Raw genomic sequence first — 53,183 nt, 5'->3', positions numbered from 1 at the left:
CTCCAAAATTTCTGTTTATGCAAAGAAAAGGGGTCAGTGACTAATAAAAATGGTTAATCCCGCTTACTTTCTTCTTTTTTGTCACTGACCCCAGTTTGATCCTAATCTATCCGAGAAGCACCCTTCGACAGGCTCAGGGCGAACGGTTGGGGAATTAGTGTTAAATCTCCAAAATTTCCGTTCGTGCTGAGCTTGTCGAAGCATAGGAAATTACCTAAGCATTAGATGGGGTTACCTTGCTTAATAAGTGCTGTTTAATTTGTAACTTAATGTTGAGCGTGTTGTTTCGCTATTGGCGATTAGCCTAACTTACCTTACACTTAAGGAATGTTAGTGCTTAATTTTCAACAGGTTGATCATGAGCGGGTTTAGCCAAGATCTACGCCAAATAATTATATGTCCCAAATGTGATGCCTTGGCAACTAAGCCTGCGTTACATGCTGGACAAAAAGCGATGTGTTCGCGTTGTAACGCGAAATTATTTGAAAGTAAAGTTAACTCGATTGACCGTACTTTGGCGATTTCATTAGCCGGCTTATTATTTCTGATCCCCGCGATGACCATGCCGTTAATGGGCATGGGTTTAGTGGGGCTTTTTAATCAAGCATCTATGGTTGACTGTATTGCGATATTAATTCAAAACGACTTTTATATTATTGGTCTTTGCTTGTTCCTATTTACTATTGCAATACCCATTGTCCGACTGGTTACCGCCTTTTACATTGCTTACTGCATAAAGCGCGGTCGGGTTAAACCTCAGTTATTACAATTTTTCCGCTCGTACCATACGCTAGATCATTGGGTAATGTTGCATGTGTTTTTACTCGGCATTATCGTTTCTATGTATAAACTATTATCCATGGCAGATTTAACTGTTGGCTTAGGTTTTAGCGCCTTTGTTTTGCTATTACTGTGCTCTACATTGGTTTCGGTTACCCTTGATCAACACACCATGTGGGAAACCTTGGAGGACGCTTGTGAACACAGCAACAGCTAAAGCGTCAGGTTTATGTTTATGCCCTAAATGCCATAAAACTAATCCCATTTGTGGTGACGAAAAACAATGCTGTTCCCGCTGTTTAGCGACTTTTACTTTACGTAAAAAAAACAGTTTGAAGCTTACTATGGCGTGGACGGTTACCGCGATTATTTTCCTTATTCCTGCTAATTTATTACCTATGATGGTTATTAATAGCATTGGTGAACGCGATGCCTCTACCATTTTAGAAGGCATAGAGTACTTTGCTGAAACTGGCGTTTATCCCATTGCGGTGGTGGTATTTATTGCCAGCTTTTTAATTCCACTTGCTAAAATAGCAGGGCTAATTTTATTAATGTATAGCGTTAAAAAAGGCTCTAAATTGTCTGCTAAACGCCGCGCTAAGCTATTTCATTTAATAGAGTTTTTAGGGCCTTGGTCGATGCTTGATGTATTTGTAGTTGCATTGATGGTTGCTGTGGTGAACTTAGGGTTTGTCACCTCGGTTGAAGCTGGCGCTGGTAGTACTTATTTCACCCTAATGGTAATTTTTACCATGTTTGCCGCACAGAGTTTTGATTCACGATTATTATGGGACGTACCAGAAAATGACCAATGATGGCCAAATTAGCACAGTAAAAGTTGAGCAACGCGAAGGGTTTTCAGCGGTATGGTTAATTCCTGCAATTGCTCTAATTTTTGGTGGTTGGTTGCTGTACAAAGCACTGTCTGAAAAAGGCATTTTTATTGAAGTGCAATTTGAAAGCGCCAGCGGTATTGTTGCCGGAAAAACCGAAGTTCGCTACAAAGGACTAACCGTTGGTGTAGTGCGCAACGTAGAGGTGACTAGTGATCTACAAAATGTAAAAGCTGAAATTGAAATGATCCCCAGTACAGTGAATATGCTGACCGACAAAACCATGTTTTGGTACGTTACTGCGGATATTTCCTTTCAAGGCGTTAAAGGCTTAGATACGTTATTATCCGGTAGTTATATTAATATTCGCCCATATATCGGCGAAGATGCCGACTCACAGCGAGAATTTATTGCCTTAATAGAAGAGCCTGATATTGATAAGTCTTTAGCGGGTTTGCATATTGTTTTGCAAACGCAAGCACTTGGCTCATTAGGTAAAAACTCACCAGTAAGCTTTAAGCAAATTCCAGTAGGTCATGTCGAAGGCTTTAAATATAACGACAAACAAAACCTAGTTGATGTGAGTGTCTTTATTAAGCCCGAATATGCGGATTTAGTGAAAGAAAACTCGCGTTTTTGGAATGCTAGCGGCATTGAAGTTAATGCGTCGTTAAGCTCAGGAATCAAGATTAATACCGATTCACTTGCCTCAATTATTGTTGGCGGCATCGCCTTTGATAATTCCAGTTATGATGTTGCCTTACCACCGGCCAGAACTGGGCAAATATTTGAGTTATTCTCTGATTTTCAAAGTGCTGAAATGGGCCATGCAATTGAGTTGGTACTCGAATGGCATTCAGGCATCGATGTTGGCACAAAAATAATGTATCAAGGGCTTACCATTGGTAAAGTTGAGTCGTTTATAGATATCGACCCTAAAAAGCGAAAAATAGTCGCGAAAGTCGTGATGAACCCAAGAGTCGTACCTTATCTAACCGAAGGCACTGAGTTTTATGTAGTCTCGGCTAAGCTTGGTCTTGCGGGTATTACCAATATGCAGTCTTTGTTACTTGGTAATCATATTGGCGTGCGTTTTAGTTTATCGGGCAATGAAAAATCACGCTTTAATGTTTTTAAACAAAAACCTGCTTATAAATATTCAGAGTCGGGATTACATTTAGTGCTAACCACAACTGAACTGAACTCACTTACGGTTGGCAGTGGTATTTATTATCAACAACAACAAGTGGGTAATATTCAAGCCATTGAAAACTTAGGGCCCGATCAGTTTTTACTGCATATTTTTATTGAACCCCAATATCAGAGTTATGTTGCTAAAGACAGCCGATTTTGGAATGTCAGTGGCGTGAAAATATCAGGTGGTTTACAGAGCTTTGAAGTGCAAGCGCAAAGCTTAATGTCGATTGTTCAAGGCGGTATTGCCTTCGATAAAGGTCTCGCGGATAAAAATGCTGTAGACGACAAAACCACGCAAGAAAGCAATAAACAGCTTGCTGAAAATGGCGACAGATTTACCTTATTTTCTGATGCAGAACGTGCCAAACAACGGGTGAATTTTGAGCTAGCAATTAAAAACGTCAAAGGCATTTCTGAAAACACACGAATAATGCTGCAAGGGCAAGTAATCGGCGCTATTCAAAAGCTAACCCCTTATAAAGACGGCTATCGAATGATTGCGGGGATCTTGCCTGAATATGAAGACATTTTACGTGAAAAAACACAATTTTGGCTAGTGTCGCCAAAAATGTCGTTGGCCGGATTAACCGACACAGAAGCATTATTTGGTGGCTCTTATATCGCCATCAACACCGGAGAAGGTAATAAACAAAAACAGTTTGATGTGTCACTGGTACCGCCAATTAAACATCACAGCGCAGAAGGCCTGCAATTAACGTTAAATGCCAGTAGTGGTAGTGTGGTTAGTTCCGGCAGTTTAATTAGTTATCGTGGTATTGCTGTTGGTGAAGTGGATAATGTTTCACTCGATGAAAACGAAGATGACGTTAACATTAATATCACCATAGACGAGCAGTACCGACACTTGGTAAATGGCTTAACGCGTTTTTATAATGCCAGCGGTGTCACGGTGTCTGGCGGCTTAACCAATTTTGTTGTTAAAACTGAGTCAGCAGACGCAATATTAAAAGGCGGAATCAGCTTTTATAATCCACCAGAAAATAGCGAAGATCTTGTCGTTCAAGAAGGTGATAAATACTCATTATACAATAGCTTAGGGTATGCCAAACAAGCTGGTTTAGCGATCACCTTGTTTTTCAACGAAGCTAAAGGCTTAAAAAACTTCATGAAAGTTAAATATCAAAACCAAGATATTGGCAGCATTACTAAGTTAAGCCTTGCCCCTGAAACACAAGGCATTATTGCCGTTGCTTATTTGAATGATTTTGGCCGTAAGTTTGCTGTACAAGGTACTCAATTCTGGTTAGAGCAAACTGAAATAGGTTTAGTGGGTAATAAAAATATCGGCTCTGTTATCGAGGGTGGTTTTATTAATATTCGCCCTGGAAATGGTGAGCTGCTAACGCACTTTGTCGCAGAGAATATTGCGCCAGTTACCGAACAGCTAAACTATGGCTTAAATATTAAAGTTACCGCTGCGCGACTTGGCTCGGTACGCGTTGGTAACCCAGTGCTGTACCGTCAAGTACCTGTGGGTGAAGTTATTGGCATTGATTTATCTGCGAGTGCTGACTCGGTTGATATCTTCCTGAATATTTTTGACAAATACGCACCACTGGTTAAACGTAATAGTCAATTTTGGAATACTAGTGGCTTTACCCTTGAAGGCGGTATTTTTTCTGGCGTGAGCGTTGATGTTGAATCGGTAGAATCAGTACTTGCTGGCGGTATTGCTTTTGCCACACCTGAAGACACGCAAGAGCAAGCTGAACAAGTGTCGGCTGACAAAATAGAACAAGCTAAAATAGAACAAGCGCAAGTAGAACAAGGACACCAGTTTATTTTGCATGACAATCCAAAACCTGAATGGTTAGCGTGGCGAGCGAAAATAAGTCTAAATCAGTAAATATTACGAATGAAAAAAGGTGCATTAGTGCACCTTTTTAGTTTTAGTTTATTGCGCGAGTGAGTAGCGCTTTAAACTTATTCACCGAGGCTCGATAATCTTCCGCCTCAGTAATCGCGGTAACCACGGCTATGCTGTCAACACCTGTTTGCCACACTTGTTCTGCCCGTTGATGATTAATGCCGCCAATGGCGACGACGGGAATGTCGGTGGTGAGTGTTAATATTTGGCTTAAATTATCTATGCCTTGAATTTGGCCAGTCATGTCTTTGGTTTTGGTGGGGAATATTGCGCCAACGGCAAGGTAGGAAGGTTTTAATTGCTGGGCTAATAAAAATTCATAGCAGCCGTGGGTACTAATACCTAAACGCAAACCTGATTGTTCAATGGCGGCTAAGTCAGCATCTTGCAAATCTTCTTGGCCAATATGCACGCCATAAGCGCCGTGTTTTATCGCCAGTTGCCAGTAGTCGTTAATGAACAGTCTAGTGTTTGAGTTTTTGTATAAAGCGATAGCTTTTTTAATGGTTTCTTCAAGCGCAGCGCCAGCTAAATTTTTAACTCTTAATTGAATAATATTAAGCTGACACGGCAGCAGTTTTTCTAACCATGCAAGTGAGTCGACCACTGGATATAAACCTAAACTTTGCTTGCCATTTCGCGGTTGTTCAAGACTTTTAAATGCAGCTAAGTGTTGATATTGCAGATTTAGCGCGCTTTGTACTTGCGGGAAAAAATCACGGTTTTGGTTTAGTGACGATGGGGTTGATTGTCGCGAAACTTGTTCAAAAGCGCCGTAATAATCACACTTGCCTTCATTGGCTTTTAAGCCTTGGTTGATAAAGGTTTTGGCTAACGTAAAGGCGTCGCGTAATAGGTAACCTTGCGCTAAATAACAGCTAATGGCGCTAGCAAAACTACAGCCGCCGCCATGGCTAAAATGGCTATTAATGCGCGGAGAATTTAGCTGATAGCTAATCGTTTCACCATTAACGACATTACTGGTTTCGGTGCTTTTTAGCTTATGCAGGCAATAGTCATTTGCAAAGGTTTTATTGTCGCTGTGCCCAGCTTTAATGATGACCGAATTGATACCAAATGCTGCGATATTTTCCGCTAAAGCTTGTGGATTGTCGCTTTCACTTTCAGTTTCATTATTACAATCGCCGCTACTTAGCGCTTGCGCTTCAATAAGGTTTGGCGTGATAACATCAACTAACGCAAGTAAAGGCTTAAAATCTTGAGTGCTTAACGATGAAAACTTGCCGCCAACACTGGCAGAGCCGACCGGATCAAATACTACCTGTAATGCGCTGTTTTGCTGTTTCAACTCAGCTAATAACTGACAAAGCCAAGTAATTTGCGCTTTGCTTGCCACTAAACCAATTTTCACCACCGCTGGGAGTTTATCAGCAAGCAAGGTTTGCGCTTGTTGATCTAAAATATCAATACTGACTGGGTTTACCGCCACTAATTTTTGTGAATTTTGCGCGGTATTGGCGGTGATCAAATAACACAGTTCACAGCCAAGTGCTTGTGCGGTTTTTATATCGGCGGCAATGCCGGCACCACCTGAGCAATCGCTGCCTGAAATACTCCAAACAATCGCTTTATCGGTCATCAAAATTTCCTATTTAACACTCGGTTGGTGCCAAAACGGCGTATCTAAAGTCGGCGTGCTCGCTTGTGCGGTTTGGCGCTCGCTCATAATGCCGGCAACATAGGCTTGTTCGCCGGCGTTAATGGCACCTGAAAACGCTTGCGCCATGGCAACAGGGTTATCGGCAAGGGCAACCGCGCTATTTAATAATATGCCGTCATAACCCATTTCCATCGCTAAGCAGGCATCAGACGGTTTACCAATGCCAGCGTCTAAAATTAATGTTGCTTCGGGCAAACGCATGCGAATGGTTTCTAAGTTATATGGGTTCATTAACCCTTTGCCAGTGCCAATAGGTGATGCCCAAGGCATGATCACTTCACAGCCTAAATCCCATAAACGCTGACAAATCACTAAATCATCGGTGCAATAGGGTAATACTTTAAAGCCTGCTTTGATCAGCATTTCAGTCGCTTTCAATAATTCAATCGGATCCGGTTGCAAGTTATAATCGTCGCCGATGGTTTCCAGTTTTATCCAGTCGGTTTGAAAAATTTCACGGCTCATTTGCGCTAAGGTGAAAACTTCTTGAGCGGTGCGACAGCCGGCGGTATTGGGTAATAAATAGCCATCAACACTGCTGACAATTTCTTGAATGTATTGCCAAATTTGCGCACCTGACTTTTCACTTGGGTTTTGGCGTTTCAGCGATAGTGTCACCACTTGTGAGCCACTGGCTAAAATGGCGCGTTTCATCACCTCTGGCGACGCATAAAGGGCGCTGCCGATCAGTAAGCGACTGTTAAGCTGTTGTCCGTATATGGTTAATGACATAACGTTCTTCTTAATAATTGAATGTGGTCTTTATGCGTATTTTTCAGTAAGTACGGCTTAGCCGCCCTGAATAGGCAGCATAATGTCTATGCTATCGCCGTTTTTTATTGGCGTGTGCGCATAGTCAGTTTTGCCAATAAATTCACCATTGAGGGCAATTGCAAAGGTACTTTGTGTTTGTCCTTGAAAATACATGCTTAAGGCTTGATCTAAAAAGCCTGCTTGTCTTTTGTCAAAGCTAAATAGCTCGCCGTTAATGTGAATATTGTTCATGAGCGGTTATCGCCTGTAAGTGTGAATATTGAAAATTTTGCTCGCTAAGGTATTGGCTAATTTGGCAAGGCTGGGCTAAAAAATCGCGGCTGTTATGCGTAGCTAAACTTAGCGTTAGTTGCTCAATTTGTTTAAGCAATACTGGCGCAATCAAAAAACCATGACGGTATAAGCCGTTGATTTGAATGACATGCTTGCCTAAGGTGATTTTGGGCTGATTATCGTCAAACGCTGGTCGACATTGACTAACATGCTGGCGAATATTAGCCTCAGCAAACCCCGGATGCACGCTATAGGCGGCGCTAAGTAATTCCATAGCTGAACGCACTGTCATTGGGCTGTTATCATCGCTTTCAATTTGCGTGGCGCCCACCACATAAAAACCTTTATCTTTTGGCGCGATATAAAGCTGATACCTTGGGTGCATTAACCGAACCGGTCGTGATAATTTCACCTCAGGCGCAAATAATTGAAAGAGCTCACCACGCACGCCGCGTAAATTTTTCAGCTGATTTACACTATCTTTTTGCTTACTCGACTTTGCCCCCAAACCGCGACAATCTATCACTAAATCAAAGGCAGATTGTGCTTTGTTGCCATTAAGTTGATAGTGAAGTGTTGCGCCATTTTTCTTTGGCATTATCGCAGAGACTTCACAATCACATAGCCAATTGATGCCTTCGCTGATTAACTGTTTTTTCAAGGCAATTAATAAGCGGCGGTTACCAATTTGACCTTCATCAGGCAGGAATAAACCTTGATGAAAACTGCGCCCTAACTCAGGTTCAAGTTGCTGTAATTGTTCACGGTTTACTTGCTGGCTGTTTGCCTCTGGGTAGTGATTTTGCAAATAACGCAAAATGCGTAAGTAGTCGCCTTTATCTTGCTCGTGGCTGACCATTAACGCGCCTTTTTGTTGAAAAAACACGTATTCGTCTAAAGTTTTTAATAACTCAGGCCAAAGCTTGAGGGATTCAAAGCCCATATCCACAATGTTTTTTTCACTTGATATAGCTTCACCGAGCGGCGTTAATAAACCGGCGGCAGCATAAGCGGCGCTGTTATGCGCGGCTTGGCTGTCTTTATCAAATAGCGTGACCTTAAAGCCATGACGATGCAAGGTTAGGGCGGTTAAACGCCCCATTAAACCTGCACCGACAATACCAATAGATTTCATTGTCTATGGCGCTTATTTGCTAAGTTGGTAGATTTCGCTACCGGCGTTTTTAAATTCAGCCGACTTTTCGGCCATGCCTTTTTCGACTTCAGATTGCGCGACGCTAGCATCAAGCACAACCGTTTCATCAAGCAGTTGAATTTCAATTTTGTTGCCGCTTTCTAAATCAGCGGCATAATCGCGCACTTCTTGAGAAATTTTCATAGAACAGAATTTTGGCCCACACATTGAACAAAAATGCGCAACTTTGCCTGATTCTTGCGGCAAGGTTTCATCGTGATAAGCGCGCGCGGTTTCTGGGTCTAAGCCTATGTTGAATTGATCGTACCAACGAAACTCAAAACGCGCCTTACTCATGGCGTTATCGCGAATTTGCGCGCCCGGATGGCCTTTGGCTAAATCACCGGCATGAGCGGCAATTTTATACGTAATTAAGCCTTCTTTTACGTCTTCTTTATTCGGTAAGCCTAAATGCTCTTTAGGTGTTACGTAACACAGCATCGCACAGCCGTACCAACCAATATTAGCCGCGCCAATGCCTGAGGTGATGTGATCGTAACCCGGCGCAATATCCGTGGTTAGTGGCCCAAGCGTATAAAACGGCGCTTCACCACAATGCTCTAATTGCTCTTCCATGTTTTCTTTGATCATATGAAGCGGTACGTGACCTGGGCCTTCAATAATGGTTTGCACGTCGTGCTGCCAAGCGATTTTAGTTAATTCGCCTAACGTACGTAATTCTGAAAATTGTGCTTCGTCGTTAGCATCAGCCACTGAACCTGGGCGCAGACCATCACCTAATGAAAACGAAACATCGTATTGTTTTAAGATTTCACAAATATCTTCAAAGTGGGTATATAAGAAGTTTTCTTTATGATGCGCTAAACACCATTTAGCCATGATCGAACCACCACGCGATACTATGCCAGTCACACGTTTGGCGGTCATCGGCACGTAGCGTAATAATACACCGGCGTGAATGGTAAAATAATCAACCCCTTGCTCGGCTTGTTCAATAAGGGTATCGCGGAAAATTTCCCAAGTTAGGTCTTCAGCGACGCCGTTTACTTTTTCTAGCGCTTGGTAAATCGGTACGGTGCCAATAGGCACTGGCGAGTTACGTAAAATCCACTCACGGGTTTCATGAATGTTACGGCCGGTGGATAAATCCATGACCGTATCAGCGCCCCATTTAGCTGACCAAACCAGCTTTTCAACTTCTTCTTCAATTGATGAAGTTACCGCCGAGTTACCAATATTGGCGTTGACTTTAATTAAAAAGTTACGACCAATGATCATTGGTTCACACTCAGGATGGTTAATGTTTACCGGAATAATGGCGCGGCCGCGGGCAACTTCGTCACGGACAAATTCTGGGGTGATTTGCTCAGGAATACTCGCGCCGAATGATTGGCCTTTATGCTGCTGAAGTAAAATTTCGTCTTTTACTTGTTCACGCTTTAGGTTTTCGCGAATGGCAATGTATTCCATTTCAGGGGTAATAATGCCTTGTTTGGCGTAATGCATTTGCGACACATTTTTACCTTTTTTAGCACGCAGCACTTTCGGTAAATGTTCAAAACGCAGGTGGTCTAAACCTTCATCGGCTAAACGTTGTTGAGTATATTCTGAGGTTTTAGAGTCAAGCGTTTCAACATCTGCGCGGGCATCAATCCAGCTTTCACGCAAACGTGGAATGCCTTTGTGTACGTCTATTTCAACATTTTCGTCAGTGTAAAAACCTGAAGTGTCGTATACACAAAGCGGTTCATTTTTTTCATATACTGGGTTGTCTTTGCTGCCGCTAACAAGCGTATCGGTTAGGGTGATTTCACGCATACCGACTTTAATGTCGTGAATTTTACCTTCAACGTAAACTTTTTTAGAATTGGGGAATGATTGATCAGATACGTTTTTTAGAAATGCTTCCGCGGCTTCACGTTTTTCACGTCTGGTTTGATTAGCACTATTATTTTTGGTTGAACTCATTTTCTCTCACCTTGAACTTATACCCTAAGGTAGTCATTAAAATTCAGGCGGAGCTTATTAGGCAGAATATAACGAGGAATTGCAGGTGAAGTGACGGATGAAATTAAGCTTGTCTCTTCAAAATGAACTCTCTTGTTTCCTTCGCAGATATTAGTCTGAATCAGGTTCTACGGATCCCGCTTTCGCGATCTCAGCCTAGTGGCACTCCGACAAGTTATCGTTTTATCGACAAGATTTTTACAACTCGCCGATAAAGTGAGCTGATTCTAGCGTGAAAGTTTTGTTCAGAGCAATAACTAACGTTAAATTAATTTTATTCAACAAGATAATGGTATTAACCCATTGCATTTATCTCACTTTATTAATGAAAGATGCTGTCAAAGTGAAAATTTAGCCATTTTTATGTTTTAAATTGCTTATTTGTGTGCCTTTTATGTTATTGCACGTTTGTATAATTTTAATTAATTATTGTTCATATGTACAAAAACAGAACGCGGATACAATGCATTGTTACAATTTTGATTTTCATGGTGTTTTTTTCAGTATTGCGCCTGGCTTAAGCCCTGATTTACATATTGATTTACATATTGATTTATATGTATTTTTAAGTTTTCTGATGATAATTAACATCTGCTTGACACCAGTAAGGCTTTGTTACAATTCAAACTTTGTCGTCAGTTAGCTTGAGTTAGTTAACCCCCAAAAAATTGCTATAGTTAAACAGACGAAATTGATTCTATGAATTAGTTTTATGAGAAAAACTCATGCAAACAACAGGAAAATCCCATGTTAAAATATCTAAAACTCTCAGCAACATCAGTAGCTGTGCTTTTAGCTATTGGTTGCACTGATAGCCCTAGCGCGGTATCACAAGCCCCAGAAGCACAAAAGCAGGTTAGCACTGTAGCAGCAACAGCCAAAAAACAAGACGAAAAGCAAACTTCTTACCCTACTGAGGTGTTTTTTGGTGATACTCATAACCATACGGGTAACTCTTTTGATGTTTACTTGTTTGGTACGCCAAGCTCTACACCTGATACGGCCTATCGTTTTGCTAAAGGTGAAAAGGTTAAAAACCCTGCAACCAATACTGACTGGCAACTTAAAACGCCTTTAGATTTCCTAGTAGTTGCTGATCACGCTGAACTTTTAGGTGCGATGCCACGTGTATATGCCGATGAAAAAGTGCTTTCAGAGACCACTTCCGGTAAAGCGTTACGTAAATTAGGCGGTTCACAAAGTGAAGACGAGCTAATTGATGTTTACAGTGCACTTGTTTTAGCTTCGTCAGATATGGAAAATGAAGCGAATTTATCCGCTAAAGATATTTTCTTAGATCTTCATGCGGGCGATAAGCGTAAAGGGGCATGGGAAAACTACATTGATGTAACAGAAAAGCACAATGAACCGGGTAAATTCACGACCTTAATTGGCTGGGAGTGGACTTCAAATACAGGTGGTTCAAATCTTCATCGTGTTGTATTCATGTCAGACGATGGTGAAACAGCAAGAAAATTTCAACCATTTAGTTCATTAGAAAGTGACGATCCTGAAGGTTTATGGAAGTTTTTAGATAAAACCAGTGCCGAATTAGATGCAGACTTTGTTGCTATTCCGCATAACCCTAACTTAAGTTTAGGTAGAATGTTTCCATTACTGCGTAACAACGGTGAACCTATTGATGCGGAATATGCTAGAAAACGCAGTCAATGGGAACCAGTTGTAGAAGTTACTCAAATTAAAGGTGACTCGGAAACTCATCCTGCATTATCACCTAACGATGATTTTGCTGATTTTGAAACTTTCAGCTTTGCCCTAACGCCTGACGGTCGTATTGCTGAACCAAACAAATCAGATTATATGCGCTCAGGTTTAAAACGTGGTTTAGAGTTTAAACAAAAACTTGGTGTCAACCCGTACAAATTTGGCGTTATTGGTAGTACTGATACTCATACTGGTATTACTGCGGTTGAAGAAGATAACTTCGCCGGTAAAGGCCAACATGATAACAAACCAGAAGTACGTGCTAAGCACACTGGTATTGGCTCTTCAAAAGGTTGGGACATGTCATCGGCAGGTTATGCTGCAGTTTGGGCACAAGAAAATACCCGTGAATCTTTAGTTGACGCTTTTAAGCGTAAAGAAGTTTACACAACAACGGGGCCACGTATTAGTTTACGTTTCTTTGGTGGTTTTGACTTTACCGCTGATGATGCTAATTCAGCTGATTTAGCCGCTGTAGGTTATGGAAAAGGTATACCTATGGGTGGTGATTTACCAGCGTCGAATGGTAAAGCGCCAAGCTTCTTAATGTCTGTTATGAAAGATCCTAAAGGTGCTAACTTAGACCGAGTGCAAGTGGTGAAAGGTTGGGTTGATGCCGAAGGTAACTCGCATGAAAAAGTATTTGATGTTGCCGCCTCTGATAACCGTGTAATTACCAAGGGTAAAGTTTCAGGCCCTGTCGGTAGCACAGTTAACTTAGAAACAGGTGAGTACACTAATGATATTGGTGCGGCACAGTTAACGGTTGTTTGGACCGATCCTGACTTTGATGCTACCCAAGAAGCGTTCTACTATGTACGTTCGCTTGAAATTCCTACACCTCGATATTCATTACTTGACGCAATCAAGTTAGGTATCAAGTGGGAAGACACTGAACACCCAGCAACAATTCAAGAGCGTGTTTACAGTTCACCTATTTGGTATGCGCCAAAAACTTAAACAACTCATTTGATCGTATCATCAAATTAAGCCGGTTAATGCTAACCGGCTTTCATTAAGTAAAGAGAAATCAGCAATTATGATTAAGAAGTTATTGGCAGAGCCGTTAGTGCACTTTTTGTTAATCTCTGCACTGTTTTTTGTTGTTTATGAGCAGTTAAATCCGCCTGTAGCAGAACAAAATATTGTCGAAGTTAGTGAAGGGCGAATTATTAAGCTGCATAAAAAATTTAAAAAAGTTTGGCGAAGAGATCCTACTCAGCAGGAGTTTGATGCAATTATTAAAAACTACGTACTTGAAGAGATTTATAACCGACAAGCCATGGCATTAGGTTTACATCAAGGTGACTCTCTAATACGTAGACGTCTACATCAAAAAATGGAATTTATGCTAGAAGATATGACCGCTCTAGTCACACCTAAAGCGGGTGAACTTGAAGCTTTTTATCAAGATCATCAAGACAACTATTTAGATGAGGCTAGTTATAGTTTTAATCAAATTTATATTGATACCAATACTCAAAAAGTCGATTTAAAAAGCAAAATTGCCCAAGCTAATGAACAAGTTGCCCTAGGTAAAAAACCACACGGTGACAATAGCCTACTGCCTTACTCGCTTACTAATGTCAAAAGTTCCGATGTAAAACGTCAATTCGGTGATAAATTTTATCAACAGCTAAGTCAAATAAAAGACAATCAATGGGCTGGCCCAATTGAGTCAGGTTTTGGTCTGCATTATATCGAGCTTACCGAACATATTCCTGCGCAAACCAAAGCCTATGATTTAGTACAAAAGAAAGTATTATCTGACTGGCAAGATGCGCGTAATAAGCGCATGAAAGAAAAGTATCAAAATGAATTGCTTGAGCAATACCAAATTAAACTGAATATGCCTAACATGGCTACACAAGGATAGCCCAATGAGTAAATTTTTACAGCTATGCTTATTCTTGTTCAGCGCAACTGTCTTTGCAGAAGATATGCGCCCGGCGTCGCTTAATATTATTGCCATTGATAATGAGCACTATGACGTTATTTGGAAAGTGCCCGCGGTAGGCAATAAACGCCTATCAATGCATGTTATTTTTGATGAAAACAGCCAAAATGCTTCAGCAAAAAAGCAAGACTTTATCAATGGCGCTTATATTGAAAGTTGGCAAATTAAGCGTGACAACGGCCTAACGGGTTTAACCGTTAATATTGATGGACTACTGACTACCAATGCTGATGTATTAGTGCGCATTGTTGATCAGCAGCAACAATCAATTACCCAAGTACTAAATGCGGAACATCAGCAGCTGCATATTGAAGGAAATTTTGAACCTGAAAACGTGATTGGCACCTATACCTATTTAGGTATCGAACATATATTAATTGGCCTTGATCACCTGTTATTCGTCGCTTGTTTGGTGTATATCTCGTCAACTCGTCGTAAGTTACTGCTCACTATCAGCGGTTTTACTTTAGCGCACTCAGTTACCTTGTTTCTTGCTGCAACAGAAACCTTTGCCTTGTCTATTCCTCCCGTGGAAGCCGTCATTGCCCTGAGCATTGTTTTTTTGGCGATAGAAATAGCCAAGCGTAAAGAAAACAGCTTAACGTTAAAATATCCAGTATTGGTTTCATCAAGCTTTGGTTTAATTCATGGTTTTGGTTTTGCATCGGTGCTTGCAGAAATTGGCTTACCTGTACAAGAAAAAATCACTGCATTGATCTTTTTCAATGTCGGCGTTGAAATCGGCCAATTGATGTTTTTAGCGGTACTATTGGTTACTTTTAAAATGATCACCCACAGCAAGTTACTAAGCGCAGGGCAAATTCGCTGGCTAGTAAGTTATAGCTGTGGAGGCATCGCCATGATTTGGTTGGTGCAACGACTAGGTAGTTTTTAAGCTACCGCTAATTAACGACTTACCGTTTAAACAAGAAACCAGAATGTGATAAAAGCATTCTGTTTTTTATTTTTAGCGCTTGCCAAATAAAGCAATTAGACTCGAAAGGGCAGATGTGCCTACAAGGTGGAAACTACTTATTATTGATATGATTAATATAACGTTTTAACTGTTCGCGCATTTTCTTATGGGCAGGATCGCGACGATATCTAGGGTGGTAAACTAACTGGTAACTAATATCTCTGATGGGGATTGGGCAAGGTAAAACCTGCAATGCCAATTTATCTTGTAGCTTTAGTGCCAAAGAGTGAGAAAGCAAGCCTAAGCTATCACTTAACGAAGCGTGTAAAGCAATGCCGGCAATCGAGCTGGTAGTTACATCAATAACGCGCTCTTGAATAGGCGTTAAAGCCGCATATTCAAAACCGGTCATGTTGTCCCATTTTCTTGCGTGAAGAATATGTTTCTCTTGATAAAAATCCTGCTCAGACAGCGTGCCCTTTATTCTAGGGTGATCTTGTCGACAAACCACCATGCAAGGCTCAACAAAAACTTCCTCAAACACTAAGGCAGGATCTTTTACCGTGATAACGCCAATAGCAAAGTCGGCTTTTTGTTGTTTTATTTCTTGCAGCATGTGCATTTGGTCAGCAGGCGTTTCTTGATAGACAATATTTGGATCTCGAGGGATGCAATGGATAAAATTTTCCATTAAATAACCATGAAAGTTATCACGGTCACTTATAGCATTGTCGACTTCATCCATGGCTAATTGAAAACGAGAAGCTAAGCGTTCAGCCTGTAAAGTGGCACGAATTCCGCGGCCAGCTTTGATAAATAACTGGCAATCAAGCTCTTGCTCAAGCCTTTTAATAGCACCACTTACCGCAGGTTGGCTGACATTTAAATATTGCGCAGCTAAAGTATACGAGCCACATTGGTGCACCTGTAAAAAGGTTTTAATTAAATTTAAATCTAAACTCATCAGTGGTTCCTCTATTCATAAGCCTAGCTTATGATAGAAACAAGTATTTGCCTATTTATTTAGCTAAAAAGAGCGGTTATTATGCTTACCAATCCGATGCTTCTTTAGATTCGAGCTGACTTAACTTTTTAACGCTAAGTTTTAGTGATGAATCATAAAAGCAAAGGTCGTTTAAAACGGCATCCTACTTAGACGTAATGCACCTAATTGTGGTTTTAAACAATTGACTTTGTTCATGTCAGTCTGGTTAACCGAAGCTGGTCTTCGGTTAATTCTTCCTTCTTTTATCTTTATCATTCTCTTAAGTACTCACTCCCTTAAGTACTCACTCCCTTAAGTCATCATACCTTTAAGTAAGCCAATGCAGATGTTAGCTGTGATTGATGATTAAACTTAGGCGAAAAAAAACCGAAGACCATGTCTTCGGTTTATTAGCTTAATAAATTCAATAATTAAATTTATTTAGAACCGTACCAAATTGGTGAGCTGTAAGCACGTTCTTGAATAACTGCGTCACGACCCGTTTCTGCTGGGTCAATACCTAAAGCAATGGCATTGTATAAAGAATAGCGTGGCGTCGGAATTTCTAATACACGTACGTAGTAGAATGCAGCTTGGTCGGCATCAAAATCAGGGTCTTGCCAGAATGTTCTAAGCTCTGCATCACCAATATCATTGGTGTATTCACCTGTTTCCATATTAACTGTGTTACCTACAGGGGTTTCGCCTGAAGTACGACCGTCAGATAACGCAACATCGTATACTTTTTCAGAAGAAGTACCGTCAGCATTTAACCAACCTTTTACGATTTGTACGCGGTCTAAGTTAGCGCCTTTCGTTGCTTTAAGTGCGGCAATAGTAAACTTAGGTGCTTTACCTTTTTTCGCTTTACTCTTGTCTAAATCAGCACCCATAGGTACGCCGTATTTATAACCATTCTTAGCAAAGTTTTTGGCATCAGCATGCTTTTCTTCTAAGTCAAAACCACCAAAGAAGCGTAAGGTAATACGTGGACCTGTGGTTGCGTAAACTTCTTGACGACGGAAGGCTTCAAAGATTTCACGACGGGTATTTTCTTTTGCCCATACACCAGTGAAACCGGCAGCGCCCATATCCCAACCTTTAGATGAACCAATACCAGAAGGTTTTGGACGATCAGCAGGTTTAGAGTCATGGCCACTCTTACCACCGAAGTCTTCTTCAGTAATTTGTGGAATACCCGTGTGGCTGTCAGTACCCGCAGCAATACCCATCTTGTATGGGTTCATGCCAATTTTAGCTTCAAGCTCTAAACCATTACGGAAACCTGAACGAACGTAATCACCTTTTTGAGGTTCTGGTGTATCGCCAGTTGGGCTTGATAAAAAGTTATACGGTTCAAAATCAGCAAACTCATCTTCTGGTGAAAACATTGGATGTGCTTCACTGTCACCTTTAATTTGCGTAATTTCTATCGCGGTTTCATAGCGACGTTTTTTCTCAGCGTATTCGCGGTCAATCGGTTCACCGTTACGACGGTTTAAACCAAACATTAAGCCGTTTGAAATATTTGATCCGTGAGGAATGGTTAAAAATTCAGTATCTGAAGCTTTTTCTTGGGCTGCTAAGAATTCCCATAATTTTTCAGGGTCATCACTTTCAAGGGTTGAATATGGTAAGTATTGACGTGCTTTTGTGCTGTCATCTGGAGTGAAAATAACACGGTGGAAGTTAGCGCCACCCGGTTGTGATGTCCATTCCCAGCCAATCATCGCAGTAAATTTACCTGGATCATTGTATTTGTCAGCCATAATAACGCTTTCGTCCCATGCGGTACGAATGTTTTCGCCGTGCAACGCTTTAACTAGGTCTAAACCTGTTAAGCCTGAGTCGTTTGGCATACCAGAACCGATAAGGTTTAACGCGTTGTAAACACCGTCTAGTTCATGTTGGGTACGCTCGCCTGCAATATCTAAAATGTATTGACCCATTTTAGTTTTTTCAATTTCAGGTGCTTCACCTTCAAGTAAACGTTGAACAGCACCTAAAGTTTCAGCGTGATCGGCAATAATCAAGAAATCTAACGGTTCATCAATTTTAGTGGCTGAACCTAACGTTGGGTGAATAACAGGGTAGCCTAATGAATAACGGTAGGCTGTTTCTGGCGTACCTTTTGAACCAAATGTATAAGAGTCAAAAGATAATGAAGTATGTAAATGGGTATCACCCCAATAAACATTAGTTGGAGCTTCTTCACTAAGAGCTAGTGGCGAAAGTGCCATGCCCATTAAAAATATAGGTAGTTTTTTGTTCATGTTAACCTTCTTTAAATGTGTGAATTTCTACGTTTGAATGCTTAATTATTGAATAATGCGGTTCAATAACATCAAAATGAGAAATAAAGAGACACTAAGTTGAGTATAGTAAATCTCTATTAAAACATTATATGAGTACTGGAAATATTAACTATGTAATAGCTGTATATATAATGTGAGCAATTGTAACGAGGTGTGTTTCAAAGTACGTCTATTACAATAGCGGGCTGTTAGCCATTAGGCATAAATAAATTAACTTAATTTAAATCAGTACGTTAGTTTTAACAAAAATCTTTTTTCAAATTCTTTTTAATGAAAATGTCTGGTCGTGAAAATGGCTATGTCAGTTATAACTCGACATAACTTGATGAAAAATTTTTAGGGAAATAAGCTAACACCTTGTGCTGTTAGCTTAGCTCTTTGATGATCTAAAACGCTTAGAAATTAGTTGATAAAGACACTCTTACGCTTCTCGGTTCTAACGGGTGATAATGTACGTCACTTACCGCGGCAAATTGTGGGTCGGTAGGAATATTTGATTCATAATAATAATCAATATCGTGATCATTACTATCAAATAAGTTGAGTACGTCGGCGGTTACTTTCCATTGATTAAATTGATAACCAAGGCGTAAGTTCGCTGAAAAGGTGGCATCAGAGGTTACGCTGTTATCTTCAATTAACGGGCGTTCGCCAAAATAGCGCATGCGCAGCGTGCCAAATAAGCCGTTATCAAACTCTGCTACTACGCCTGCTTGCACGACATGATCAACCGAACCGGGAATGTAGTTACCGTCGGGTGAATTATCAGTAAATTCGGCATCGGTATAGGCGTATTCTAAATCTAAAGTCCAAACATCATCGAGGTGATAACAGGCGGTTAGCTCAAGGCCATAACGGTCTGACTTGCGACTTGGCTCAGTATTACCGGCATCACCAACAAATAATAATTCACTGTCGAGTTCTAAATACCATAGTGATGCTGAAGCATTGAGTTTTTCCTGCCAAAAACCGCGAATACCAAATTCATACCCTAATGAAGCCACTAAAGCATCAACGCTATCGGCTGCTGTGCCATCAATCGGGCTAACGTTAATGGTAACGCCGCGAGCATCATTTGAATGAAACGCTTGGCCGATTGAAACATAGGTTTCGAGTTCATCAGACAAGCTATAACTGAGGTTGGCTTTTACCGAGACAATGCCGTCGTTTGCCTTGCCATTATTAGCGGTTAGGTCGACACCATTGCTGTTTTCATTAACGAGTGAGTGCACGTCAAAATCAAAATAATCGTAACGCACGCCAATGGTGCTGCGTAAGTTTTCAGTGAGCTCTAATTGATTTTGCCAATAAATGCCGGTGCTCAATTGGCCGACTTTATCTGCGCGGGTAACGCCGATACGCTGGCGCTGTTTTGACTGATAAAGCGCGACTTCATCAATGTCGTCATAACGAAATTCTACGCCAAATAAATTGTTCATTGGCAAGTTAGCCAGCGCCCCGTTTTGCTGATAATTGGCTTTACCGCCATAAATTGTGCGATCGTCAACTTGTTCAAATTGGTCGCCATCAATTGGGTTATCAAGTAAGTAGGTAAAATTTGACCATAAATTTAATTCAGACTTTACCGCATAAAGAGCAAGTTCAATGTCATCATTTGACCAGTTTGAACTGATACTATAACGGTTTGAAATGCCGCCAACGGTATCATCAATTGAGCCAAATTCATCTATGGTGCCATTTTCAACCGCTCGGCTTGGAATTTGATCAGCGCTGTCCCAACTGTTGTCGTAGCCCATAAAGGTTACGCTATAGTCGCCACCCAATACTGATGAACTGTATTTTAACAAGAGGTTTTTCTTGTCTAAATCTTCGTTAATGTTCGTCCACGGGCCGTCGTGTTGGTTGTATTCAAGGCCATAAAGAAATTCACCGTCAGATGTAGCGACACTGTCAACAAGGGCAATACGCCCATAACCATTTTCGCCTGCGGTTAATGTGACTAAGCCATTTTCAACCTTGTTTGCGGTTTTCATGGTGGCATTTCCCGCACCGCTAAAATCACCTACCTCAGCGTAATAAGCGCCTTTTTGATAACTGATGGTTTTAATGGTTTCAGGAATAATAAAATTGAGATCGGTATAACCTTGGCCATGACCATGACTGCGCATATTAATGGGCATATCATCAATATAAGTCGAAAAATCGGTGCCGTGATCTAAGTTAAAACCACGTAAAAAATATTGGTTGGCTTTGCCGGTGCCGCTGTGTTGAGTAACCACCATGCCCGGCACTAATTCTAAAATTTCGCCGGTGCGCAGTAGTGGCCTTACTGATATTTCTTCTTGGCCAACTAAACCTTCTGAGGCGGAAACCGCTTCACCAATTAAGTTAACGCCGCGGCCTTCAATGGTGAAATGCTCTGTTGGGGTATTGTTTGGGGTATTGGTTTGGTTGTTGGTATCAGTATTTTCAGCTTTTGCACTCAAATTGACCGCTAAACTACATAAAACTAAGTGGCAAAACTTCACTTTAATAAGCTCCTAAAATATCAAATAAAACCAAAGGTTATGGCTTCGTGAGCTACTATACAAAAAAACGAAAACAACCTTAATAACAATTATGTAACATAATGACACATAAGCTCTCGAAATTGTTACAAAAGCTTTTCTATGCGGCATAAACTATAGAACATGGTTTATAATCATGTTTCCAGTCGGAACTAATGACGTTGAAGTAAAATGATTTCAGCCGTTAGTTAATATGAGTTAACAAGAAACCAATTAATGAAATATTCAAAAACCACGCAATACTTAATGGCGGCAGCAGCGTTAAGTATGCCGTTTTCGGCAATATCAGCAGAGAAAAGTGATGTTGACGTTTATTACGATGGCTTAACCAATATAGTGACAGCAGATGGCAATACTCATTTAAAAGTTGAAATGCGTGTGCAAACACGTGTCAGTTCCCCCTTTGATAATAACCCTAGTAGTATTAGCGGGTTAACCGGTGCTGATGCGACTAATTTTGAAGTGAATCGCAGCCGGATTAAAGCCGGTGGCCATGTGTTAAAGCCTTGGGTAAAACTGAAGTTTGAGTATGATACCGAAGCCAGTCGTTTACTTGACTTTAGACTAACGCTTAAACATTCTGATGAATTGCAATTTCGTTTTGGCCGCATGAAAGCGCACTATAGTTTAGAGCGTGTTGCTTCTTCGAAAGACCAAATGATGGTTGATCGTTCAATGGTTAATGATTACTTTACCGTGGATCGCCAGCAAGGGGTTTCACTGCTCGGGCGCGTGGGTAAAAAACAATGGTACGACTTTAATTACTGGTTAGATGTTTTTAATGGCACCGGCCGTGAAGGTGGCAATGAAAACAGCGATTTAATGATTGGCGGTCGTTATCAATGGAATATTTTTGGCGAATCGCTTAAATCGGCAATGGGTGATTTATCTTACCGAGAAAAACCTGCCGCGCACTTAGCGTATGCGTTTTCTACCAATACCAGCCGTTACACCAAATTTAGCTCTAGCGGCGGTGGTTCATTGCAGAACTTTGACCTTCATCAGCAAGATGATGGCTTTAAAATATCACAATGGTTATTGGAAGGGCGCTATCAATATAAAGGCATGTCGGTTGATGTTGAATATCATCAAAAAACCATCACCGATCAATATAATACCTTGAGTGATTATTACCAAAATTATACCGGTGGCGATAAGGTTGAAATGCGTGGCGCAATGGCGCAAGTGGGTGTGCATCCGCATGCATGGCTGCAAGGTGTTGCTAAGAACTTACAGCTAACCGCCAGATATGCGCAAGTTGACCCTGATACCAATATCGACCACAACCAGCTTAATGAAATCACTCTTGGTGCAAATTGGTATTTTAGTGGTCATCGTAACAAGATCACCTTTGATATTGGTCGTTATGAAGTACAAGAAACTGATGTTTTTGGGGTGACTAATGCTGCTGATGATACGCGAGTAAGATTGCAGCACGATATTAGCTTTTAGTGGCACTAATTAATATTTTCTAAACTAATACATCTAAACTAATACATCTAAACAACAAAAAAGTCGATGAGCATAACACTCATCGACTTTTTTTATATCCGTTGCCTAGCACATCTTAGTTTGGTGTATACCAAATTGGTGTGGTGTAGGCACGCTCTTGAATGGTGGTAGGAACGTTATCAGGCAATTGCACCTTCTCAAAAATGTGTGCATCGCGAGTTGTCCAACGTGGTGTTGGAATTTCTAATACGCGTACATAATAGAAAGCGTGTTCATCGGCTTTGAACTCAGGATCTTGCCAGTATACGTCAAATGCGTTGTTACCTATGCTGTTAACATACGTTGAACGTTCAACATTTACTGTGTTGCCCACAGGTGTTTTACAGTAGCCATTTACAATTTCACGATCATCAGAAACGGCGACATCAAATACACGTTCTTGTTTGTTGCCTGCGCTGTCGTACCAACCTTTAACCACTTGTACACGGTCAAGATTTGCACCATCAGGGTCTTTTAATGCTTTAATTAGTAAAGAAGGTGCAACATCACTGTGTGATAAGTCGCCACCCATAGGAACACCTTTAGCGTAACCATTGTCAGCAAAATCTGAGCGGGCTAAATCGCTTTCGGTAAATTCAGTACCCGCAAATACACGCACGCGCATTCTGCTACCTGTAGTTGCATAAGTTTCTTTGTTCATCATCGCATCCCAAAGCGACTCACGCGTATTATCTTTTGCCCAAACAGCGGCTAAACCTGAGGCAGAAATTTGTGAAGCGTAGGTTTTAGCATGTTCTGGTGCAGGACGACCGCTAATTTCTTCTTCAAAACGAATTGGGTGATCGCTTGGCTCAAGTAAACTTACTTTACCAAAGTAGTTATCTTCTTCAGCTGAAGGTACACTGGTGTGCGAGTCAGTTGAACCGATCATGCCAAATTTAAACGGGTTCTCACCCATTTTTTCTTGGTATTCTAAACCACGCTTATACGCTTCACGTGCGTATTCATTACGCAGCATTTCTTTCTTTTTTGGTTCAGGGCCAAAACTACCTTTGTCGAAGGTTTCAAAATCAGCAAACTGATCGTCTGGCGATAAATATGGATGCGCTTCGCCATCACCTTTCATTTGAGTGACTTCGTATAAAGGTTCCCATTTCATACGGCGTTTTGCATAAGCAACATCTAGGTTTTTCTTCGAGCGCAGGGTCGTGTCGTCAAACATTAGGCCGTTAGATAAGTTACCGTTATGTGGAATTGCTAATACTTGGTCACCGGTTTTATTTTCGTAGGCTTCCATCCAATCCCATAATTGCTCAGGATCTTGTGCATCGTATTGAGAAAGCGGTGTAATTTGGTCGGCTTGCTCTTTGCCGCCACGGAAAATAATATTACGGTGTAAGTTATTTCCGCGCTCTTGCAATGTCCATTCGTAACCGATTAATGCTGTGAAAACACCCGGATCATTATATTTTTCAGCCGCTGCGGTTGAGCGCTTCCAAATACTGGTCGCTAAGCCTTTTTCATTTTTAAGTGGATCGTCTAGCTTATTTAAAACCGCTTGCCACATCATATACGTTTCAGTTGCGCCTTCAACGCCACCTTTTTGTGAGGCTTCATAAATTTTTTGCCCCCAAGGGTTAGCTAGAAATTCTGGATTTTTTTCTTCGATGAAAATCGCTAAACCCAAGTTTTCTGCGTGATCCGCTACCACTAAGAAGTCTAAAGGTTTAGCTAATTTTGCACTCGCACCGTTACTCGCTTTAACTTCTTCACCGCGCGCTAATTGGTATGCTTCTTCAGGGCCTAAGGTATTGCCAACTAAACCGGCATCAGTTGAATAACTGGTGTGTAGGTGAGTATCGCCAAAGAATACATCTTGTGCGTGCTCAGGATTAACATTTGGTGAATATTCAACGGCTTTTTCTTTGGCTAATGCCAAGCCGCTGTGGCCGATCATGGCCAGCATGATTAAGGCATTGAGTTTTTTAAGTTTCATGTTTTTTCTCTTTAAATGGACAAATTTTACTATAAGGAAGCCGCTTACTTATAGTAGAAGCAACCACTTTCCTTACACGGCGTTAAAAACATTTTGCTACAAATATGCACACCAACATTGTTGTTTTATTTTTTAATTTAAAAGAATAATTTCTTATTTAGGCTTTAACCAAACAAACAACAATGCGTTGTGCAATTACTGTTTATAAATAATAATGAAAGAAATAATTGGAATAAATGGTGGGTATATTGTTTATTCCACAACCTTAATGTTGTGAATTAAAGAAACATGAATTTTGACTTAAACATTATCCGCACTTTCTTACAGGTGCATAAATGTAAATCGTATACGCAAGCGGCGAGGCAATTAAATGTAAGCCAACAAGCGGTCAGTGCATCAATGAAAAGATTATCAAATAAGCTGAATTTTCCATTATTTATTAAAAGCGGTCGTACCATAGAGCCAACCGCACATGCTGATCAGTTAGCAACACGTTTTATGTATATTATGGATGAAATAGACAATGCTATGCTTGCGCAAAATAGATTTACTGTGTATCTTGCCGAGCCTTTTTTGTACTTAATTAATCGCAACAAGAATATTATTTATCAAGAGCCGCCGGCGAACCAATACGACTTAATACAAGACATTCGACAGCAAAAAGTTGATCTGGGGATTAGCACGTTAACTATCAAAGACACCGGCTTAATTTTTGAAGAGTTGTTTCGAGAAAAAGGCATGGTTATTTGTCGAGAAAACCACCCTCGAATAAAGGGAGCGCTTAATGAAGAAGTGTTTTATCAAGAATCACACATAGTTCACCGAATAAAGTGGGATGATTTATCAGGCTTTGAATACGGTTCGTTGGTTGCGGTAAAAGAGCGTAAAGTTGATGTGGTTGCCAATTCACTTTCAGGCTTAGTAATGCATGTTGCTAGTAGTAATAGCTTGGCTATAGTTTCTGAATCGTTTTGTCGATACTGGCAAAAAAAATTAAATTTACAAGTTTTAGACAGCCCAATTCCTTTACGCGATTTAACCTATACCATGGTTTATCACCGCCGTTTTTTGAACGAAAAACAGCATCAATTAATGCGTGAAAATTTAAAAGCACAGATCAAACAATTACCTTTTGCTGACTAACATTATCAGGGCGTGATTAACCTGTTGAGGGGAATACTTTTTGAATAAAAACACCATTTTGTTATTTACCATGCTGGCAGCTACCTTTGTACTTTCAACGCTTATCAAACCTTATTCGCTCAGTTGGGCAGTTAAAATACTGCCCATGCTGTTATTAATTGGCGTTGCTTGGCAGGCATTAAAAAATGGCGGGCTTGCGGGTAAGTTTTTCATTGCTGGTTTAGTGTTTTCCGCCTTCGGAGATTTTATTCTCGATTATGATCGCGATAATTGGTTCACTTTTGGCTTAGGTGCCTTTTTTATTGCCCACCTGTTTTATTTGGCGAGTTTATCGCCTTATCTCAAATCGTTTCACCAAGCTAAAAATTATGGCGGACTAATAGGCTATGTAGCGGTTGGTTCAGTGATGCTAACCCTACTAGTACCGGGCTTAGGTGAGCTTCTTGTTCCTGTTATTGCTTACATGAGCATACTGCTGTTAATGGCGCTGGCAACGGTGTTTAGTGAAAAGTCTAATGGCTGGTTAATGCTGGGTGGGTTAAGTTTTGTTTTATCAGATTCGTTGCTTGGTTTTGATAAGTTTTATATGACAATACCCGAGGCAAGTTTTGCTATTATGATCACCTATTATTTTGCACAATTTGCCTTATTAACGGGTTTTATTAAGGCGTATAGTGCTGAAAATACCTAATCGTTTATTATTAATTAATGGATAACAAAAAGGCCGCTAAACCCAGGTTAGCGGCCTTATTCATTCAGCTTTTATCGACTGAACGTGTCTAAATAAATGCCGTCATCTCATCAATTAATCTTTTAATTGTGTTAAATATTTTAAAATATTTTTATAGTCATTAATAAAATCGTTTTTATCTAATGCTTGTGCATTGACCACGTATTTACCATTAACAACAAAGGTGGGTACACCCAACATTGCGCGCTGTTGCACAAGTTTGTCTTGTTGCTTTTTTAAACGTTTTGCATGGCTGTTAGTGGTAAAGCTTTTCATGCTTTTCATAAAAGCTTCACTATCACCGCCAGCTAAAACAAACACATTGCGCACATCGGTAATGCTGTCTATTTGGGCACGATCTTTTTGAATGTAGTTAAACATTGCCAGCTTAAAAGCCTCTTCGATGTTTTGCTCTTTCGCCGCTAAAGTCGCCTTTGATAGCATAAACTGGATGTCTTTGCTTGCGCTACCCATAAAATCAATATGCACAGTGTTAAGCGTAACATCGTCGGCTAAATCTGCCATAAGTTCGGGTAAAATGCCGTTAAAGCTCTTACAAGCAGGGCAGTAAAAAGAATAATATTCACGTACTTCTGGGCTACTTGTTACAGGTTCGTTAAGCACTTTGTAGTGCTTGCCAGCGGTGTAGGGTTGTGCTTGAGCCGTTACCATACAGCCAAAAAATAAAGCGACTGCCATCAGTTTTTTAAACATAAAATTTCCTTACTTGAAAGATAACCGCTGGTAAAAGGGTTAATATTCGTTGATGATTTTGTCAGCAAATTAACACCAAGTGCGCCAACAAAATGTATTTTTTTGTAGCGCAACTTGAGTCGAAAATTGTTATTTACTGGCTTATTTTCATCGCTTGCAGCCCTTGAAAAATATCAAGTAAGCGGCCAGTAAGGTATTTCTTTTTGTGCACTAGCAAATAAAGCTGGCGAGTAAATGTTTGCTGCACTGGCAATTGCACTAGCTTGCCTGTGGCTAATTTTTCTTTGGCGGCAATGTTTGAAATAAAACTAATGCCTAAGCCTTGCTCAACCGTTAACAGCACCGACTCTAAAGAACTTAATTCAATAATGCCGTTGAGGTGTTCAATTGCTGGGCGAATGTTACGCTCAAAATTTTCCCGGCTGCCAGAGTTTGGTTCGCGCAGTATCCAGTGCTGATGATTCAGTGCTGAAAGTGGCAAGGTTTGCTGCTTGGCTAAGGGATGATCAGGCGCCGCCACCAATATCATTTCATCTTGCAGCCAAGGAATGGCCTGTAATTCGGGCGAGGTATTTTGTCCTTCAATCAGCGCTAAGTCTAATTCAAAATTAAGTACCATCTGACACAAGGTTTGCGTATTTATCACTCGCACTTTAGTGGCTTGTTGCGCATTAAACCAAGGTTTGGCCAGTATTTGCGGTAATAAATAGTTGCCGATGGTTTGACTAGCGCCCAAGTGTATTTGCCCTTGGTTTTGTTCCGTCGAGCTAAACAAGCTATCAATTTCTTGTGCGCGGGCAAGTAGCTCATCGGCTTTTGTTAATAACAATTGTCCTTGGCTATTGAGTTTTAGTTTGGCATGCACACGATCAAACAGCTGGGTATCTAAGCGTTGTTCTAACTGCCCTAAAGCTTGTGAAACCGCGCCTTTGCTTAAAAACAGTAATTGCGCCGCTTGGGTTAAATTTTGAGTACGTGCCAAGGTGCAAAATACCCGAATTTGCTGCAGGGTAATATTCATTAATGCTCACAGTGTTTAGTTTATCTAAACATATCGTTAGATTTATTTAGATTTTATGTTCGATTGGGCTTTTTTACAATAAGGTCAGATAAATTGTTCAGGTGAAAAAATGTTAACTGACACTATTAAAAAATTAGCGATTGCTCCCACGCCGATGGCAGGTCTTGCGTTGGGCATTTCGAGTTTGGGCTTGTGCTGGCAATATGCCTTTCCTAATATTTTGTGGGTGCAGTATCTTGGCGCAGCGGTGGCTGCGATGTTGCTATTAATTTTATCGGCTAAATTTATTGCGCATGGTCAATTGCTGGCAGATGATTTACGCCACCCGGTAGTGGGCAGTGTAACACCAACTTTTGCCATGGCACTGATGGTGGTTTCGGTAAGTGTGCATGACTTTTTCAGTCTGTTTGGAGAAGCATTATGGCTAGTTGCCATTGTGTTGCATTTGAGCTTTTTAACGGTATTTATTTATCATCGCGCTAAAGATTTTCAGCTAAGCCATATGGTGCCAAGCTGGTTCATTCCGCCTATTGGTATTATTGTTGCTGCCAATACCTTTCCTTCACTTGAGTATTTAGCTTTAGCAAAAGTGATTTTATGGTTTGGCATTGGCTGCTTCTTAGTGATGTTTCCGATGATGTTATATCGCATTATTTTTCACGGTGAAATTGCCGACCCAGCCAAACCTACTTTGGCCATTTTAGCGGCGCCAGCGAGCTTATCATTGGCGGGTTATTTAACCGTTTATAACCAGCCTTCACCTTTGGTGGTTGCCTTATTGCTTGGCATTGCAGTATTGATGACCGGCTTAATTTACTTGTCGTTTATAAAATTATTACGCTTACCCTTTAGCCCCGCGTATGCCGCCTTTACTTTTCCTATGGTGATCAGTGCATTGGCTTTATTTAAAGTTTATCAGCAGTTTGTCGCTTGGGATATTAAGCTTGAATACAGCGCACAAATTTACTGGCTTGCTGATATTGAATTAGTGATTGCCACGGGCATGGTGGGGTATGTGGCGTATTGTTATTTTCAGCATTTTATTGTGCAACGTAGACTTTAAGGCGTTAATCTCACAACATTTAAATAAACTGTGCTAAATTGAAGGTACTGTTGGTAAAGCACTGTTGGTTTAATGAAAAAGACATTTAAAAAAACAACATCACAATGGATTGACTTTATTGCTCAACAAGAGTTACCTGCAATAACATCTACTGCCCGTTTACTAGACAGTTTTTCTAATGATGATGTTTCGTCTTTGCCAAAACTTAGCCAAGCCATATTGCACGACCAAGCCCTTTCTTCATGCTTGTTAAAAATTGCCAATAACATTGCCCATATTGGTCACAATAAAGTGACCACAGTTTCGAGAGCGACTGTCGTTTTGGGCATTCATTCGGTTAAGAATATTTGCTTAACCTCAAAGCTAATCGATGGCTTACTTAGTAACGAAGATTTAGCGCCTGATGTGGTCGCGAGGATCACCCAATTAATGGCCAATTCATTTTATGCGGGTTTACTCGCGCGTATGATGGTGCCAGAGCATGACGAGCAAACCCAAGAAGAAGTTTATTTAGCGGCGATGCTTTATCGTATTGGTGAAACGGCTTTTTGGAGTTCAGCTGGTGAAGCGGCTGACGAGCTTATTGAATATACCAAAGCCGACGATTTTGATCAGCACTGCCAAGCCATTATTGGCACCCAGTTTTCTCAATTAAGTACTGGTTTAGCCCGTGTTTGGAATTTAGGTAATTTATTAGAGAAATCACTAGATCATCCCGAATCTCGAGCGGTTGAAATGCAAATAATTGCTTTGGCAGATAAGCTCAGTTGCTACATAGATCAACCACCTGAAACGGCTGAAGAGTTTAATCAAGTATTAACGCAAATTAGTCAAATAAAAGGCATAGACGTTGGCAGGCTTCGCAAAAGAATAGAACATACTCGCCAGTCTGCAGTGGAACTGTTGTCATCATACGGGGCTGAAGCATTAACCGACCTTATTAAACCTTTACCAACTATTACAGCGTTTTCTCGCCAAAAACAACATGAACACGTTGAGGTACTTTCTCCTGAAAAAGTACAGCTAAATGCCTTGATGCAGTTAACGCAATTAACCCAAACAAGTCATGATTTTAATGATTATTTACAGTTGGCAATGAAAGCCATGGTGCAATCACTCACGTTTGATCGCACCTTGTTTATGATGCCGACTGCTGATAAGTCTCAGGTAAAAGTACGCTTTGCGCTTAATAACCTTGGGCAAACTGATCACACCAAAATGGCGATAAATATTAGCGAAAGCCAAAATATTTTGTCGTATGTACTCAAATCAGCTAAGGCTGTGGTCATTAATGACTATAAAGAATTGCAGTGGCGAAATTATATGTCAAAGGCCGTTAGTCAGTGGCTTGCGGGTAGTACAGTTTGTATGGCGCCAGTGAAGGTGAATAATAAGGTGATTGGCATCATTGTTGGTCAGTTTTTTGAGCACACCCGAAGTATTAGCGATGAGGAATTTCAGCACTTTAGCTATTACGTACAACATTTAAATATGTGTTTGTCGTTAATTTCTCAGCGTTAGTATTTACTATTAATGACACAGATTAGCATCGATTAAGTCGCCGCTTTAAAACCAATTCTAAAACCGCCCCAATGTTTACCGTTCACCATAATTGGTGCTGAAACATCATGCATAATTTCACCGGTATCGCGTTTATAGGTTTGCAGTAAAAACTTTTGCGTATGCTGACCACAACGTATGCCGGTAGGGTCGTTAAATAAGCGCTTGGTACGGTTATGCACCATATCGGTATTGTAGTCGCCGGTTAGTGGCTGACTAAAGCACTTATTATGGGTTGGGAAATAACCATTAATATCGACGGCACCTGCGTAAATCATTTCTTTGTAATCAACTAATAGTGGCTCTTGAATCGCCGGTAAATGTTGATCGGTAAAGCTGTCAAAACTGGAGCTAAATTTAACTGGGTTAGTATTGGCTATTTCTTTGTAAGTGAAATTAAATAATGCCTGTTGGCTAACTTTTCCATCTTTTATTGCTTGTTCAAATAATGCGCCAACATCAACAGCTGCTTGTTGCGCAGCTAAACAAATTTTTTCGATAAATGAGCCGTGATCAAATTCTGACAACTCAACAAAAATTGTCTCGGTGCTTTTCGAAAGCTGAGTTGCTTGTTCAGATACCGATTGTGTTTCTCGACTTTTGTTGATTAAAAAATCATGTAAGCTGCCAATTGCGTTTGATATTTCGGTAGACGTGCTGTCGTGTTCGTTTAACGCGTCGCTAATATGGCCACTAGCTTCATTGGTATTGGTCATTAACTGATTAATTTCAGTAAAGGCTTCAGATAACTCATTCATCGTCGTAACTGTGCTTTGTGTTTGTTCGACGACATTATTCATTACCGACGTTGTTTCGATAGTTTCTTGGCTAATTTCTTTTAACATATCGCCAATTTGATTAGTCGCTTCTGCCGTTTTACCCGCTAATGCGCGCACTTCGTCTGCGACTACGGCAAAACCTCTTCCTTGCTCGCCTGCGCGTGCTGCTTCAATAGCGGCATTAAGTGCAAGTAGGTTGGTTTGATCGGAAATGGCATTGATCACGTCGGTGATATTTTGAATCTCAGAGGCTTTTTTCTCCAAAATTTGAATTTTTTCAGCGGCACTATTAACGTCATTATTGAGTTGCGTAACAATACTTATATTGCTGTTAAGCTTTTCAGCTCCTTGCGTGCTTGCCGACATGGCTTGATTAGCTTGTTCGGCTGCTAAAGATGCATTGCCGTTAATTTCTTGTGACTGATTTGACATTTGCTCTGCTGAAATGGCGAGTAGGTCGACGTCTTTACTCGATTTTTCAATTGCCTGAGAGAGTTTTTCTAAGAAAAAGCTTACTTCAGCGGAATTGATCGCCAGTTCACTGGCTGAGCTGTTGATCGCTTGGGCAACCGCGGTAATTTTTTGTTCGATAGGGCTGTCAGTGGAGGTTTGTTTGCTGTTGTCTTTATCGTCGTTAATACTTGCTTGACTGAAAATTATAATGTAAACCAAGCAAATAATGGCTAATAAAAGAATTAACACTATTTGTAAAACAATTGATTGCAGATAGGTGATTGAAATGTAGGCACCAATGGAAATCACTGCCGAAGATGCAATAACCTTTAAAATATTTTGACTTAGCGTACTCGCCATACCTTAATTCCTTCTTGCGCAACCTACGTAACTGTTTTTAAGACGTTTTTAGGTTTATTAATTTTATTATTATCCATTAAAAAAAATAATAGCAGCTGATTAAGTGTATGTCATTACGCTAAAAGTCTAATAAAAAATGAACTGTTTTATGCGCTAGAACAATAAAGTAGATAAAAGAACGGTGAAAACCACCTTGAATAAGACAAGGTGGTTGACCAGGAGGGGTAATTAAAACACTAGGTTAAATTTTATAGTCGATAACCTTGTAACCTAAGGCTTCTAGTTGTGGCTTTAATACGGGGGCATTACCAACAACAACCATTAGCATATCATCAAGGTTTAAGTGCTTTTTCGCTAAGGCATTTATTTCTGCCTTACTAATGTTGCGCACGACATCGGCTTGTTGCTTCACAAAATCTGGCGTTAAGTTGTACTCTAAAATTTTCGCTAAAAAGCTTAACTTTGCTCGAGGTGTTTCATACTTTAATGCATCTTTTTGATTAATCGCATTACGCATAAAGCTTAGTTCTTCATCGGTAATGCCGTTGGTATGAAATGCTTTTATTTCGTTAACAAATTCAACAATTGATTTGTCGGTAGCGTCTGCACGAACTTCTGCACTTGCGGTAAACGAGCCTGATAACTGATCGCCATTAAAACCAGAACGTGCGCCATAGGTATAACCCTTATCTTCACGTAAATTTAGGTTAATGCGTGAATTAAACGCGCCACCAAGTGGGAAATTCATTAAGCGTGCTTGGTAGTATTCACCAGTAGTATCGTAAGTAAGTGAACGCTTACCAATTCGAATTGCAGATTGCGCGGCGTTGTCTTTGTGTACTAGGTAGATAACGCCTTTTTCACTGTCAGCCATTGGTAAGCTAAGATCTAATGTTGGACCTGAGCCTTTAAGGCTGCTTAATACGTTCAATCCTGCGCTTAATTGCGTTTCATCTAAATTTGATACGGCAATTATTTTACTTTGGTCAGGTTTAACATGTTGTTGATAGAAAGACTTAATATCCGTTAGCTTGATGCTTTCAATAGACGCCTGTGTACCATTAACCGGAGTGCTCGCGATATTGTCGGTGTGTAATAACTCGCGGTAAGCGCGAGACGCTAAATAACCTGCATTTTTCTTGCTGTTAATCACATTTTGAATGGCATTATTTTTAATGCGATCAAATTCACTGGCGTTAAATGCTGGTTGCATCAACTTCTCTAACGTCAGTGCGATAGTCTCATCTAAATGTTTGGTTAAGGTATTAATGCTGACATTTAAGTATTTATTGCCAGCATAAATGCTCACTGAACTGCCTAACATTTGCAGCGCTTTACTCATTTCTTCAGCACTACGTTGTTGAGTTGATTCGTTCAGCATAGATGCAAGTAAAGCGGCACTTCCTGCTTTGGCTTTATCTTCGAAATAGTGGCCGGCAGGAATTTTAATAAGCAAGCTAGTCGTTGGCGTTTCTAGGCTATGGGTAGCCAATAACTCAATGCCATTGTCATAACTTTTAGTCCACATGGTTGGCACATCAACCGCTTTGTTTTTACCGGCGGTTGGCATAATGCTGCGGTCAAAATTATCAACGGCTTTACGCACGTTTAAATCGTTAGAGGTTGTTTGCGCATCGGTTGGAATAGTGCGCTTAGCTGGAATGAAATTATCTTTTTTTGCAACCAGCTCGGGTTTGCCATTTGGCACAACGCTCATAATAACCGCTGACTTGTCTTTGATGTATTCTTTATAAACACGTAATACATCGGCTTTTGTTACGTTGGCATAACGCGCAATGTCTTCTTCAATGTAATTGGGATTGCCGGTAAAAGTTTCGTTAGCAGCAAGTTGGCTGACTTTGCCTGACACACTTTGCAAGCCAAAAACAAACCCAGCTTCCATTTGCGCTTTTGCTTTGGTTAAATCATCGTCTTCTACGCCGCGTTGTTCAAATTCAATTAAACTGTCGCGGATCACTTGTTCAATATCAGCTAACGACTTACCGGATGCTGGGTGTGGCAGGGCAAATAAGTTGAAAGTACACGCAAGCTCGGCGCACGGGTGGCTCACTGCAGCTTGCACAGCGATTTGATTTTTTACTAGGTTTTTATAAAGCAGTGAGGTTTTGCCACCGCCTAAAATGGTCGATAGTAAATCAAGTGGCGCTTCATCTTCATGGCGTACAGTTACTGTTGGGTACGACATATAAATTAACGGTAAGTGCACGTTATCTTCCATGGAAATATAACGATCACTTGCAAGTGTTACCGGTGCTTTTTCTGGCATATCAACCGCTGGTCCGCGTGGAATAGAACCAAAGTATTGATTCACCAGTGTTAACGTTTCTTCAACGTTAATATCGCCACCTATGGTTAATGTTGCATTGTTTGGACCGTACCAGCGTAAGAAAAACGCTTTTAAGTCGTTAACATTAACGCGGTTTAAATCTTCCATGTAACCAATAACTGGCCAAGAATACGGGTGACCTTCTGGATATAAGGCTTGAGAAACGCGTTCATTAAGTCGACCGTATGGGCGGTTGTCTACGCGTTGGCCACGTTCGTTTTTTACGGTTTCGCGTTGTACTTCAAACTTTTCTTGGGTAACCGCGTCAACTAAAAAGCCCATGCGATCAGACTCTAACCACAACATTTTTTCAAGTTGATTAGCTGGCACGGTTTGAAAATAATTGGTGCGATCGGTATTGGTGGTGCCATTCATGGTGCCACCAGCTTCGGTGACTAGTTTAAAGTGCTCTTCGTCGTCTACATTTTCAGAGCCTTGAAACATCATGTGTTCAAAAAAGTGGGCAAAGCCTGATTTGCCGATTTCTTCACGAGCAGAGCCGACATGGTAGGTAATATCAACATGCACTAACGGATCGGAGTGATCTTGGTGCAAGATAACGGTAAGGCCGTTGTCTAAAACGTATTTTTGGTACGGAATAACGGTTTTGTCAGCCTGTGCACTAACCGATTCAACAAATGCTATACCTTCAATATTGGCACTTGATTGCAAAGAGCTTTTTGACAGCTGTGGTGCTTGCTGGCAGGCAGCTGTTGCCATTAGCAATAAAGGTATCGTCCATTTTTTCATTGATATGCTCCATTAAAGCAGAAATTAAATTTTTAATGTAAAATCATACGACTTAATGGCTAAATTACCAAAGACTATCATCAATTAATTGTATCAAAATACGATGCTGCGTTGATGTCGTGCTAAAACAAAAAAGCTTTGTCTATTGAAGTGATAGACAAAGCTTTTTATTGCGATCAAATTAGCGAACAAATAAATTGAGTTAACTCACTTTAAATTGATTGAGTTGCGATGAAAGCTCTTCTCCCATATTTTTTAGTGATTCTGAGCTTGTTGCTGCGTTTTCTATACCTTCAAAAGACTGTTTCGATAAAGCCGAAATTCTGTGGGTATTTTTGTTAATTTCATCTGCGGACAATGCTTGCTGCTCTGCGGCTGTGGCAACCTGTGAATTCATACTGCTAACGTGATGAATTACTTCAGATATTTTGGTTAATGCAACATTGGCTTGCTGAACATGCTCCGTCGTTTCGGTTGACTGCTTCGCGCTACTTTCAATAACCGATACCGCCGACGTGGCACCATGCTGCAAGTTTTCAATCATGGTTTGGATTTCTTCAGTTGATTGCCCCGTTCTGCTGGCAAGGGTGCGCACTTCATCAGCAACCACGGCGAAACCTCTGCCTTGTTCACCGGCGCGTGCCGCTTCAATTGCGGCATTAAGTGCTAATAAATTGGTTTGTTCGGCAATACCACGAATAACTTCTAAAACACTGCCAATATTGTCAGTTTCTTGCGCTAACGTTTTAATTGAATCTGCCGCTTTATTGACCGTATCTGACAAGGTTTTAATTTCATCAACGGTGACATTAATAACCTGTTGACCGTCACAGACAAGTTGTCGGCCCTGCTCGGTTTCTTGTGCTGCTGCATCAGCGCTTTGGGCAATATTATCAATCGTCAGCTTCATTTGTTCCATTGCACTTTCTAACAGCTCGGTTTGCCCGTTTTGTTCGCTTGCTAGCGATTGTGCTTCATTGTTGATATTTGAAAGTGATACCGCAGTATCTTTAACTTTATCGGCATTAATATGCGCATTAACTATGAGGGTAGAAATTTTTTCTGAAAAGCTATTAAAGTGCGTGGTTAACTCAGTAAGTTCGTCTCGTCCTTTAACATTCAAACGCTGGGTTAAATCGCCTTCACCTTGGGCAATATCTTCCATTACCGAAACGGTCTCATTTAATGGCGTAAGAATAGAGCGCTGAATAAATAGGGTGAGCACAACCATTAAGATAAATAGCCCGCCGCCGATTGACCCGGCCAGTAGCGCGACGCTTGAAAATTCAGCTGAAACATCGTCAAGGTAAATACCAGAGCCAACAATCCAGCCCCATTCTTTAAACCCTTTTACATACGATATTTTTTCAACAGGGTCGTCAAAGCCCGGTTTTGGCCATAAGTAAGGAACAAAGCCTGCGCCTTCGGCTTTAACCGTGTTCACAAATTCGGTAAACAGTAAGAAACCGTTTGGATCGGCAAGGCCTGACAAGTCTTTACCATTGAGTGCAGGTTTAATCGGATGCATTACCATAGTGGCGGAATAATCATTTATCCAAAAATAGTCATTGGTTTGGTAACGCATTGCTTTAATCGATTCTTTTGCGAGTTTTTGTGCTTGCTCTGTTGATAATTCGCCGCTTTTTTCTAAGTCGTTGAAATGGGTGATAACGCTATATGCAGTATCGACCACACTTTGAGTGGTATTGTATTTTTGTGTCAGTAAGGTTGACTTAAATTGGGTCAGCATCAAGGAAATAAAAATTAGGAATGACAACAGAGCGATAATCAAAATTAACTGCAAACGAGATTTTATTTTGATATTGCGTAGATTCATGATGAACTCCTGTTTGTGCATACGTATAGTACTTACCCCTGCTGATTCATAATCCTTTATTTGAATAACAGGTGTAACATGGTCATTATTATCAATATAGTTTACTTATTTAAAAAATGACTGTTTTCAAATCAATAAATAGTGAAAAAATAGCCAGATTAAAATGACTTAGCTAAATGTTTTGTAAATTTTATGTTAATTACAATAATGGTTCTTATTGAATGTTATTAGAGAAAAGTGTCGTATGAAAAAATCCAACTATATTACGCGTGAAGGTTGGGACCGCCTTGATCAAGAATTAAAGTATTTATGGAAAGAAGAGCGTCCTCGTATTACTCGGTCGGTATCAGAGGCCGCAGCTCAAGGTGATCGTAGTGAGAACGCTGAGTACATTTATGGGAAGAGAAGACTGCGGGAAATTGATCGTCGGGTGCGCTTTTTAGTAAAACGAGTGGAAGATTTAAATATCGTCTATTACGATCCAAGGCAAGAAGGCAAAGTATTTTTTGGTGCTTGGGTGACGCTTGTAAATGAGCAAGATCGAGAGGTAACTTATCGCTTAGTTGGCCCAGATGAATGGGATGTTAAAAAAGGTGAAATTAGTATCGATTCTCCCATGGCTCGTGCCTTGTTAGGTAAGGCGGTTGATGACGAGGTGATGGTGAAAACCCCTGACGGTGACAAGTATTTTGATATCGTTAAAATTTGGTATAAATAATTCAGCCGGCTAAAGGGGATTAATAGTCAAATTGCACACCTAAGGTCACGCCCCCAGTTAGATAACATTGCTTAGTACCGGCTAAGTTACGGCTAAAACCTAAACGGGCACTAGGAAGGCACCAATGTCAGGATCGGACGGTTCAAAGCCATTTGACAGGTCGTTATACAGTTCAAATATTTCATCCAACTTTCCATATTCAAGCGCAATACCTAAGTTGAGCATACCGCCAGTGACAACATGAGGATCTTTTCTGCTGACGACTAATGCTGCAAAGGCAGGATTAGCATCGCTTGTAAATGCTCGCTGAGAAAAGCTGAAACTTGCCTTTGGTGCTTGAATGTCGGCGAAAGCGGTCGGGGGTATTAATAACATGATCACAAAAGTGCTAAAACATTTGTAGAAGATGGAGACAATGGTCGTTAGCTTCATTGCAAATAACACTCAGTTCATGCTGACATAATATACGCTCGTTACTTTAGCAAGATAAAGAAACGCCAGCAAAGCCAAGCGAAGTTTCGATGTTTCAATCTTAGATGTGCTTTTTAATATAGCTTACTATGAATACCATTAAGATCTTTCTGTTAACTTAAAATTAACATATTTCTAACATCTATTGGGCTACATTTACAGTCGCTGGTTAATTAATGGTAAGTATGGTTAGTCGCCTAATATTGTGAACTACACACTAATCTATAATGCAGAGATCAGCACAAATTAATGATTGATTAAAGAATACTCTAAATAGGTAATCGTATGAAAGTGAATAAAAAATTTTCTCCTGTAGCGATAGCTATGGTACTAGCTTTTGCTCTAAGTGCTTGTAACTCTGACGTTGAAACTTCAGCAAAAGTTAACCCGACAAAAGAACAAGCTAAAATTGCAAAAAGTGCGGTTAAATTCGCTGTAAATCCTCAAAAAGATGTCTACTTTGGCGATACTCACGTTCATACATCTTATTCATTAGACGCGTATTTAGGTGGTTATGCCCTTGATCATGAAGGTGCCTATAGTTTTGCCAAAGGTGAAACCATTGAAATGGCAGGCAAACCGTTCAAAATTACCGAACCTTTAGATTTTGTTGCCTTAACAGATCATGCGGAATACATTGGCGAGCTTTATGCTGCACAACATCAAGACTCGCCCGGCCACAATACCAAAGAAATGCAAGAGTTCATTGGTTTAGAAACTTATCAAGAAAGAGAGCATTGGTTCTTAAAGAATTTTATTGCTAATAACCGCTCGCCTATTCCACAACGTTCATTCTTATTTCCAGGTGAAGACACGGTAAAAACTGCGTGGAAAATGATGGTTGATACGGCTGACAAGCATAACGATCCAGGTACGTTCACGACTATTCCTGCCTATGAGTGGAGTTGTGCATCAAAAGGTGGCAACTTACACCGTAATATTTTCTTCCGCGACTCAAATGTGCCCGAACTGCCAATGAGTTACATTGAAATTAATCGTGAAGAAGCTTTATGGGATTGGTTAGCAACACTTGAAGAGCAAGGTATGGATGTTTTTGCTATTGCCCATAACTCAAATGCCAGTAAACAAATGATGTTTGCCAGTGTCGACTCAAAAGGCAATCCATTAACGCCAGAGTATGCTGAATTAAGAAATCGTTTTGAACCTGCAATTGAAATGATGCAAGTAAAAGGTAATTCTGAAGTGCATGCGTCTTTTTGGACCTCAGATGAATTTGCCGATTTTGAAAATGCTGACTCAATTCAAAACTACTCAAAACGTACTTACACTAAAAATAACTTTGTTCGCGACGGTATTGCCCAAGGTCTTAAACACAAAGAAGCGTTAGGGACAAACCCATTTGAATTTGGTTTTGTTGGCGGTACAGATACGCACAATGGCACACCAGGTAATGTTGATGAAAGCAACTTTATCAATGGTAGTCATGGTGAAGCAGACGGCACAGTTGATAGACGTCGCAACGAAGTTGTTGGTGGCTGGATCTCAGGTAAAGATGTGAATCCAGGTGCAATTACTGGGGTTTGGGCTGAATCAAATACCCGTGGTGCAATTTGGGACGGCATGAAGCGTAAAGAAACTTACGCCACCAGTGGTAGCCGCATGAAACTAAGAATGTTTGCTGGCTTCGATTTACCTAAAAATCCAAAAGATTATAAAGAGTTTGTCGAGCAAGGTCTTGCTAAAGGCCACCCAATGGGCACTAACTTTAATGGTAAAGAAAATGGCCCATTAGTGTTTAACATTTGGGCGTTAAAAGATGCCAATGGTGCAAACTTAGATCGTTTGCAAGTGGTTAAATCAAGTCTGCTTGATGATGGTACGATTAAAGAAAAAGTCTTTAATGTTGCTTGGTCTGGCGACCGCACCATAGATGCCCAAGGTAACGTGCCCGCAGTAGGCAATACTGTCGATGCAACCACAGCAACCTATACCAACGACATTGGTTCTTCAGAATTATTAACCTCTTGGGTTGACCCTGAGTTTGATCCAAATGATTCAGCGGTTTACTACGTGCGAGCGATTGAAATTCCAACACCGCGTTGGACAACTTACGATGCTGTTAGAGCGAATAAGCCTTTAATGGAAGGTGTGCCAGTGACTGTTCAAGAACGCGCTTGGGGCTCACCAGTATGGTATTACCCAGGTGAGTAAGTATTACTTACAATAATATGATGAAACTAAAAAGAGCATTGCCGTTAAGGTTATGCTCTTTTTTAATGATAAATTGACGTCAATATCACTTAATACAATACTAAAAGTAAGTTTGATATAGATTCGTTATATGGTCGATATGTTAAAAAATTAAACGACAATGTTAAATTTTTTCCATATAATCGAATTAGTTCACTAAAAAATTTAATCATCAAAGAGAGTATGACTTATGAAAAAACTTACTTTAGCTATTACAGCTACTGTTATGATGGCTTCACCTGCGATAGCTGCTGATGTTGCTGCTGGTAAGGCAAAATCAGGTGTGTGTGCTGCGTGTCATGGCGCTGCTGGTGTTTCTGCTGTTCCTATGTACCCTAACTTAGCGGGTCAAAAAGAAGCTTACCTTGCTAAGCAATTAAAAGATTTTAAATCAGGTGCTCGTAAAGACCCAGTGATGGCTCCAATGGCTATGGGTTTATCTGATGAAGATGTAGCAAATATTTCTGCGTACTACGCAAGCTTAAAATAAGCAAACTGCTTATTTTAACCATAAAAAAACCTGCAATTGCAGGTTTTTTTGTGTTTCATTACTTGGTGTGAAATGAGACCGCAATTACTCTTCAGAGGTTTCTTTTTGCTCTTCAGTTTGCTCTTGCTCTTTTTTAGCTTCGTGACCTTCGCCACCACATCCGCCACAACAACCCATAACTAACTCCATCAATTTAAAAAATAACTGCCATGATAATACTTGATTAAATTGCTCGGGTATTTGATCGGGATCAGTAAACGGATTTAAATCGGGAATTATCGACGATTTATGCGGCCAATTCGTTTTGTTACTATTTTGTATTTGGCTCTAGATAGCAAAAAAAATAAAGTACACTAAACTGAAAAATAAAGGAGTTTGAGGGATTTCCAAATGGCAAGGCGTGATCAAGTGATTATTGATGAAGAGGTATTTTTTGATGAGTCAGAACAATTAGTTTCAATTACCGATACACGTGGCGTGATCACTTACGCCAATGAGGTTTTTTGTAAAGTCGCTGGTTATCGTCAAGATGAGTTAGTTGGAAAAAACCATAATTTAGTCCGTCACCCTGATATGCCTAAAGCCGCTTTTAAAGATTTGTGGCAAGAAGTTCAAGCCGGCAATCATTGGCAAGGTGTGGTAAAAAACCGTTGTAAAGATGGGCGTTATTATTGGGTTAATGCTTATGTAACACCGCTTTACGAAAATGGTACCATCACAGGTTACCAATCGGTAAGAGTGAAACCTTCTGATGCCCTTAAACAAAAAGCGCAAACCATCTATCACGCCATTAACCAAAACAAACTGGGTTTAGCTGAAGCTAAAATAAACCTGATTAAAAAATCAGTTGCGGCGCTTTCATGTGTGGCAATTTTAGCCACCGCTTTTATTAGCGGCGGCTTTGTCAGTGCGGCGATCACATTATTTGCAATGTTAATTTTAGCCGCTAGCTTGTTCGATGAGCTCGTCGTATTGCCACGTTATGTCTCAAAGCAAAAACAAGAATTCACCAGTATTTGTCGAGCGGTATATACCGACGGCGGCGCTGCATCGGTATTGGAGTTTCGTAAAAGCCTCTACGAAGCACGTATTCGCACTATTTTAGGGCGGATGCAAGACTCGATGAATGCCATTACCACGGTAGTAAATAATCTTAACCACGGTATTCAAGAAACCAACAAAGGCATTGCAGCGCAGAACCATGAAACGGCGCAAATTGCTACAGCAATGGAGCAAATGTCATCTACTATCAGTAGTGTAGGTGAGCATGTGGTGGATACTTCAGATCGTGTCGAAACTGTCTACAAAGCTTGTGAAAACTCGCAAACCTTGATTGATGATTCTGTCACTCATATCTCTACCTTACAAAATAAGGTCTCGCAAGCTCATGTTTCAGCGAACGAATTGGTATCGATTGCCGATTCAATTAATGCACAAATGAGTGAAATACAAGGCATCGCTGATCAAACCAATTTATTGGCATTAAATGCTGCCATTGAAGCGGCTCGTGCAGGTGAGCAAGGTCGCGGATTTGCTGTAGTGGCAGATGAAGTTCGTTCGCTAAGTGGCCGTACTCATACTGTCTCAGAAGGTATCAATGGTGCAGTGTCTCAGATCATGGAAAAGTTAAACGAAATGGCTGTTTTAATGGAAGAAAATATTAAAACGAGTGAAGTTTGCTTGGACTCAGGCGAACAAGCTAAGGCATCAGAGGCGCAAATTTATCAGCAAATGTTATCGATTAGCGATTTGACGACGCAGGTATCAACAGCCTCTGAGCAGCAAAGTGTGGTTGCCAAAGAGGTGAACAATAACGTGCAACGCGTCTCTGAATTAGCACAAGCACTGGTTGACTCAGATGTTATTTCTAAAAATATCTTGGTATTAAATGAGCAGTCACTTAAGCTGCAAGCCTTAGCAAAAACGTTTCAATAATTGCACGATTTCTTGTGCACCAAAATGATCCCAGAGCACCTATAATGTTCAATGTAGAATAGGTGCTCAACTCTAGCTAATTGATTTTAAAGAAAATAAAAAATATTTTTTCTGGGTCTGATTTTTGCTTAATCAAGATAGATTGTTATTTTTAAATGTTATCTAGGATTCAGTGATGTTGTTTGGACGCAAAAAAAGAAAGCCGATCTCCATTCCCAGTAAACAAGTGAGTGAGTGGAAATATACCACCTGTAATTACTGCTCAACGGGCTGTTCGATTGAAATAGGTCTTAACGACGAAAAAAGAATTGTCACTTCACGTGGCCATGCTGGCGCAGATGTTAACCGCGGTAAACTCTGCATTAAGGGCTTACTTGAACATGAGTTATTTGAAAGCCCCGGCCGAGGCACTGAACCATTAATTCGAGAGAAACATTACGAAAGCTTTGAAAAAACCACCTGGGATACTGCCTTAGATACCACAGCGGAAAAAATCAAAGAAATTCAGGAAAAATACGGTAAAGACTCGTTTGCCATTGTCTCAACAGGACAGCTGTTAACCGAAGAGTTTTATACGCTAGGAAAATTAGCACGTGGCTGTATTGGTACCAATAACTACGATGGTAATACCACGCTATGTATGGCGTCGGCAGTAAGTGGCTATAAGCGTTCATTTGGTAGTGATGGCCCTCCAGGATGTTATGACGATTTTGAACATACCCATTGTTTTATGGCCTTTGGTTCCAACCTGCCAGAGCAACACCCGATTATTTACTGGCGTTTAAAAGAAGCGCTAGAGAAACGTAAATTTCCGCTGATTGTGGTTGACCCACGCGTTACCATGTTGGCGCAGTTTGCTGATATTCATTTGCCGATCACCCCAGGTACCGATTGCGTACTGATTAACTCAATGATGTATGTCATCATTAATGAAGGGTTGCAAGATCAAGCTTATATCGATGCACATACCCAAGGTTTTGATGAAATTAAAGCGCTAGTACAAGACTACGCGCCTGAAAAAGCACAACACCAATGTGGTATTGATGAAGACACGATTCGCAACGTAGCCCGTATTTATGCCAAAGCGCCAGCAGCGATGAGCATATGGACCATGGGTATTAACCAGTCAACTCATGGTAGCGATGGCGTAGTTAACATTAATAACCTGAACTTAATTACTGGCAACATAGGTAAACCGGGCGGTACTTCATTATCAATTACCGGTCAATGTAACGCGATGGGCACACGTGAATGGTCTTCGTGTTCTGGCTTGCCAGGTTATCGTTATTTAGAAAATGAAAGTGATCGCCAAGAAATTGCTGACTTTTGGGGCATCGACCCAGAGTTCTTCCCGAAAAAACGTGGTCTAGCACAAACCGATATTTTCCCTGCTATTGAAACCGGTGAAATTAAAGGCTTGTGGATTGTTGCAACTAACCCGATGACCTCAATGCCAAATACCGGTCGCATTAGAAAAGCATTAGAAAACCTCGACTTTCTTGTCGTACAAGATGTCTACGAAGATGTTGAAATGAACCAATATTCACACGTTTATTTCCCCGCATCGGTATGGGCAGAAAAACAAGGCTGTCATACCAATACCGAACGTCGTGTTAACTTAATTGATAATGTATTACCACCATTTGCTAATTCAAAACCAGACTTTTGGATTTTCAATCAAATGGCAAAACGTTTTGAAAATGGTAGTGTGATTGACTTCCCTGATGAGCCAGAGCAAGTGTTTAATGAAATGAAGCACTTATCAAAAGGCAATAATGCTTATGGCAATGACCGTACTCTTGATATTTCAGGCATGAGTTATGAAAAGCTGATTAAAGCGCGCGGTATTCAATGGCCATATAGCGAAGAAGATGCAGCTAAAGGCATTGAAAAAGGTGATCCGCGTTTATATACCGATGGAAAATTCCAAACGCCATCACAAAAAGCCAACCTAATTTGTATCGACTTTTACGACAATAACGAAAAGCCGTGTCAAGATTATCCATTTTGGTTAAACAGTGGTCGAGTGGTTGAACATTTCCATACCCGTACTCGTACCGGAAAAATTGGTAACTGTAATAAATTTAGCCCAACACCTTATATGGAAATGAACCCAGACGCTGCCGCAGAGCTGGGCATTGAGCATCAAACTTACGTGCGCTTAACCAGTCGTCGTGGTGACGCAGTAGTTTTAGTGCAGTTAACTCAGCGCGTTTCTAGAAACATGGTGTTTATTCCGTTTCATTTCCACGACTGTGTTAATCGACTAACGCTAGGTTTGTTAGACCCCTATTCTCGCCAGCCAGCATTTAAACAGTGTTCTGTGCGCATTGAACCGGTTGACCAAGCCGAAGCTGCACGCTTAAACGCTGAACGACGTACTTTTTAATACTGGCTAAAGGTAACTATTATGAATCAAGAATTAAAAAATAAACCGCCAGTTGAGTCGGTAGTTGAAAGTTTTGACCCAGCAACCATGAAGGTTGATACCAGCGCTACCAAGCCAGAGCAGGCAGGTCGCTCAAATCACTGGGAAGTACGTACGCAAGAGCGTCCATACGCATTTTTGCCTGACCAACCTATTCAAGATAAAAACCGTTACGGGCAATTAATTGATTTAGTTGAATTGACCGATCTACCCAAAGAACGCTCGATGTTTATTAACGAGAACCCAGAAGTGGGCTCAAATCCTAATCGTAATAAACAGCATGGTTTCTTCTTCACCGCTGATAACTGCATTGGCTGTCATGCTTGTGAAGCTGCTTGTTCAGAGAAAAACGAAAACCCAGCGCATTTAGCGTTTCGCTCGGTTGGCTATGTTGAAGGTGGTTCGTACCCAGATTATAAACGTATGAACATATCAATGGCGTGTAACCATTGTGATGACCCAGTATGTTTAAAAGGTTGCCCAACAAAAGCTTATACCAAACATGCTGAATATGGCGCCGTTTTACAAGATCCGGAAACCTGTTTTGGTTGTGGTTACTGTACCTGGGTTTGTCCGTACAATGCGCCACAACTTGACCCAGTAAAAGGCCGCGTATCTAAATGTAATATGTGTGTCGACCGTTTAGAGGTTGGCTTAAAGCCGGCGTGTGTATCAGCGTGTGTTGGTAATGCTCTAGATTTTGGTGTCATTGAAAATACCCCAGAAAACCGTGAACAATGTAAAACTGAAATTCCGGGATTCCCAACGCCAGAAATTACCCATCCGAATATTCGTTTTCAGCAAACAAAAACCTTACCGATTGAAATGAATCGCACTGACTCTATGCCAGTAAAATACCATCGAGATGAAAAAGGTAATTACAAACCGGTTGTTGACCAAAAAGTGGGTAAAGCAAAACACTGGAACTTTGGCAAACTTAATAGCCGTGAAAATCCATTAGTATTATTTACCTTGTTTGCACAAGCCGCTTTTGGTGTATTTTTAATTCCATTTTTAGGAGCATTATTTGGTGTTGAATCATTAGTGAGTTTTGGCCAGTCAGATATGTTTTTACCGTTAACAGTAACCGCATTAGCGATGACCGCATTTGCACTGTTAATGAGTGTCACTCACTTAGGTAAACCCATGCGCTTTTACCGTGGTTTTAACAACTTACGTTATTCTCCAATGGCACGTGAAGGTTTAGGTTTAGCGTTGTTTTCAGCAGGCTGTGGCTTAACGGCATTATTTGCACTGCCAAGTAATGAATGGGCTGCTGGTGTTATTAACGACGTTATTGGCTTAGATGTTGTTGCGTTAACTGCAGGTTTACCGTTAGCTGAAATCGTTAAAGGCACAGGTATCTTTGCTTTGCTAGCCGGTTGCGGTGGACTATTTTACATGAACAAGTGTTACCAAATTAAGGCGCGCCCATTTTGGAATCATTGGCAAACAGCAACCGCTTTTGCCGGTAATAGCTTATCAATTGGTGCGTTTGTTGGCGGCGTCATTGTATTAGCGACTGTCTTTGCTCAAGGTGGTGAATTGGCAAGCGTAATGCCGATTTTCGCCAGCGTATTTATTATTGGTATGATCATCGAAGCCATTGGTTTAATTGCCCATAACTATGATTTAAACCGTAGTGAAAATGAAGGTGGTGCCGCGCACTACATTCAATGCACAACATTTGGTAAAACCTATCTATTACGTAATTGGTTGTTAGGACTAAACATTGTTGCAGCTATTGCGTTATTAACGTTTAGCGAAGCGTTAACCACTTTTACGTTAGTTGCTTGGGTAGCGTTAGCACTACTTAATGTATTTACTGCCGCAATTGGCCGCGCATTATTTTATATTTTGGTAATTCCAACCACGATGCCAGGTGCATTTTTCTGGAAAAACAAAGGGTTTGAACAGCACGCTCGTGATATTGGTTTAGCTGACAATCCAGCAACAGGGGTTGCACCTTTAGCCCATTAGTTGCGACAATTAACGAATGACAGAAGTGCGCTTTTTAGCGCACTTTTTATTGCAAGCATGAAAGAGATTTGATTAATGTTAAACACACTGGAAGACGCGATTAATAAAACCTGCTTGATTGGTTTAACTTACTTTGATTTAAAGGGTGATCAACTAAAGCAGTCGTTATTAACGGGCACGGTAAAAGCGGTTGATGCCGAAATGGGTATCACCATTACCTTAGCAAGTGCTACAGAGGCTGATGGCGCTGACTTTATTATTCCAGCTAATTTATCATGCTGGTTCAACGCACCGAAAGGGGAGTTCCATACGTCACAAGAAGGGGTAAAAGTGACCAACCCAGACTATTTAGTTACTTGGGATATCCATCAAAGTAAAGAAGGTATTCAAGAAGGTGAACAGCAATGGTGGCAGTGGCGCCCGCGAACAGAGCCTCCTGTGGTCGGTAATTAATGCGGATCAAGTTGCTTGGCGAGTAGTTGCTCAAACTCTTCAGCAATTATTGGTTTTGACAATAAATAGCCTTGACCGTAGTCACAACCAATTTTAGTCAGTAAATTGAGTTGTTCTTTGGTTTCGATGCCTTCGGCAATTACTGCAATGTTGAGCTTTTTCGCCATCACGATTATCGCTTCACACAAGGCAAGGTCTTGACTGCCTTGTGACATTTTTTGCACAAAGCTTTTATCAATTTTTAAATAATCGGCATTAAATTCACGTAAATAAGAGAACGAAGAGTAACCAGTGCCGAAGTCGTCAATAGCAAGTTCAACCCCCATTTGTTGCACTACTTCTAGCGAGTTCTCTATTTCGTGATGCGACTCCATCAGTAAATTTTCAGTGATTTCAAATACTACCGCATCAGACGTTAAGTCGTGTTCAGCGAGCCTAGATAATAAGTGAATGATGTTACCATCACCCGAATGATATTGCCGTGGCGAGGTATTAATACTGATTTGTAAGTCTTGCTGATAATGACTGCGCCATAGTTTGATTTGCTGACAGACCTGCTCAAATATCCAATTGCTGATTTCAATGATCAAGCCAGTTTCTTCAGCAATAGGAATAAACTCTAATGGGCTAATTAAGCCATTTTCTGGATGATTCCAGCGCAATAAGGCTTCTGCCTTGGTAATTTTTTTGGTGTTTATATCAATAATCGATTGATAAACCAAAAAGAACTCGTTGTTATCAACCGCACAACGTAAATCTTTAATCAGCTGTAATCGCTTAAGCGTTGACTCGCGCATTTCGTCGGTGAAGTAATGATATTTGTTGCGACCTAAACTTTTAGAGCCATACATAGCTTGGTCAGCATTGCTTAGTAGGGTTTCAATATCGGTAGCGTCATCTGGAAAAATGGTAATGCCCATACTTGCGGAGGTGTGCACCAGTTCTTCTTTTAAATGAAAAGGTTTGGTGAGCTCTTGTTGAAGCTTTTGAACGATGCGTTCTGGACCATAAAAATCTTCTAACTCAGACAGTATTAAGACAAATTCATCGCCACCTAATCGAGCAACTACATCATTATCGCGAATATTGTTTTGAATACGTTTAGCCGTTTCTACTAATAATAAGTCACCAATATCATGTCCGAGCGAGTCGTTTACGTCTTTAAAGTGATCAAGGTCTAACATCACCAAGGCGAGCTTTTTCTGTGTGCGTTTGGTATTTTTTATCGCGAACTGCAAGTGTTCTTGCATCATATTACGGTTCGGCAAACCGGTTAAATGATCAAAGTTAGCTTGATGCCAAATAAGTTTATTAGTTTGCTCGCGCTCAATGGCAAGGCTTGCTAATGAGGTAAACAATTCGATTAGCGTTATATTGGCTTGGGTTGGGCTGGCAACATGATCATGGTAAATGGCAAACGTGCCTAATACTTCATTTTTTTGATTCAAAATAGGCTCTGACCAGCACGCGGCAAGTTGCGCCGAGGCGGCAAGTTCTTTGTAGTCTCGCCAGTATCTATGGGTGGCGATATCTTCAACAATGATGCGTTTTTTAAGAAATGCGGCAGTTCCGCACGAGCCAACATTTTCACCTGCTACGACACCTTCAATCGCATTGTTGTAAAATTCGGGCAATGAAGGTGCTGCTCCTTTGGTGAGCTGGTTGGTTTTAGGGTTGTACAGTAAAATACTACACATAACGTCAGGCATTTCTTGTTCAGCACACTTGGTTATCGCATTTAACACTTCAGATAGTGGCGTCGACTGCATCATTAATTCTAATATGCTGTTTCGATAGTGATTAATACGCAGGTTACTTTCGAGTTTGTGCATACTAATTTGAATCGTTTTTGAAAAAACATAAGAAAATAAACAGGTAATACAATAGGTGGCTAGAAATGACGAAAATTCTAATGAATTAAGTTCTGGGAATACTAATGCGGTAAGGCAAAATAAAGCAAAAAACGAATAAAAGATCGCTTTTCGGGTCGACAATAAATAAAAGCAGGCAAATATCGCTGGATACGACCAAAGTAAGGCACTTGGCCCGCGAATATAAACCAGTATCAGAATTGCTGAAATAGAGAAAAAGCCTAATATAATCCCAGCTTCTTCAACTTTTTTGCGGTAATAAACATAAGCAAATGTTGTCACCATTAACACGACAACAGCGCTGTCTAATGTGGCCACTGCGTATTCTTGATTAACAAAGCGAATAGTGGCAAATATTGACACTACAATGGCAACAATTAGGGTGGTGGCGAGTATTGCGACTTCTTTAGTGGAACGATTCTGCATGCCTAACTCTCAACGCACCTTTATATTAGTTGAACGACATAAGAAGTGGTTCCATTTTACTTCTTGATCACGGTAGTAAATTTTAACTTTGTTAGTTCAGCATAGCTGTAGAGTGCTTTGATGGCAATAATTGTTCAGTAGATAAGAAAATATTTTCGTTATTAATTAGATAGGTATAAAGAAGGTATTAATAAGGGGTAAAGTGGCGAGCAGCTTGTCACCAATGGCTTAAGTGCAATTGGTGACAGTGAAAATAATCAGTCTTTTCCTGGGGTAAGGTTGGGTAAATCGGCGCTGCCAATAGCATGAAGCACAATACCGACCATAAAAAAGAAAAAGGTTCCGGCGCCTAAACTTGAGCGATAAACTTCGCTAGCATCCGCACTTAAGGTAAAGAGTAATATGCCAATAACAAATGCGGTGGCAAAGCTTATTTTTGCACAAACTGATGATACTTTTTGTAAAAAGCGCTTTTTCATTTGTTTCTACACTCTGGTTAAATAGTGGCATCATTATAGTCTAGCAAAAATTCGTTATATTGATATTTGTCAACACAGGCGGTAATAGCGACGATTAAAAACTCGAGTTGGGCTGCTGAAGAAATTCAAGCTCTGCGCTACTTGATTCACGTTCTAGTATTTTATTTCGATGCGGATAACGACCAAATTGATCAATTATTTTTTTATGCTGTAATTCAAATTGGTAATTACTCTCTATGCCATTGCCTTTAAAAAGCTGTTCGGCAACTTGATGCATAGTAACCGACTCACTGTGCATAAAGGGCATATAGAGAAAACTGCGTTCAATGGCTGACAAGGCTCGATCAGCTTTTACCGCTATTGCTTCTTGTGCCAACACCAGTGCTACTGGGTCGCTGGCAAAAGCGAGTTTAGTGTCGCGAAATATATTGCGGGAAAATTGGTCAAGTACAATAATTTCTGCCAAACGACCATGAGGCTGTGTTCGCCATGCAAATAACTCACCTTGCATGGCTTGTTGATGCAAAGCTAAAAATTTATCTTCAATACGCTTGTCGAGCGTTAAGTCCTTACGCCACCACTGGTCAGGTGTTAACTCACTAAACCAAAACTTGATCACTTCAGTGTACATATTTTCTTTCCCTTTAGCGTTAGCAAGCATGAGGTAAATTTATAATAGCGCCATTGGTTAGAATCGTTGACTCCAGCCTAACAACAGTGCGTCTGAGTCTGCACCAACATCAGAATTTGTTTGTTGATATAAATAGGCAATTCTCACTGACTGACTCATGCTAATAGGCATGCCAAAAGAAAGCGCCGACAAAATGGTGTGCTTTTTGTCATTTTGTTCAACCTGGTCAACTTTAGTTTGACCGCCAACACCGTATCCAGCGCTAATCGATAACCACTTGCCACGCTCAAACGTGCGAATTAAATGACTTTGTATTGCAAACAAAGGCTTTTGCTGCTTCAACTTGCCATTATGAAAGCTGTTATTGTCGGTGAAAATAGACACTGAGCCGGTTAACTCGTACTGCCAAGCACCTCGGGTGTGCACCATACCTATTTGCGGACGAATGTTATATCGATTATGACCTAAATTAATCAGTCGGTCGTGATGATATTCACCCCAAGGCGCGGTAACGGAAAGGGCTGCACCAACAATGGTATTACTGCTTTTACTCTGTAAATATCGACGTAGCTTTTTACTCTCAAGTGCGGGACTGCCAATTAAGTTCACCGACAAACGAAACACAGGGTCGAGCATGCCAATACGTTTTAATTCGCCAGGTTTAGACTGCAATAAGCCATCCCATTCACCATTTGCCCACGGCAGTTTCACATCAAAACGCACCAGTTTGTCGGCGAGCTTAAAAGAGGTAATGTAATTGGCGCCAATAACGTGCAGTTTTAATTGAGCATTTTCAACTTGGTAAACCGGATCGTATGCAATATCTGAAGCTGAATACCCATAACCAATACCAACAATATCAACATCAAGTGGTACTGGGCTCCAGCGACGTGGTTCTAGATCTTGCGCAAAAATAGGTGTCGGTAAGCTAGCTAAAAATAAACAGCAAATAAAAAGACGACTTAGCACAAAGAATAACCCATAACTATTGTTGATTAACGCTGACTAAAATATATGCGATTTATTACTGAATATCTAATGGTCATTGTGTTAATTAAATTGTTTTTGTTTTAGCGTCGCTGAAAACTAATGCTAGTAATTTAATAGACGATCGGTCTATAATGTTTGTATGAATATTGAACAAGCTAATAGATTAACGACAAAACCGCGTAGAGGCCGACCGCCGAAAGTAGCGCGAAATAGCGAAGACACCCGTTCTGCCCTAATTCGTAGTGGCTTAGAAGTATTAACAGAAAGTGGTTTTGCTTCAGCAGGTATCGACGGTATTTTAAAAAAAGTGGCTGTGCCAAAAGGCTCTTTTTATCACTACTTTGCGAGCAAAGAAGAATTTGGCATTGAACTAATACGTAGTTACGACAAGTATTTTGTTAAAAAAATCACCGACAGTTTGCACAATGAAAACTTAACGCCGCTAGCGCGACTAGCTGATTTTGCTGATAAAGCCCAAGCGGGCATGGCTAAGTATCAATTCAAAAGAGGCTGTTTAATTGGCAATCTTGGTCAAGAAATTGGTTTGTTACCGCCAAGTTTTCGGCAGTTATTGCAATCGGTATTTGCCGGCTGGCAACAACAGGTTGAGCAATGTTTACTGCACGCGCAACAGGTTGGTGAATTATCAAAGCAGGAAAATTGCCAACAATTGGCTGAATATTTTTGGATCGGCTGGGAAGGTGCCGTAATGCAAGCTAAGCTTATGCAAAGTAGTCAACCATTAGCGCTTTACATAAAAGTATACTTGGCTAATTTACCTAAAGATTGTTGATGCTAACACGACGAATTTGTTGAATGCATCTTCTGATGAAAGTTATTCATGATGAATAACTTTTTATTTAACGATTAATAGACG

At 40.6% G+C, this 53,183-nt stretch carries 38 protein-coding genes and 1 riboswitch; of the genes, 19 read left to right on the top strand and 19 right to left on the bottom strand.

Annotation, left to right across the window (positions count from 1 at the left end; translation table 11 throughout):
* Positions 1–415: 415 nt before the first annotated feature.
* The 3 genes from ACRRSQ_RS07970 to ACRRSQ_RS07960 are packed head-to-tail and all read left to right on the top strand — an operon-like array spanning position 416 to position 4,680.
* Positions 416–997, top strand: a complete 582-nt coding sequence (locus ACRRSQ_RS07970) for a paraquat-inducible protein A (RefSeq protein WP_440875185.1) — start codon at positions 416–418, stop codon at positions 995–997.
* Positions 978–1,598 (top strand): paraquat-inducible protein A, encoded by a 621-nt coding sequence (locus tag ACRRSQ_RS07965; RefSeq protein WP_440875184.1) that lies wholly within the window; start codon positions 978–980, stop codon positions 1,596–1,598. The genes ACRRSQ_RS07970 and ACRRSQ_RS07965 overlap by 20 nt, the downstream gene beginning before the upstream one ends.
* Positions 1,588–4,680: an MlaD family protein gene (locus ACRRSQ_RS07960; protein WP_440875183.1), complete on the top strand. Its 3,093-nt coding sequence runs from the start codon at positions 1,588–1,590 to the stop codon at positions 4,678–4,680. The genes ACRRSQ_RS07965 and ACRRSQ_RS07960 overlap by 11 nt, the downstream gene beginning before the upstream one ends.
* Before the next feature lie 43 nt (positions 4,681–4,723).
* Here ACRRSQ_RS07960 and thiE read toward each other — a convergent pair whose 3' ends face one another.
* The 5 genes from thiE to thiC are packed head-to-tail and all read right to left on the bottom strand — an operon-like array spanning position 4,724 to position 10,553.
* Positions 4,724–6,301, bottom strand: a complete 1,578-nt coding sequence (gene thiE / locus ACRRSQ_RS07955) for a thiamine phosphate synthase (RefSeq protein WP_440875182.1) — start codon at positions 6,299–6,301, stop codon at positions 4,724–4,726.
* A 9-nt stretch (positions 6,302–6,310) separates the two neighbouring features.
* Positions 6,311–7,114, bottom strand: coding sequence for a thiazole synthase (locus ACRRSQ_RS07950; RefSeq protein WP_440875181.1), 804 nt, complete (start codon positions 7,112–7,114; stop codon positions 6,311–6,313).
* Between the two features lie 57 nt (positions 7,115–7,171).
* Positions 7,172–7,387, bottom strand: a complete 216-nt coding sequence (gene thiS / locus ACRRSQ_RS07945; protein WP_440875180.1) for a sulfur carrier protein ThiS — start codon at positions 7,385–7,387, stop codon at positions 7,172–7,174.
* The gene (gene thiO, locus ACRRSQ_RS07940) at positions 7,368–8,564 is read right to left on the bottom strand and encodes a glycine oxidase ThiO (protein WP_440875179.1); all 1,197 of its coding nucleotides are present in this window, start codon (positions 8,562–8,564) and stop codon (positions 7,368–7,370) included. The genes thiS and thiO overlap by 20 nt, the downstream gene beginning before the upstream one ends.
* A gap of 12 nt (positions 8,565–8,576) precedes the next feature.
* Complete coding sequence (thiC, locus tag ACRRSQ_RS07935) at positions 8,577–10,553, bottom strand: phosphomethylpyrimidine synthase ThiC (protein ID WP_440875178.1); 1,977 nt, start codon at positions 10,551–10,553, stop codon at positions 8,577–8,579.
* Positions 10,554–10,672: 119 nt separating this feature from the next.
* Positions 10,673–10,772: riboswitch (TPP riboswitch) on the bottom strand.
* A gap of 567 nt (positions 10,773–11,339) precedes the next feature.
* On the opposite strand from thiC, the gene ACRRSQ_RS07930 reads away from it, so the two are divergent.
* From ACRRSQ_RS07930 to ACRRSQ_RS07920, 3 genes are all read left to right on the top strand, one after another.
* Entirely contained in the window at positions 11,340–13,277 is a 1,938-nt protein-coding gene (locus tag ACRRSQ_RS07930; protein ID WP_440875177.1) for a DUF3604 domain-containing protein, read from the top strand.
* Positions 13,278–13,356: 79 nt separating this feature from the next.
* A complete protein-coding gene (locus ACRRSQ_RS07925) occupies positions 13,357–14,193 on the top strand; it encodes a peptidyl-prolyl cis-trans isomerase (RefSeq protein ID WP_440875176.1) in 837 nt (278 codons plus the stop codon).
* 4 nt (positions 14,194–14,197) lie between these two features.
* Entirely contained in the window at positions 14,198–15,169 is a 972-nt protein-coding gene (locus tag ACRRSQ_RS07920) for a HupE/UreJ family protein (RefSeq protein ID WP_440875175.1), read from the top strand.
* 133 nt (positions 15,170–15,302) lie between these two features.
* Here ACRRSQ_RS07920 and ACRRSQ_RS07915 read toward each other — a convergent pair whose 3' ends face one another.
* The 3 genes from ACRRSQ_RS07915 to ACRRSQ_RS07905 form a co-directional block, all read right to left on the bottom strand.
* On the bottom strand, positions 15,303–16,154 hold the full coding sequence (locus ACRRSQ_RS07915) for a LysR family transcriptional regulator (RefSeq protein WP_440875174.1): 852 nt from the start codon (positions 16,152–16,154) through the stop codon (positions 15,303–15,305).
* Between the two features lie 458 nt (positions 16,155–16,612).
* Entirely contained in the window at positions 16,613–18,448 is a 1,836-nt protein-coding gene (locus tag ACRRSQ_RS07910) for a DUF3604 domain-containing protein (protein WP_440875173.1), read from the bottom strand.
* Between the two features lie 437 nt (positions 18,449–18,885).
* Entirely contained in the window at positions 18,886–20,979 is a 2,094-nt protein-coding gene (locus ACRRSQ_RS07905) for a TonB-dependent receptor (protein ID WP_440875172.1), read from the bottom strand.
* A 255-nt stretch (positions 20,980–21,234) separates the two neighbouring features.
* On the opposite strand from ACRRSQ_RS07905, the gene ACRRSQ_RS07900 reads away from it, so the two are divergent.
* A complete protein-coding gene (locus tag ACRRSQ_RS07900) occupies positions 21,235–22,470 on the top strand; it encodes a porin (protein WP_440875171.1) in 1,236 nt (411 codons plus the stop codon).
* A gap of 115 nt (positions 22,471–22,585) precedes the next feature.
* On the opposite strand, the gene ACRRSQ_RS07895 is transcribed toward ACRRSQ_RS07900, so the two are convergent.
* Positions 22,586–24,466, bottom strand: a complete 1,881-nt coding sequence (locus ACRRSQ_RS07895) for a DUF3604 domain-containing protein (protein WP_440875170.1) — start codon at positions 24,464–24,466, stop codon at positions 22,586–22,588.
* A gap of 288 nt (positions 24,467–24,754) precedes the next feature.
* On the opposite strand from ACRRSQ_RS07895, the gene ACRRSQ_RS07890 reads away from it, so the two are divergent.
* Both ACRRSQ_RS07890 and ACRRSQ_RS07885 read left to right on the top strand, forming a co-directional pair.
* A complete protein-coding gene (locus ACRRSQ_RS07890; RefSeq protein ID WP_440875169.1) occupies positions 24,755–25,609 on the top strand; it encodes a LysR family transcriptional regulator in 855 nt (284 codons plus the stop codon).
* Positions 25,610–25,649: 40 nt separating this feature from the next.
* Positions 25,650–26,300, top strand: coding sequence for a lysoplasmalogenase (locus ACRRSQ_RS07885; protein WP_440875168.1), 651 nt, complete (start codon positions 25,650–25,652; stop codon positions 26,298–26,300).
* A gap of 114 nt (positions 26,301–26,414) precedes the next feature.
* Here ACRRSQ_RS07885 and ACRRSQ_RS07880 read toward each other — a convergent pair whose 3' ends face one another.
* On the bottom strand, positions 26,415–27,053 hold the full coding sequence (locus tag ACRRSQ_RS07880; RefSeq protein ID WP_440875167.1) for a thiol:disulfide interchange protein DsbA/DsbL: 639 nt from the start codon (positions 27,051–27,053) through the stop codon (positions 26,415–26,417).
* Between the two features lie 133 nt (positions 27,054–27,186).
* Positions 27,187–28,074 (bottom strand): LysR substrate-binding domain-containing protein, encoded by an 888-nt coding sequence (locus tag ACRRSQ_RS07875; protein WP_440875166.1) that lies wholly within the window; start codon positions 28,072–28,074, stop codon positions 27,187–27,189.
* 109 nt (positions 28,075–28,183) lie between these two features.
* Between ACRRSQ_RS07875 and ACRRSQ_RS07870 the strand changes: the two genes are divergently transcribed.
* Together ACRRSQ_RS07870 and ACRRSQ_RS07865 are read left to right on the top strand one after the other, a co-directional pair.
* The gene (locus ACRRSQ_RS07870) at positions 28,184–29,137 is read left to right on the top strand and encodes a TDT family transporter (protein ID WP_440875165.1); all 954 of its coding nucleotides are present in this window, start codon (positions 28,184–28,186) and stop codon (positions 29,135–29,137) included.
* 72 nt (positions 29,138–29,209) lie between these two features.
* Positions 29,210–30,658 carry an HDOD domain-containing protein gene (locus ACRRSQ_RS07865; RefSeq protein ID WP_440875164.1) on the top strand — a complete coding sequence of 483 codons (1,449 nt, stop codon included), beginning with the start codon at positions 29,210–29,212 and terminating at the stop codon, positions 30,656–30,658.
* A 32-nt stretch (positions 30,659–30,690) separates the two neighbouring features.
* Here ACRRSQ_RS07865 and ACRRSQ_RS07860 read toward each other — a convergent pair whose 3' ends face one another.
* The 3 genes from ACRRSQ_RS07860 to ACRRSQ_RS07850 all read right to left on the bottom strand — a co-directional run bounded on the left by ACRRSQ_RS07860 (position 30,691) and on the right by ACRRSQ_RS07850 (position 37,223).
* On the bottom strand, positions 30,691–32,289 hold the full coding sequence (locus ACRRSQ_RS07860; RefSeq protein WP_440875163.1) for a methyl-accepting chemotaxis protein: 1,599 nt from the start codon (positions 32,287–32,289) through the stop codon (positions 30,691–30,693).
* A 241-nt stretch (positions 32,290–32,530) separates the two neighbouring features.
* Positions 32,531–35,386, bottom strand: a complete 2,856-nt coding sequence (locus tag ACRRSQ_RS07855; protein WP_440875162.1) for a M16 family metallopeptidase — start codon at positions 35,384–35,386, stop codon at positions 32,531–32,533.
* 202 nt (positions 35,387–35,588) lie between these two features.
* Positions 35,589–37,223 carry a methyl-accepting chemotaxis protein gene (locus ACRRSQ_RS07850; RefSeq protein WP_440875161.1) on the bottom strand — a complete coding sequence of 545 codons (1,635 nt, stop codon included), beginning with the start codon at positions 37,221–37,223 and terminating at the stop codon, positions 35,589–35,591.
* A gap of 244 nt (positions 37,224–37,467) precedes the next feature.
* Here ACRRSQ_RS07850 and greB point away from each other — a divergent pair, with 244 nt between their 5' ends.
* The gene (gene greB / locus ACRRSQ_RS07845; RefSeq protein ID WP_440875160.1) at positions 37,468–37,941 is read left to right on the top strand and encodes a transcription elongation factor GreB; all 474 of its coding nucleotides are present in this window, start codon (positions 37,468–37,470) and stop codon (positions 37,939–37,941) included.
* 99 nt (positions 37,942–38,040) lie between these two features.
* On the opposite strand, the gene ACRRSQ_RS07840 is transcribed toward greB, so the two are convergent.
* Positions 38,041–38,316: a hypothetical protein gene (locus ACRRSQ_RS07840; protein ID WP_440875159.1), complete on the bottom strand. Its 276-nt coding sequence runs from the start codon at positions 38,314–38,316 to the stop codon at positions 38,041–38,043.
* Positions 38,317–38,697: 381 nt separating this feature from the next.
* On the opposite strand from ACRRSQ_RS07840, the gene ACRRSQ_RS07835 reads away from it, so the two are divergent.
* The 6 genes from ACRRSQ_RS07835 to ACRRSQ_RS07810 all read left to right on the top strand — a co-directional run bounded on the left by ACRRSQ_RS07835 (position 38,698) and on the right by ACRRSQ_RS07810 (position 47,909).
* Positions 38,698–40,584, top strand: a complete 1,887-nt coding sequence (locus tag ACRRSQ_RS07835; protein WP_440875158.1) for a DUF3604 domain-containing protein — start codon at positions 38,698–38,700, stop codon at positions 40,582–40,584.
* Positions 40,585–40,813: 229 nt separating this feature from the next.
* A complete protein-coding gene (locus ACRRSQ_RS07830) occupies positions 40,814–41,113 on the top strand; it encodes a c-type cytochrome (protein ID WP_440875157.1) in 300 nt (99 codons plus the stop codon).
* 390 nt (positions 41,114–41,503) lie between these two features.
* A complete protein-coding gene (locus tag ACRRSQ_RS07825) occupies positions 41,504–43,048 on the top strand; it encodes a methyl-accepting chemotaxis protein (protein WP_440875156.1) in 1,545 nt (514 codons plus the stop codon).
* Positions 43,049–43,223: 175 nt separating this feature from the next.
* Positions 43,224–45,437, top strand: coding sequence for a molybdopterin oxidoreductase family protein (locus ACRRSQ_RS07820; protein ID WP_440875155.1), 2,214 nt, complete (start codon positions 43,224–43,226; stop codon positions 45,435–45,437).
* An 87-nt stretch (positions 45,438–45,524) separates the two neighbouring features.
* On the top strand, positions 45,525–47,456 hold the full coding sequence (locus ACRRSQ_RS07815) for a DmsC/YnfH family molybdoenzyme membrane anchor subunit (RefSeq protein WP_440875316.1): 1,932 nt from the start codon (positions 45,525–45,527) through the stop codon (positions 47,454–47,456).
* 75 nt (positions 47,457–47,531) lie between these two features.
* A complete protein-coding gene (locus ACRRSQ_RS07810) occupies positions 47,532–47,909 on the top strand; it encodes a hypothetical protein (protein ID WP_440875154.1) in 378 nt (125 codons plus the stop codon).
* Here the strand turns inward: ACRRSQ_RS07810 and ACRRSQ_RS07805 are convergent.
* From ACRRSQ_RS07805 to ACRRSQ_RS07790, 4 genes are all read right to left on the bottom strand, one after another.
* On the bottom strand, positions 47,906–50,206 hold the full coding sequence (locus tag ACRRSQ_RS07805; protein ID WP_440875153.1) for an EAL domain-containing protein: 2,301 nt from the start codon (positions 50,204–50,206) through the stop codon (positions 47,906–47,908). The two genes, ACRRSQ_RS07810 and ACRRSQ_RS07805, sit on opposite strands and share 4 nt — an antisense overlap.
* A gap of 257 nt (positions 50,207–50,463) precedes the next feature.
* On the bottom strand, positions 50,464–50,685 hold the full coding sequence (locus ACRRSQ_RS07800; RefSeq protein ID WP_440875152.1) for a hypothetical protein: 222 nt from the start codon (positions 50,683–50,685) through the stop codon (positions 50,464–50,466).
* Positions 50,686–50,779: 94 nt separating this feature from the next.
* Positions 50,780–51,316 (bottom strand): DUF924 family protein, encoded by a 537-nt coding sequence (locus ACRRSQ_RS07795; RefSeq protein WP_440875151.1) that lies wholly within the window; start codon positions 51,314–51,316, stop codon positions 50,780–50,782.
* A 57-nt stretch (positions 51,317–51,373) separates the two neighbouring features.
* Entirely contained in the window at positions 51,374–52,285 is a 912-nt protein-coding gene (locus tag ACRRSQ_RS07790; RefSeq protein WP_440875150.1) for a transporter, read from the bottom strand.
* Positions 52,286–52,445: 160 nt separating this feature from the next.
* Here ACRRSQ_RS07790 and acuR point away from each other — a divergent pair, with 160 nt between their 5' ends.
* Positions 52,446–53,099 carry an acrylate utilization transcriptional regulator AcuR gene (gene acuR / locus ACRRSQ_RS07785; RefSeq protein ID WP_440875149.1) on the top strand — a complete coding sequence of 218 codons (654 nt, stop codon included), beginning with the start codon at positions 52,446–52,448 and terminating at the stop codon, positions 53,097–53,099.
* Positions 53,100–53,183 lie beyond the last annotated feature (84 nt).

The organism is Thalassotalea sp. PLHSN55, from assembly GCF_052030545.1.
Classification (GTDB): domain Bacteria; phylum Pseudomonadota; class Gammaproteobacteria; order Enterobacterales; family Alteromonadaceae; genus CANMXU01.
This window is presented reverse-complemented; position numbering and strand designations above follow the sequence as displayed.

Coding starts and splice junctions, on each gene's coding strand:
- thiC (WP_440875178.1), bottom strand. CDS start 10,553: ATGAGTTCAACCAAAAATAATAGTGCTAATCAAACCAGACGTGAAAAA.
- ACRRSQ_RS07895 (WP_440875170.1), bottom strand. CDS start 24,466: ATGAAACTTAAAAAACTCAATGCCTTAATCATGCTGGCCATGATCGGC.
- thiO (WP_440875179.1), bottom strand. CDS start 8,564: ATGAAATCTATTGGTATTGTCGGTGCAGGTTTAATGGGGCGTTTAACC.
- ACRRSQ_RS07820 (WP_440875155.1), top strand. CDS start 43,224: ATGTTGTTTGGACGCAAAAAAAGAAAGCCGATCTCCATTCCCAGTAAA.
- ACRRSQ_RS07825 (WP_440875156.1), top strand. CDS start 41,504: ATGGCAAGGCGTGATCAAGTGATTATTGATGAAGAGGTATTTTTTGAT.
- ACRRSQ_RS07880 (WP_440875167.1), bottom strand. CDS start 27,053: ATGTTTAAAAAACTGATGGCAGTCGCTTTATTTTTTGGCTGTATGGTA.
- ACRRSQ_RS07925 (WP_440875176.1), top strand. CDS start 13,357: ATGATTAAGAAGTTATTGGCAGAGCCGTTAGTGCACTTTTTGTTAATC.
- ACRRSQ_RS07930 (WP_440875177.1), top strand. CDS start 11,340: ATGTTAAAATATCTAAAACTCTCAGCAACATCAGTAGCTGTGCTTTTA.
- thiE (WP_440875182.1), bottom strand. CDS start 6,301: ATGACCGATAAAGCGATTGTTTGGAGTATTTCAGGCAGCGATTGCTCA.
- ACRRSQ_RS07840 (WP_440875159.1), bottom strand. CDS start 38,316: ATGTTATTAATACCCCCGACCGCTTTCGCCGACATTCAAGCACCAAAG.
- ACRRSQ_RS07810 (WP_440875154.1), top strand. CDS start 47,532: ATGTTAAACACACTGGAAGACGCGATTAATAAAACCTGCTTGATTGGT.
- ACRRSQ_RS07800 (WP_440875152.1), bottom strand. CDS start 50,685: ATGAAAAAGCGCTTTTTACAAAAAGTATCATCAGTTTGTGCAAAAATA.
- ACRRSQ_RS07805 (WP_440875153.1), bottom strand. CDS start 50,206: ATGCAGAATCGTTCCACTAAAGAAGTCGCAATACTCGCCACCACCCTA.
- ACRRSQ_RS07815 (WP_440875316.1), top strand. CDS start 45,525: ATGAAGGTTGATACCAGCGCTACCAAGCCAGAGCAGGCAGGTCGCTCA.
- ACRRSQ_RS07795 (WP_440875151.1), bottom strand. CDS start 51,316: ATGTACACTGAAGTGATCAAGTTTTGGTTTAGTGAGTTAACACCTGAC.
- ACRRSQ_RS07920 (WP_440875175.1), top strand. CDS start 14,198: ATGAGTAAATTTTTACAGCTATGCTTATTCTTGTTCAGCGCAACTGTC.
- ACRRSQ_RS07830 (WP_440875157.1), top strand. CDS start 40,814: ATGAAAAAACTTACTTTAGCTATTACAGCTACTGTTATGATGGCTTCA.
- ACRRSQ_RS07890 (WP_440875169.1), top strand. CDS start 24,755: ATGAATTTTGACTTAAACATTATCCGCACTTTCTTACAGGTGCATAAA.
- ACRRSQ_RS07910 (WP_440875173.1), bottom strand. CDS start 18,448: ATGAACAAAAAACTACCTATATTTTTAATGGGCATGGCACTTTCGCCA.
- ACRRSQ_RS07960 (WP_440875183.1), top strand. CDS start 1,588: ATGACCAATGATGGCCAAATTAGCACAGTAAAAGTTGAGCAACGCGAA.
- acuR (WP_440875149.1), top strand. CDS start 52,446: ATGAATATTGAACAAGCTAATAGATTAACGACAAAACCGCGTAGAGGC.
- ACRRSQ_RS07915 (WP_440875174.1), bottom strand. CDS start 16,154: ATGAGTTTAGATTTAAATTTAATTAAAACCTTTTTACAGGTGCACCAA.
- greB (WP_440875160.1), top strand. CDS start 37,468: ATGAAAAAATCCAACTATATTACGCGTGAAGGTTGGGACCGCCTTGAT.
- ACRRSQ_RS07870 (WP_440875165.1), top strand. CDS start 28,184: ATGTTAACTGACACTATTAAAAAATTAGCGATTGCTCCCACGCCGATG.
- ACRRSQ_RS07835 (WP_440875158.1), top strand. CDS start 38,698: ATGAAAGTGAATAAAAAATTTTCTCCTGTAGCGATAGCTATGGTACTA.
- ACRRSQ_RS07875 (WP_440875166.1), bottom strand. CDS start 28,074: ATGAATATTACCCTGCAGCAAATTCGGGTATTTTGCACCTTGGCACGT.
- ACRRSQ_RS07865 (WP_440875164.1), top strand. CDS start 29,210: ATGAAAAAGACATTTAAAAAAACAACATCACAATGGATTGACTTTATT.
- ACRRSQ_RS07900 (WP_440875171.1), top strand. CDS start 21,235: ATGAAATATTCAAAAACCACGCAATACTTAATGGCGGCAGCAGCGTTA.
- ACRRSQ_RS07850 (WP_440875161.1), bottom strand. CDS start 37,223: ATGAATCTACGCAATATCAAAATAAAATCTCGTTTGCAGTTAATTTTG.
- thiS (WP_440875180.1), bottom strand. CDS start 7,387: ATGAACAATATTCACATTAACGGCGAGCTATTTAGCTTTGACAAAAGA.
- ACRRSQ_RS07950 (WP_440875181.1), bottom strand. CDS start 7,114: ATGTCATTAACCATATACGGACAACAGCTTAACAGTCGCTTACTGATC.
- ACRRSQ_RS07855 (WP_440875162.1), bottom strand. CDS start 35,386: ATGAAAAAATGGACGATACCTTTATTGCTAATGGCAACAGCTGCCTGC.
- ACRRSQ_RS07860 (WP_440875163.1), bottom strand. CDS start 32,289: ATGGCGAGTACGCTAAGTCAAAATATTTTAAAGGTTATTGCATCTTCG.